Raw genomic sequence first — 57,671 nt, forward strand, 5'->3', positions numbered from 1 at the left:
AATGCGGATATTCAGGCCACTGAAGATAAGCCAAACGCCAAGCGCTTATTTAAAAATATCGATGGGATCAAATTTCTGAGCCATAGCCTGGGCTGCGGCGGTACACGTGAAGACTCTGACGCGCTTTGCGGATTAATAGCCGGTTACGTTACCCATCCCAACGTGGCTGGTGCAACTATATTAAGTTTAGGCTGTCAGCATGCACAGGTAAGCATTTTACAAAATGAAATTGCCAAACGTGATACTAATTTCAGCAAGCCACTGGTTGTATTGGAGCAACAAAAAGTAGGTACCGAAAGCGAACTGTTGAAACAGGCTTTGAAGCAAACTTTTGCTGGTTTGGTGAAGGCCAATGAAACTACCCGTCAGCCAGCACCTTTATCAAAACTGTGTGTTGGTTTGGAGTGCGGAGGTTCGGATGGTTTTTCGGGCATTTCGGCAAACCCGGCATTGGGGTATTTATCAGATCTGCTGGTTACCATGGGCGGCTCCGTGATCCTTTCAGAATTTCCGGAGCTTTGCGGTGTGGAGCAGGAACTGAGCGACCGCTGTATTGACGTAGAAACAGCTAACCGCTTCATGCACCTCATGACCACCTACAATGCCCGTGCAGAGGCCGATGGTTCTGGCTTTTATGCCAACCCATCGCCGGGAAATATCCGTGATGGCTTGATCACCGATGCCATTAAATCGGCAGGAGCAGCAAAAAAAGGCGGCACATCACCGGTAACTGCAGTTTTGGATTATCCTGAAAAAGTAACCAAACCTGGTTTAAACCTACTATGTACTCCTGGCAGCGATGTAGAAAGCACTACTGCCGAAGTAGGTGCAGGTGCCAATATCGTATTGTTCACCACAGGTTTGGGTACGCCAACAGGTAACCCTGTTACCCCGGTTATTAAGCTATCAACTAATACGGCCATGTATCAGCGTATGCCCGATATTATCGATATTAATTGCGGTACCATCATTGAAGGTACTGAAACTATCCAACAGGCCGGCGAGCGGATCCTGGACTATGTAATAAAAGTAGCCAGCGGCGAGGCGGAACCTAAATCGGTAAAACTTGGCCAGGATGATTTTATTCCGTGGAAGAGAGGGGTGTCGTTATAACCCCACCCAAACCCTCCCCTAAAGGGAGAGGGCTTTTGATTAGCGTGAAGTATAAAGTTGTTGGTGACAACACCAACAACGGCAAGAAATTGAAGATCTTAAATATGTCATTGCGAGGAGCAAGAAAGGCTGAGCGAGGGAGCGACGCGGCAATCGCATGCTATACAGAGCGGCTATGCTTTCGTACGATTGCTTCGTGCCTCGCAATGACGAACACAAAAACTAAAAGATACTTATGTTCAAACTAACCAATAAATCAGTAATTGTAACAGGCGGCGGCAGCGGCATAGGCAAGGCTATGGCGGTATTATTTGCACAGCAAGGCGCCGAAGTTCATATCATCGAATTAAACGACCAGGCAGCAGCCGATACCGTAACCGAAATAACTGCAGCCGGCGGAAAAGCAACCGGGTATGCGTGTGATGTGAGCAATCAACAGCAGGTGGTTGATACTTTTACCAAAATAGGTAAGATAGATATCCTAATCAATAACGCAGGCATTGCGCACATCGGCAGGGCAGATAATACCAGTACCGAGGATTTTGAGCGCGTATTTAACGTCAATGTTAAAGGCGCTTACAACTGCCTTTATGCGGCTCTCCCGGTATTGAAAAATAATGGTGGTGGTGTGATCCTGAACACTGCTTCTATTGCTGCAAGCGTAGGTATTACCGACAGGTTTGCCTATTCTATGAGCAAGGGCGCTATCCACGCCATGACCTTATCTGTAGCGCGCGATTTCTTACATGATAACATCCGTTGTAACTGTATCTCGCCGGCAAGGGTTCATACACCTTTTGTGGATGGGTTTATTGCTAAAAACTATGCGGGCCGTGAGGATGAGATCTTTGAAAAACTATCAAAAAGTCAGCCGATAGGCAGGATGGGTAAACCGGAAGAGGTTGCGGCCCTGGCGCTTTACCTGTGTTCGGACGAAGCTGGTTTTATTACCGGTACCGATTACCCTATTGATGGCGGCTTTATCACCCTGAACAATTAAAACCTGATTTATATGATCAAAAAGCTATTATTAATGGGTATGCTGCTTGGCGCTGTACGCGCGGGCGCTCAAACCTACACGCCAACGGCCGATAACCTTGCCGCAAGGCAAAACTTCCAGGACATGAAGTTTGGGCTGTTTATTCACTGGGGCATTTACAGTGAGCTTGGTGCCGGCGAGTGGGTGATGAACGAAAAGCATATCCCCTATGATAGCTATAAACGCTTGGCCGACTTCTTTAACCCGCAGGCTTTCAATGCCCATGAATGGGTAATGTTCGCCAAAAAAGCGGGCATGAAGTACATTACCATTACTTCGCGCCATCATGATGGGTTCAGTATGTTCGGTACCAAGGCATCGTCATATAATATTGTTGATGCTACGCCTTACCATAAAGACCCGTTGATGGAACTGGCACAGGAATGTGTTAAAGAAGGCATCGAACTACATTTTTATTATTCATTGCTTGATTGGGGACGTAAAGATTATGCTTTTGGCAGCCCGATAGTAGACGGTAAACCTGTAAACGGCGACTGGGACAGCTACATCAATTTCATGAAAGCCCAACTTACCGAATTGATCACCAAATATCCCGGTGTAAAAGGCATCTGGTTTGATGGCCATTGGGAGCGCGATGTTAACTGGCATTATGACGAGATCTATGGTTTGATCCATAAATTGAACCCTGCCATACTGGTAGGCAACAATCACCACCTCGAGCCTAAAGAGGGCGAAGATTTCCAGATGTTTGAAAAAGACCTGCCCGGAGCCAATACCACTGGTTTCAGCGGTAAATCAAAGATCGGCACATTGCCTTTAGAAACCTGCGAAACCATTAACAATAGCTGGGGCTTTAACATTACCGACAGGAGTTTTAAATCATCCAAACGCATTATCCATTACCTGGTGAACGCAGCTGGCTTAAATGCTAACTTTTTATTAAATATCGGCCCTATGCCAAACGGTAAAATTCAGCCTGAATTTACCGATACGCTGGCTATTGTTGGCGCATGGGTGCAAAAGAACGGCGAGGCTATTTATGGTACCCGTGGCAGCGGTATCCCGGCACAACCGTGGGGCGTTATCACCCAAAAAGATAAAAACCTTTATGTGCATGTAATGACACTGCCGCAACAGCCGTATGTCTTCATTCCGCAATTAAAAGGTAAAGTAACTAAAGCCGCTTTACTGGCCGATGGCAGCACAGTAAAATTTAAACAACAAACTGAGGGAGTGTTTGTATATCTTAACGGCATTGCAACAGACCCTAATGATACTATTATTAAACTGACAACTAATTAATACAACGATAATATGAAACTTATACGATTTGGCGAGCCAGGTAAAGAGAAGCCGGGAGTTATACTGAACGATAAAAGATACGATGTATCAGCCTTTGGCGAAGATTACACCGAACAGTTTTTCGAAACCGACGGACTTAGCCGTCTTGCTGATTTTATAAAAGATAACCTGCTGCCAGAAGTTGCCGAAGGTGTACGCTTAGGAAGCCCTATCGCACGCCCTTCAAAACTGGTTTGCATCGGTTTAAACTATGCCGACCATGCTAAAGAAACCAATGCCCCCCTCCCGCCCGAGCCGGTGATTTTCATGAAATCAACTACCGCTATTGTTGGTCCGTTTGATGATATCATGATCCCTAAAAACTCGGTTAAAACCGACTGGGAAGTGGAATTGGCTGTGGTTATCGGCAAAAAAGCATCTTATGTGGAAGAAGCTGAAGCAATGGATTACGTTGCCGGTTACGTATTGCACAATGACGTAAGCGAACGTGAGTTTCAACTGGAGCGTAATGGTACCTGGGATAAGGGTAAAGGTTGCGATACCTTTGCACCGCTTGGCCCGTTTTTGGCTACGCAGGATGAAATTGCCGATCCACATAACCTGCGCCTTTGGTTAAAAGTTAACGGCGAAACTATGCAGGATGGTACCACCTCAAATTTTATATTTAACCTGCCTCACCTTATCTCCTACACCAGCCAGTTCATGACTTTGCTGCCGGGTGATGTTATCTCAACAGGTACCCCCGCAGGCGTTGGCTTGGGCATGAAGCCGCCAATTTATTTAAAAGCAGGCGACGTAGTTGAATTGGGTATTGAAGGTTTAGGCGAATCGAAACAAAACCTGGTAGCTTATGCTAAAAATTGATGCACACCAGCATTTCTGGCAATACAACCCGGTAAGGGACAGCTGGATCACTGAAGATATGCAGGTAATAGGCCGGGATTTTTATCCCGAAGACCTGTTACCTGTATTACAAAAACACCACGTTGATGGTTGCGTTGCAGTTCAGGCCGATCAGTCGGAAAAAGAAACTGAGTTTTTGTTAGATCTGGCTTCTGTTAACCCATTCATTAAAGGCGTGGTAGGCTGGATTGACCTGAAAGCTGGTGACCTGGAAGACAGGTTGCATCATTTTGAAAAGTATGAAAAGCTTAAAGGTTTCAGGCATATCTTACAGTCGGAGCCGGATGAGCAGTATATGCTCGATCCGCAATTTAAAAAAGGGATAGCTACATTGGGTGCACATGGATATACCTATGATATCCTGATCTTCCCTAACCACCTGCCGTATGCCGCGCAACTGGTGGCCGAATTTCCGGATCAAAAGTTTGTGCTTGATCATATGGCTAAGCCATACATCAAAGTAGGGAAAATTGACGGCTGGAAGCAGGATATTGAAAAGCTGGCGAGCTATCCGAATGTATATTGCAAAGTATCGGCGCTGCTTACTGAAGCCAACTGGCATAACACTCCGGCTGCTGATTTCATTCCATATATCGATATTGTGTTCAACACTTTCGGTATCAACCGGGTAATGTTCGGTTCTGATTGGCCCGTATGTTTGCTGGCCGGTGGCTATGAAAAAACTATGGAGGTGATGAACCTTTACGCCGAAAGACTGTCTGCAACGGAGCAGGAATTATTTTTTGGCGGGAATACGACAGCGTTTTATGGTTTATAAATTGATGATGCGATCCGTGGGGACACGGATCGGGGGATAAAAATGAGCTACCCGCGGCCATGTCCTCACGGCCGCTTTTTTTTAAATTACTACTTAGCGTTTATACAATCCCATCAAATCCCGCACTTTTACGACATCTCGCAACTGTACTAAAATCACTAAACGGTACTGTATATTATTTATTTCAAAACGATAGGCTCTATTATCAATATGATAGCATAGCGTTTGGTTCATTTCATTATAAATCAATTAAATATCAACATAAATGTAATAATAAGGCAACATCCAACGTCTGATACAAGTGTGGCACACATTTAGCTATATGTACACATGGCTGGTATAAAATATAGTTAAAAAGGTGAACCATTTCACTTCGGATAACGTTATATAGGTACCAATCAGACTTAAATTTTTATGTTAGACGTTATGTACACAACCCTGTTACAAGTTGTAGTCCTGCTTGCGGTTTTCATTTTGCCGATGTTCATTTTTGGCAAAAGGATCAGGAACAAAAAAGTAAAGACCGTTAATTACAAAATAGATACCGATACCTCTGAGGCCCGATATGCTATTAACGAAAATGGCTTCCTTGAAGAAATTAATACAGGCAAGCTGTCAAAGCACCGCAGTTGAGTGCAAAAGAAATTACAAAAGCAAAGCGTGCCTTTGCCCGCTTTGCTTTTGTATTGTAAACTGATCTTATTACTCCCCAATTTTAGAAGCCCTGCTCATCTGCACTTGGGCCATAGCTACCCGGAATAGGAATATCCAACAAACGTAAATAAACTCCTAACTGTGCCCTGTGGTGCACAATCTGGCAATAAGTCATCCTGATTACTTCTGCTTTCGTACGTTGATTAAGGATCTGTTCACCGTTGCGTAATGTCCATATTTTATCAAACGTACTAACGTCGGCTTTTTGCAGGTTCGAATATCCATCGGCTAATGAATCTTCAAACAGTTTCATTAAATCGGCTGTGCCGCTTACTTTTTTGGGTTCATAGGGTACGGTGGCAAAGTCAAGTCCATCGGTATGTAGGGTCAGGCTTACCCAGGTAGGTAATTCAGCAATGTGGGTTGATAGCTGTTCAATGGTCATGCTTTTAGGATGCGGTTTCCATTGGTATTTATCGTCGGGGATGCGGCTCAGCATTTTTTCGGTGGTTTGAGCCTCCTGCTCCATCTCTTCCAATAATGATTTCAAAGTGTCCATAAGTGTTGTTGTTTGTTTTATGATGTAAAGTAACGGCGGGGTAATGACAGCCCTATGTCAACAGGGACCGTTGATTGGAAAAAAATGATTTCGCTGATTTTTTTGGGGATTACACCGATTGATTTTGATTACACCGATTTCACCGATTTTTTTCTGAACCGTGATTTTTGGGATTTTAGGATTAATCGGATTCCCTTTTTTAGACGAATGATGTTATAAAACAGGGGCTTTGCCGTCAGCAGAAAAGTTTCGGGTGAAAATGGGTAAAACGATGGTGGGTGGTGCGGCTGAGGGAGCATAGCAAATATTTGCAGAAGGGAGGGGTATGAGCGAACGGAGTAGGGCAACTGTTTGCAGCCCGTGGTTTTACCCATCTTGCAGGGTAAAGGCCAGCGGTGAGCATAGAGAGCAGATTGTGCGGCAAAGAAACCTCTCTGCTGACTTGATTTATTCGTTAAGTATTCTGTTTTAATAGGTACTCATGAGCTCGTTTCACTCGTTTTTTGGTTACTTTTGTATCAAGACAAAAGTAACAGCCACCGCGGCAATTGAGCGGCGAATGTCAGTAGATTAAAACCTAAGCTCAATTAATTGGGCGTTCCCGTTAGCTAACGGGCGGGCTTTCCGCTCATACGCCAGCAGGGCTTGTCCCGATATTTATCGGGTCATTACGATCGTGGCCGGTATCCGCTGCAATCCCTAACGCTGGCTTTTGTTTAATTAAAACTATGAATTATACACCACCACAGCTCCGCACCGTTAACGTGATCCGTTACGTAACGCCGTTGCGCGAGGGCGGGTCATTACCGGCAATTGCCGAAGCTGATGACGAATTTTTATATGTACTGAAATTCCGCGGAGCCGGACAAGGCGTAAAAGCCCTTATTGCCGAGCTTATCGGCGGCGAGATTGCCCGTTTGCTTGGGTTTAAAGTGCCCGAATTAGTTTTCGCTAATCTTGATGAAGCTTTTGGCCGCTCAGAAGCTGATGAAGAGATCCAGGACCTGCTTAAATTCAGTGTTGGGCTTAACCTGGCGCTGCATTATTTGTCGGGCGCCATTACTTTCGATCCGGCGGTTACTATTGTTGATTCCAAACTGGCTTCGCAAATAGTATGGTTCGATTGCTTGCTTACCAATGTCGACCGTACCGCCCGCAATACCAATATGCTGATATGGCATAAAGAACTATGGATGATTGATAACGGCGCTGCACTGTATTTCCATCACTCATGGAACAACTGGCAGGAAATGGCTGCCCGTCCGTTTTTACAAGTGAAAGATCATGTGCTGTTGCCACGGGCTAACCAACTGGATATTGTTGACGCCGAATTTAAGGCGATACTAACACCCGAAAAGATCCGTGATATTGTAGCGTTGATTCCCGATGAGTGGATCACCTACAGAGATTTTGAAGAAACGCCTGATGAGGTGCGAAATATATATGCCGAGTTTTTGATAACCCGATTAGCCGCCTCAGATGTATTTGTTACAGCCGCAAAACAAGCCCTATATGCAGGTATTTGAGTACGCCGTTATCCGCGTTGTACCAAGGGTGGAGCGCGAAGAGTTTATCAACATCGGGGTTATCCTGTTTTGCCCTAAACAAAAGTTTCTAAAAGTACTGTTCAAACCTGACGATGAACGGCTGGCCGCTTTCTGCGGTGATCTGGACCTGGACTGCCTGAAGGAAAATATCAATTCGCTTGAGCGCATTTGTAATGGCGAAAAGGATGCAGGGCCAATCGCGCAGCTTGATCAGCCATCACGTTTTCGCTGGCTTACGGCTACGCGCAGTACAGTGGTACAGGCATCTAAGGTACACCCGGGTATGACTGCCGATGCAGAGGCTACGCTGAACAGATTGTTTGAGCAGATGGTGTTGTGATATGCATATTGCCCGTGAGGACACGGGCAAGGGGGAAAAAGCAAAAAACTCGCGCTCGTTTTTAACGAGTGCGTAGCTGGGTTTGCGGTTGTAACGCAACGGGCGATACAATCGCCAAACCATATTAAGCGCTCGTTGCAAACGAGCGCAAGATAACAAAGTAGTGGTAAAAATATGTCATTGCGAGCGATAGCGTGGCAATCTCGTAGCCAATTCATGTTCGCCCTGTATAGCTACGAGATTACCACGTCGCTCCAGCGCTTTTGCCATTTCCGCTCCTCGCAATGACATAATTTATTTGGCTTGTGGTTGGTGTTTTTACCGCCGGCATCTAACAACCCCTACATTACCTCTCATTACATCGTTTTGTTAACACCATAAAACCAAATCGCTTAGTTTTATGATCACAATTATAAACACACGATTATTATGATCAACCGGACTATGATTAACAGGATGATGCTGTTTGCAGCTCTCATTGTTATGGCTGTTTTTACTGCGGTAAATGTAAACGCCCAAAGCAAAAAGAATTTCAAGGTAATAGCCTTTTACACCGGCCGGAATGATCTTGCGCATATTAGTTTTATGCACGAGGCCAACCGCTGGTTTCCGGCTATGGCTAAAAAGTACAACTTTACTTATGATAGCACCAATAACTGGGCAAACATGAACCCTGAGTTTTTGGCCAGATACCAGGTAGTGATATTTTTAGATACCCGAGCCGATAACCCTGAGCAACGTGCGGCATTTGAACAATACATGAAAAAAGGTGGTGCCTGGATGGGGTTCCACTTTTCGGCCTTTGCACTTACCCCATCCGATTTTCCTCAAAACTGGGACTGGTACCATAACGAGTTTTTGGGTTCTGGCCAATATGTAAGCAATACCTGGCATCCAACACCTGCTATTTTACATGTGGAAGATCCCAATCACCCTGTAACTAAAGGTCTACCGGTAACCTTTAAAACAAACCCTAATGAATGGTACCGCTGGGAGCATGACCTTCGCAAAAATCCCAATATTGATATCCTGCTGGCGGTTGATTCAACAAGTTTTCCGTTGGGCACCGGCCCAAAACAATACGAGATCTGGCATAGCGGCTACTACCCCGTAGCCTGGACAAACAAAAACTACCGTATGGTATACTTTAACATCGGCCATAATGCTATGGACTATGATGGCGGTACTAATAAGGAGCTTTCCCAAACCTTTGAAAATGCCGATGTGGATAAGCTAATCGTCAATTCGTTGCTGTGGCTGGGGAGAGGAAAGTAGTGTCGCGCCCCTAATACCGGGATTAAATTATAGGCATATCTTTGTTCCTCAATCAAACCCTAAATACTCCTTCTGGTGCACCTCAACAGAGCCGGAGATATTATCATGATTGAGGAATATAACGATATGAAAAAAGTCGTTATCGAAAAGATAGATATCATTTTTGGCATCGGAGCCATGAAGCTTCATAATGAGCCCCATGTGCTTTGCCTGGCCTATTAAATTAATGATATGCTGCGATGTCGACGTGGCGTAAGTAACGGTACGCAATATTGTCCCGCTGCTGAGCTTGCTGCCAACGCCTATTACAATGGTTTCTTCCTTATTGTCGGGCCCTACCTTGTTTAGGTGCTCAATGCTGTTGCCGTCAATATCCTGGAGATACTGACGCTTGAATTTTTTACCAAGGGTAAGATAGTTATGAGCTTCGGCGTTTGAAAGATTGGAGATATTTGCCAGATCATTAATAGTTATGCTTTGGGCAAACACGGCTGCACTGCAAAACAACAATAAGGCAATTAATAGGGCTCTCTTCATTTTTTAACTTACCAAATATACTTTTTTACTGTTTAAAATAATCGCCGGGATGATAAGTGTGCTGTGCATGCTTTAAAACATCTTTTTTATAAAACAGCACATCTTTAAATTTACCATCAATAATACCCTGTTCCTGGTCTGTAAAATTTTTTGATGCAGGGTCAAAAGAACTGCCACCATTCACAATGCTTTTAGCTTTTATCCGTGTACCAAATTCCACAACAGCGATAAAACTATTACCCGAATATCCATAGCGCTTAGTAGTGTTCATCGTGCGACTTTGGAACGATGGCAGTTGCCCAAAGCCAGAACCGGTTAATCCAACAGGGATACTCGGTTTATTATCATCAAAGGTAATGCCATCATCAGGGCGTTGATAGCGGTTCATATCCCCCCACTCTACTTTCCAGGTGCCAAAACGGGTTTGCAAATTTTTAAGCACATCGTTTAACCATGTCAATTGCTGCTCCGCGCTTACGGTTTTAACCAGTGTTTGAAAGCGACGGGTAATAAAGGTACTCTCCTGGTCGGTTTGGGGTGGCGGCAGGGCTTTCATCATCAATGTACCCCATTCAATAGCAAGCGAACTCGCTACTGAATGAATTGCTGTATTCCTGTCCCATTGCTGCAGCATCTTTATTGGTTCGTCCAGTGTTTGTTTAACCGAATCGGGCGCAGCGTCATAGGCTTTAAAAAGAGAAGGCAGCAGGTCGTCGAAAGCAGCGAGATAATGATCATAACCTTTGGCTACGAGGCCGTCAAGCGTAAGGTTCCTTGCATCTTTCAGGATCCTGATTGCTGTTATTGCCCGGTAATTTTCGCCATCGGGCGCCATGTAAACGGGATACTTGTTCCTATCCGGACTTGATACGCCCGAAGCGGTGTAGGGGGTTGAATTACAGTTCTGGATCCAACCCGTAGCTGGATTAATATTAGTGATGATCTCGCTGAGTTTATGTACACCCTGCCATTCGGTAGCTGATGTGCTGCCATCGACAGGCAGGCTCCAGTCATACTTCGGATCACGTTTAGGAATGTAGTTTCCGTACCAAAAAATGGTATTCCCCTTATCATCGGCATAAACCGTGCTGTTGGTAGCATTTGATACCAGGCTCATGGCCTTTTTATATTCGGCCAGGTTATTGGCCTTGGTTATTAGCCATGACTCAACTAGTGCATTGTACGAGCGATTATTGGCCTTAAGCGCAAGCCACTTACCGTTCCTTGCACCAAGTACCGGACCATGATGCGTATAATAACCTATTATGGTACGCAGTTCTGTTTCATCGCCCTTCTTTATTTTGAAGGATAGTTTGCGGGATGTAACCGGCCGTAGTTTACCATCGTATTCGTAATACCATTTACCATCCTTTTTACTTACCTTTTCGGCGTACAAATCGGCTACATCTGCATAGGCACTGGTATGCATCCAGCCACAATGCTGATTAAAGCCCTGGTAAATAAAAAACTGGCCCCAGGTAACGGCACCATATGCGTTAAGCCCTTCATCGCTTACCAGCTCAACCTCACTGCGAAAATAGAACGGCACATGCGGATTAATGTATAATAAAGCATGGCCCGAGGCCGACCTTGACGGCGATATAGCAAACCCATTTGAACCGGTTTCGCGCTCATTTACCATATCATAGATATTTTTTGCAGGTTGGCCGGTTACCGCGCCAAGCTTTTCGGGGCCGGCACTGTAAAAGTCTTTTGTTTCGCTTAATTTGAGGCTTCCGGTTTCAGTGGCGGCAACACTACCATCGGTAAACATCAACGCATACCAGGGTTCAAAATGTTTAAATACCTGTGGCTTTACTTCGGGATGTTTGTACAGGTAGTAGTTAACACCATCGGCAAAGGCATCCAACAGTTTCCTGAACCAGGGTGCACTTGTGTGATAATCTTTAATAGCATCGGTACTGTCGGCAATCAGCTGCAGCTGCACATCGGTATATAAATTGGTTTCGCCATCAACCTCGGCCTGTTTACCTAACTGGTAAAGATAATTGCGTTCGATCCCCTTAAAGTTATCCTCGCATTGGGCATACATCAGCCCAAAAACAACCGAAGCATCTGTTTTTCCATAAATGTGAGGAACTCCCCAATTGTCACGAATAATAGTTACCGCTTTTGCCAATGTTTGCGCCCGTTTTATTTCCTTTTGATTAATTTTTTGAGCAAAAACCAAAGCAGGAAGAAACATTAAAGCGATGCCTAAATTAACTTTCATGGTAACAGTAATTTTACTAAACAAATTATCCATATAAATGTGAAGAAAACGATGCTTTTTAAAGATTTTGAGGTAAATTTGGAGATTAATTCATAATAATTACATCGTACTGCCGTTTTTATTCAACTATTCACAATCGGTTTTTTGGAGGTAATTATTTCTATACTGCCAAAGCGGCATAGCGAATTGTTAATGACTTTTCTGTACCGGATTTCATTCCGGTATCCGAATATAAAGAGCTTGGGTATGCATTTAATATGATATCTGAGATTTAGTTGATTCAATATCATTTGAGACGTGATATTGTGTGCGTTCCGGGGTGAGATACGGAACGCATTTTTTGTTTATGAAGGAGATCATAGTTCATAGTTAATGGTTCATGGCAATTAGTGGTAATCACTAACGAGATTCAAATTCGGCCATGATCTATGAACCATCAACTATGAACTACTAATGAACCCACTGGTTTCGGTACCACGCCATAGCCAGTAACACCATGCGGTTATAAGTTTCCAGGCCCTGGGGTTGATTATTGGCTTTCAGGAAATTATCGTAAAAGATGCTGCTTACGGCGCCCAGCTTGTTTTCGTAAGCCAGCCAGTAATTTCGCTCGGTGATATAATCGCTGCGCACTTCTTTGCTGATCATTGCTTTAAGCTCTTTATGGGCAAGAGTATCTCGTGCCCCCAGCGAATACATGAATTCCTGCACGGCAAGGTGGTAGGCCGAATAACGCAATAACCTGTCGTGCGATTTTACGGCGATGACAAAACCGGCAAAGTCAGCTTCATCCTCTGCCCCATACCCCATTTGGTGCGACATTTCATGACAAACCACAAAAGGCCGGTTAAAAACGGGCATCTGGTAATTTACCTGGGCTTCAGAAGTAAAAGGATTATAATAACCCGATGTGCCGATGTAATTTAATAAGGGTGTAAGTATAGATGGTTTAATATCGGGGTTATATGCCCTGAAATTGGCAGAATCTTTACTGAGCGTGTAAATAGCGTGGCGGGCTGTATTATAAATATGGGTGTTACTCTGCGCCCAATCTCCCGGCGTAAGGCGTGCACGGGTAGCATTGGCGCTGTCAATCAGCATGCAGGTTACGGCTTTAAGATCAGCGGTGGTAAAAGCTGTATCCCTGAGTCCAAACCGCTCGGAGGCCGGCAGCCTGAAATAGTTCATCCCCCATAAAAGATAAAAAGCCAATATGCCTGCCTGTACCCCGATAATCAGTCCTAAAAAAAACCGGCCGGCCTTTTGAAATTGCTTTTTAAACAGCAGGGTTACTAACCTGATTACTGCGTAAATCAAATAAACAACTACGGCTACATACAAAACATCGCCAACACTAAATGGAAATACGTTTAAAACTGAATGAAAAACCCGGCAAACAATAATGTAAAAGCCATTGGCATAGTAACGTTCAACAGCGGCGGGATGATTAGCAAATAGCATCAGCAAAAAAATGGCCAATGCCATCAATATTATAGCTATGATCCTTTTTAATACAGGTTTTTTATTGGTTTGATAGCCCATTGTGCAGGGTAAATATAGCGCTTTGGGGGCATGTAAAAAAGATAACTGCGGTATGCGATAAAAACCGGGGTAACAGAAAAGGCCCCGGACAAGGGGCCTTCAAAATTGTGAAAAATAAGGCTGCTGAATATCATTTACTTTACAGAAACAGGCACTACGATCTTATCCCAGAACATGCAAAAGCTTTTTGCATCAACTGTATAAACTAATCTTTCGTGCATTGGCGCTGCTTTGGTTTTAACATCTACACGCAGGGCGTCTTTTGACTCGTCGTATTTAAACGCACCCCACTGCTTAGCTACTTTGTTAAAAATTACTGTCCAGGTGCCGTTTTCATTTGGGATCAGGAAAAATCCATAAGTACCCGCTGCCAATGCTTTGCCTTCAACTTTAATATCTTTTGTTGTTGTAAAAGTAGTGGCTTCATTAGCACCTGCACGCCATACTTTACCGTAAGCTTCAAGTCCGCCCCAAATTTTACGGCCTTTAACCGATGGGCTGCCATAATTAATAGTAATAGTTGAACCTGCAGCTTTGCCGCTAACGCTATCGCGCGGGCTTGCTGGTTTGTCTTGCGCAAAAGTTGCTACCGATACCAATAACGCAAAAGCAAACAGGAACGCTGCCTTAAGCTGAAATGATTTTTTCATAAGATTTCTCATAATTTATTTAATATAAAGATAGATTGAATTTCGATTTAAAAACAACTATTCGTTTAAATACCTCCAACAGGTGATTTTAACACATAAAACATTGAAAATAACCAACTGAGGATTAAACCATTTGAATTTTATATTGTTTAATTAATTGAAGGACCATATTGCAGTTAGGAATAGACCGGAGGGATTCATAGCCCAAAGGTTAAACAATTGTTGTGGTTTTTTTACCCTGCCTACCATGGCAGGGTTTTTTATGTGCCGGCATCACTGCACTTTGTAAGTAAACACCGCGCGGCCAATATTACCTGCTTCATCAATCCATCATCATACAGCAAGTTTTTGAAAGTAAATTGCCATCATGGTCAAAGAAATTAACCTCTCCGTTATTCAACATCCATCTGGTGTATGCCCTTATATGATAAGTCCCCCCGGGTAATATGTTTGAAAGACTAAAATCGCCGGTTGCCAAACCGTTAACCAATTGCAGCGAGATGGATTTCAAGAGAGAATCGGCTGGGCTGACGAGGTCAACGTGTAGCATGCCGCTTAGTTTTGATAGTTCATGTTGTTCGCCCAGGGTAATGTATGCATTAAAATAAAGGGTATCACCTGCGTTATAATAGGACCTGTCAAAATGCAGGAAAGCTTTTCAATCGCTTTGCCGACCGATAGCGTTTGCAGGCGCGACACAACAGTATCTAATGGAATAACTGGCTGATTATTTTGTGAAAAAACAGGCGCAGAACAGCACAATACCGCCAACAGCGGTAATACTATTTTTTTCATAACAGGAAATGATAACAGGTTAAAACTGGTTATATAAAGGCAATTAATTATAAGTATTTATTTACAAATAAAACACTCATTTAAAATCAGTTATATAAAACACCAGTAACCAGGGCAGCTATTGCGTCAGCTCCGCATCCTGCTTCATTTCTTCCCAATAAAGTGTTTCAAGGTATATGCCGTTTTGAATAGCTACACGTGTACGTATTTTTTCTAATTCGGCCTTCACTTCTTCACTGCTGAGCCCACGGCCCAGCGAATGGTAATAAATGGCGTAACCAGTTTTACTGTTTATGCATTTATAATGCTTTTCCCCGGCTTTCATAATCGGATTAACTAATATAAATACAATACTGCAGATGGCAGGATTGTTTTAATTAAACTTAAATGTTACACAATTTTCTTAATTCAACCAGTGGGTTTCTTTTCACTTTAAATCAACCACTTACACCCTTATCAATTTAGTTTTATTACATTGGCTTAACCATTCTTAACATTAACTTAACAATTAGCATCATATTAATGGTTACTTTTATCCGCTGAATAATTTATAGTGACATATTTTAAAATCCGCTTAATATAACTACTGTAAATTCACGACTGATAAAACAGATCAATGAAGAGCACTAACTCAAAATCGATATTTCCAAACTCAAACCAGGTTTTTTACGATTTGTTCAACTCGGCTGTAGCCAATGTTACCGAAATGGCCAGGTTGCTGAACGAAGCCGTTAACGCCCCAACCTCATATGAGCAAAAGTTTAATTTCGCCCATATTGATAAACTGAAATTTAAAAGCTACGAGATCACACACAGGGTATTTTCAGAATCGGGCAGGATGCTGATATCACCGTTTAACCGTAAGGATATGTGCGACCTGGCTTCGGCAATTGATGACGTAGCCGACAGAATCACCATGGCCGCCCGCAGGATAAACCTTTACAACGTGCCCGCCATTACGCAGCCTATGATTGATTTATCGGCACTGATCCTTAAAACCAGTACCGAGCTTGAGAAGGCAGTTAATGCGATGAACAATCTTAGCAAATCATCCGAAATTTTTGAGCTTTGCAGCAACATCAAAAAACTGGAAGCCCAGGCCGATTCGGTTCACAATAAAGCCTTTGCCGATTTGCTTAATAACGAAAAAGATCCTATTGAATTAATTAAATACACCGATGTTTTTGCGGCCCTGGAAACCGCTACCGACAGCTGTGAAGATACAACCCTGATTATTGAAAGTATTTTGATCAAGAACGGGTAACCTCACCTAAATCCTCTCCAAAGGAGAGGACTTTTATTAACAAAAAAAGCGATGATAACTCATCGCTTTTTTGTTAATGCCGTTTATTATAAAGCCCTCTCCTTTGGAGAGGGTGGGCTGAGGTTACTTTCCTTTTTCAGATTGCGGGCCGTTATCGCCGCCATTATCCTGCTCGTTATTTTTATCCTTTTCCCTGTCTTTCTTAAACTCAAGCTTTCCAAACTTATAGCTCAGGCTTATACCGAACGATTGTACCGGCACCAGCCTCACGTTAGTTTGGTAAAAATTGCTGCCAAATGTTGATGAACTTTGGCTAACATACTTTGCGAAAGGGTTGGTAGCCGTAAGACCAATGCTTGCCTTTTTATTCATGAACATTTTGCGCATGGCAAAGTTGTAAAACACAAACTTGGGGTTGGTACCCTGAATACCTTTTTGTGATGAATTATAGTTACCAAAAAACTCGGCACTTAAATCATGGCCAAAATTGTATTGCGCGTTGAGGTTAAGGCGGTAAGCAAAAGCGCTTACATTGGCAAAGCCCGGATTTGTACTCCTTCTATCACTAAATATCATGTTGGTACGCAGGCTCAGCTTGTCGGTTACCGGCACCGATGCATAAATGTTGATGCCTATCCGCTCTTCCGAACCTATATTATAACGCTGGTTCAATGATACATCGGTATAGGTAGTGCCGTTTACATCGTATGTAGAATAAAAAGTGGTGAACTGCTGAATATCATCGGTATTACGGCGATAGAATGCCGCAACATTGATATTGGCGCCCTTGTCAAATGATTTGTTATAACCTAACTCAAAATTATCCCCTTTTTCGGGCTTCAGGTTGGGGTTACCAGTGCTGATGTTATGCGGGTCGCTGATGTTAAGGAACGGGTTCAGGTCACCGTAATCAGGGCGCTGGATGCGGCGGGTGTAGCTTAATTTAAGTGATTCGCCGCCGTTCCCAAACTTATGAGAGAAAACCAATGATGGCGCAAGGATATTATAAGACGGGATATTTACCCCCTGAAAGTCGGCTGTAGTGGTGGTATATTCATCTCTTAAACCGGCTTTCACATCCAAAAATTTATTAAATACCGATGTTGATGCAGACAGGTAATAGGCATACACTTTACGGTCGTAAGTAAAACCATAGGTCTGGCCCGGGTTGGGCACAAAGGTATTACCTCCAAAAAGGGTATCTGTTACTACATTATTGTTGATATGGTTGAATACAAGCTTGCCACCGGTTTCAAGTGTAAAGTTTTTGCTTACAGGCTGGGTATAATCAACAGAGATATCAGTTTCTCTATCCTTACCGGGATTATTGTTAGAGATGCCTGATGAAGTTATGCCCGAGTCATAATCCTGACGTTGGAATGAGCTGAACGAGTTGCGGCCAAAACTTGATGAGTATAATACATCAAGCTCCTGCCCTTCCTTAGCGAAATTCTTTTTATAATTCAGGCTCACATCGGTTGAAGTACCATTGAATTTGCTGCTTGAGTTGCGGATACTTCTGATATCAGATACCGGGTTACCTGCTGCGTCAACCTCGTTTTGATCCTGATTGGTAATACCGTTGCCATGGTTGCCGAAGTGGTTAAAACCCACACCGGCGGTCAGCTGATCTTTAGGAGTAATATCCCACGAAAAATTGATCCCCGATTCGTAACCATTACGTTTAAAATTATTACTTCCCTGCTGGAACAAGGTAGTTTTATTATTGGCCGAATCAGTAGACACACGGTTACGGGTATTGGGGGCGTTAGTGTTGATCTGGGCGTTACCGCTGAAAAAAGCGTTCACACCAAAATTGCCTTTACGGGCATTCAAGTTAAATGAACCGTTTTCGCGGCGGGTACCTGCCGATAGGTTAACACTGCCATTAACACCCTGCACCTTGCTATCTTTTAAAATAATGTTCACAATACCACCCGTACCTGCAGCATCATACTTTGCGCCGGGACTGGTGATCACTTCAATACTTTTGATCTGGCTGGCCGGGATACTGGCCAAAGCATCGGCAAGGCTGGCGCCGAAAATGCTTGAGGGTTTGCCATTGATCAGGAAACGAATATTAGCATTGCCCTGCAGCTCCACATTGCCGTCAATATCAACGGTGATCTGTGGTACTTTCTTTAACACATCAATAGCCACTCCACCCTGCGCACTTAAATCATTTTGAGGGTTGTAAACCATTTTATCAATCCGGTTTTCAACGGTAGGCACTTTGGCGGTTATGGTTACCCCTTTTAGTTCATTGGCAACCGGAGCCAGTTTGATTTCGCCCAATGATATTGTGCCGTCCTTAACTATCACATGTTCGATAGTGGCCTTTTGGTAGCCTAAAAATTCGGCGGTTATTTTATATTCCCCTGCAGGGATATTGTTAATAGAAAAATTTCCTTTAGGGTCGGTGCTGATACCATTAAACGGCGATGTAGCACCTTGTTTAAATACAGATACTGTGGCGTAATCAACCGGTTGCTTTGTGGTGGCATCGGTAACTTTACCTGTAATTTTCCCCTTTGCTCCCGGGGTTGTTTGGGCGTGTAAGGCGGTTATAAAAACAAAAGAAAATAATATCAAAAAAACAGACTTCATTATATATTGCGGGTATTTGAACCACAAATTTTATAAGAAAGATTGGATTAAATCTGAATTAAATGGTATTGAAGTGTATTTGTTACAATATGATTTTGCAATGTATACATGCTTGTTACATTGTATATGAGCGCGTTACAAAACAAACTAAAAAATCAGCACAATTGTGCCTCCGATAATAAGCAAAGCGCCTATGGCGTTTTTAAGGGTTAGAGGTTCGCCCAGGAAAATAACAGAGAGCGCAATGGCTAAAGCAACACTCAGTTTATCAACCGGTGCCACCTGGCTTACTTTACCCAATTGCAGGGCGCGAAAATAACAGATCCATGAAAGTCCGGTAGCGCAGCCAGACAAGATGAGGAAAGTCCAGTTGGTTTTAGTGAGACTGTTGATACCGCCATGTGTTCCTTTAAATAATGCTATGCCCCAGGCCAGTATCAGGATGACCACGGTGCGAATAGCCGTAGCCAGATCGGTATCAACTCCTTTTATACCTATTTTGGCAAAAATAGCGGTAAGCGCCGCAAACAGTGCCGAAAGTAATGCGTATATCCACCACATAATGATCAGATTTTGTATTTAACTTGCAACAAGTGAAGTACGAATTTGCTTACGTATTCTGTATAAAATCTGTGAGTAGTTTTTCGTGGCCCTACCTGCTAACCAAAAAATCCAGAATCCGTACAAATTCACAATCTAACTTTACCTAAAAAAGATTTGAAATTACTGATCATTGAAGACGAAGAAGGCCTGCGCGAAAGCATTGAAGAATACTTTGCCGAAGCCGGCAATATCTGTGAAACCGCGGCCAGTTATACTACTGCCCTTGCCAAGGTTGAACTGTACAGGTATGACTGCATCCTGCTGGATATTACCCTGCCCGGCGGCAATGGTATAGATATATTAAAAGTACTTAAAAACAATAATTATACGGATGGTGTGCTCATCATTTCGGCCAAAAACTCATTGGATGACCGCCTGCAGGGCCTTGATCTGGGGGCAGATGATTATTTGGTAAAACCCTTCCACCTATCTGAGCTTAAGGCAAGGGTTTCAGCCATCATCAGGCGTAAAATGTTTAACGGCAGCAATGTACTTAACTTCAATGAGCTCAGTATCGATCTGATGGCTAAAACGGTAGCAGTAAACGGCACGCCAGTGAAGTTTACCCGTAAGGAGTTTGCCCTGCTCATCTATTTCATCTCCAACAAAGGCAAAGTGATTTCAAAAAATGCTATTGCCGAACATTTATGGGGCGATGGTATTGACATGGCCAATAATTTCGATTTTATTTATTCACACATCAAAAACATCCGCAAAAAAATAATGGAAGCCGGCGGTAAGGACTATATTTATGCGGCCTATGGAATGGGCTACAAATTTGCCGATCAGTAATGAAGCTTTCGGAAAGGTATAACCGGGTTAATTTAATTGCTACTATTGTTATCATGCTGATAACAGGCGCTATTTATTACCAGGCTATCAGCCTGATCCTTACCAATCAAAAAGACAATTCACTGGAGGTTGAGGAGCATGAGATTTTTGATTACGTAAAGCTCAACCACCATCTCCCGCAGGTTTTTGAATCAAAAGACCAGCAGATCACCTTCTTTTCGGCCGAACCAAACTCTGTTAAACGTGAGTTTTTCAATACTACCTATTACCGCGAAAAAGATGAGGCCGAATCTGGCAGGGGGTTAATCACTTCGGTAACAGTTGGTGGCAGGTATTATAAAATCCTGATAGTTGAATCAAAAGTAGAAACAGAAGACCTTATCCAGATCATCTTCGGTATCACTATCGGCGTTATACTATTGTTACTACTGGTACTGGTAATTACAAACCGCCTGATATTGGGCAGGCTTTGGCAGCCTTTTTATAGCATTTTAAGCGAGTTAAAACTATTCAATGTTACCGATAACCGGGAAATGCCAATGTCCAATACCCCCATCGATGAATTTAACGAGCTCCAGGCCGAAGTAACGGCTATGGCCGAAAGGGTAAAAAAGGACTATAAAGACCTTAAAACCTTTACCGAAAACGCATCGCATGAGTTGCTTACCCCCATTGCAGTCATCAATTCCAAATTGGATACCCTGATCCAGACAGAAAACTTCAGCGAGCATCAAAGCAAATTGCTGAATGACCTTTACAGCGCAGTATCACGTCTGAGCAGGCTTAATCAGTCGCTATTATTGCTGGTCAAAATCGAAAATAAATTATTGAACGACCGTCAGCACCTGGATTTGCAGGAACTAATAGACGAGCTGTTATACCAATTGGAAGATATTTTTGGCGATAAGGAGATAACTGTTATTTCATCGCTTAGCGAAAAGGAAATTGAGGCCAGTAATTATCTCATTGAAATATTATTAAACAACCTCATTATCAATTCGGTTCGCCATAACCGTGCCGGTGGAGAGATCATCATCAACCTCACTGCCGAAAGTTTAACGATCAAAAACACCGGTGAGCAGGTAGCCCTTAATCCCGAAAATATCTTTACCCGCTTTCATAAAGCATCCACATCTGAAGGCAGCGGCCTGGGGCTCACCATCTCTAAACAGATCTGCGAAAGTTTAGGCTATCAGTTGGTTTACAGCTACGAAGCGCCATACCATTGCTTTACCGTTAACTTTTAAATTTGTTACACTCCCCGTACCAAATTTTTCCAGAATTATCCTGTAGCTTAGCTATTATTTAACACAACATATATTATTTTGACCATCCGGATAAAATGGGTTTTCGGCTTTTTATTTTGCCTGCTTAGTGCTGTTACACAGGCACAAACCTACAATCTTGAACATTATTTGGAGCTTGCCAAAAACAACAGTCCGCTGTTAAAGGACCTGCAAAACCAGGTAGCCTCAGGCCAGTTGGATAGTCTCCGGATCAGGGCGGGTTACCGGCCACAGGTAAATGCTACCAGCGGCGGCCTTTACGCCCCTGTTTCAGGCGGTTATGGTTATGCTCCTGCTATAACCAACGAGCATACACTCAACGCACTATTGGGCATCAATCAATCGCTGGATAGTAAAAAAAATATCGCTGCACAAATAGATGCGGTGAAGCTGCAATCACAATCGGTACTCAATACCGCTAAAATATCCGAGCAGGATTTGAAAAAGGCAGTCACCGCTCAATATATCGCCGCTTTTGGCAGCCTGCAGCAGGTAAAATTTAACCAGGAAGTTATCACCCTGCTTAACCGCGAAGAAGAGCTGCTTAAAAAACTAACCCGTACCAATGTTTATCGCCAAAGTGATTACCTTACTTTTTTGGTTACCCTTAAGCAACAGCAATTAACTTTGTCGCAGGCAAGGCTGCAATATAAAAATGACTATACTACACTTAACTATTTAACCGGCATTGCCGATACCAGTTACATCGAACTACAGGATCCCGGCATCCAAAAAACTATCCGGGCAGATATCAGCAACAGCATTTTTTTTAGCCAGTATAAAACGGATAGCCTTAAACTGGTAAACAGTAGGGCATTGGTTGATTTCAGTTATAAACCCAAGATCAATCTGTTGGCAGATGGTGGTTACAATTCTGATTTCCTGAGCGGGCCTGCCTATAAAAATTTCGGTGCCAGTATCGGCTTTAGTTTTACGTTACCGTTGTATGATGGCGGTCAGCGTAAGATCCAGTACCGTAAGCTCTCTTTAGAAGAAGATACCCGCCGCAGCTATAAAGCGTTTTTTGACACACAATACCGCCAGCAGATTGCACAGCTAAACCAGCAGATAGATGGCTCGGAAAAGCTGTTAGCGCAGATAGATGAACAAATGAAATACACCGAAAGCCTCGTAAAAGTTGACACCCAACTGTTGCAAACCGGCGATGTACGTGTAGCCGACCTGGTGCTGGCCATTAACAACTATCTTACCATAAAAAACCTTAAAACGCAAACCAATATTAATAAGCTGCAACTTATTAATCAGCTCAATTACTGGAATAAATAATATGAAATTTAAACACATATACCTTGCTGCCGGCCTGTTAACGCTGCTATATAGCTGTAAAGGCAATACTCAGCCTGCGGATGATGCGGGCGATGCAGGTTCGGCCGCTCAAACGCCTGTAACCGTAACCGCCATTGCCGACAGCGCCATGGTTGATTATATTGACCTGAGTGCAACATCCGTTTTTCAGCAAAAAAATATTGTTAAGGCCAATGCTAACGGGTATATACAAAAGGTAAACATCCTGCCCGGGCATTATGTAAATAAAGGCGAGTTTTTATTCAGCATAAAAACAAAAGAGGCGCAAAGCATTGGCAACAGCATCAATGTGTTGGACACCACATTTAAGTTTTCGGGAATTAATAAAATAAAAGCCGCCGGCAATGGCTATGTTACGCAACTAAACCACCAGCAGGGAGATTATGTGCAGGATGGCGAGCAGCTTGCCGTGATCAGCGACCGCTCGAGCTTTGTATTTGTGATGCAGTTGCCCTATGAGCTGCGCAGCTATGTAAAAAACAACCAGGATGTACAGCTCACACTTCCCGGCGGCGAAAAATTGACTGCGCAGGTAAGCTCATCAATGCCCGCTGTTGATTCACTTTCCCAAACCCAGGGCATTGTACTTAAAGTAAACAGCGCTAATCCAATTCCCGAAAATTTAGTAGCTAAGGCCCGCATCATTAAATCCATAAGGCCGCATACGATATCGCTGCCCAAATCAGCCGTATTGAGCAACGAAACCCAAACCGAGTTTTGGGTAATGAAGCTGATCAACCCAACAACTGCAGTAAGAACATCAGTGACAAAAGGTATTGAAACGGGTGACCGGATAGAAATTTTAACGCCAAAATTTTCGGCGAATGATAAAATAGTGGTCACCGGCAATTATGGGCTGGCAGATACGGCTAAAGTGAAAATTGTAGAGTAAGCCCCTCTAAATCTCCCCTAAAGAGGAGACTTTATTGTCGTTTCACGTATAGTACAAACGAGATCGGGATTTAAATAAAATCTCACTGAATATCCCACAATCAGAGAGACATTTCAAAAGCCCTCCCCTTTGGGGAGGGTTGGGTGGGGTTTTATACTATGAATCAGCGCAAAAATTATTTTATAACCCATCGCAAGCCGTTAGGCCTGGTGCTGGCCCTGTTTATTATGGGCGGGCTGTTTGCCTATTCAAAACTGCAAACTTCACTATTCCCTGAAATTACATTTCCTAAAATAAAGATCATTGCCGATGAGGGCCTGCAGCCGGTAAACAAAATGATGGTAACGGTTACTAAACCGTTAGAGAATGCCATTAAACAAGTGCCCGACCTGCAACTGGTACGCAGCACCACAAGCCGCGGCAGCTGCGAAATTTCGGCCCTGTTTAATTGGAACGCTGATATTGACCTGAGCCAGCAGCGCATCCAATCAAGTATTGACCAGATCAAAAACGATTTGCCTGCTGATGTAAATATCAGCGTAGCCAAAATGAACCCGTCCATTTTGCCGGTAAGCGGTTATACTTTAGAGAGCCATAACCTGTCGCCTATCGAATTAAGGCAATTGGCTACTTATACAGTAAAACCATTTTTATCGCAGGTTGACGGGGTATCAGAGATCAGGGTGATTGGCGGTAAACTAAAAGAATACTGGCTCACGCTCGATCAGCAAAAAATGACCTCGTTGGGGCTAACACCTGATATTATCAGCACCACACTTGCTACTACCAATTTCGTAAAATCAGAGGGCTATCTGTCTGATTATAAGCGCATGTATCTTACCGTTACCGATGCCACCATCAACGCCAAAGATCAACTGGAACAATTGGTCATCAGCAATAACCGTAAACGGATAGTGCGCCTCAAAGATTTTGCAAGCATCCGGGTAAACGAAGGAATCGAATACACCCGCATCAATGCTAATGGGCACGATGGAGTATTAATAGCGGTAATAAAGCAACCCAACGCCAATCTTATATCTGTTAGTAATGACATGGCCGATAAGGTTGACGCATTAAAAAAATTGCTTCCCAAAGGGGTAAGTATCAGGCCGTACTATATACAAGCCGATTTTGTGAATGATTCGGTAAAAAGCGTAAGCGACAGCCTTTGGATAGGTTTGCTGCTGGCCATTATTGTTGCAGTAATTTTTTTAAGGTCATTTAAGGCAAGCATCACCATATTGATTACTATCCCTGTTACACTCGGGCTTACCTTGCTCATATTGTACTGGCTTGGTTATACCTTCAATATCATGACCCTGGGTGCCATAGCAGCCTCCATTGGTTTAATTATTGACGATGCCATTGTAGTAGTTGAGCAGATCCACCGTGTACACGAAGAACACCCGGATGAACTGAGCAGCCACCTGGTTAGGAAAGCTATTGACTACCTTTTCCCGGCCATGGTGGGTTCATCTATCAGCACTATTGTAATCTTTATTCCTTTTGTGCTGATGACTGGAGTTGCGGGAGCATACTTCAAGGTTTTAACCGATACCATGATCATTACCCTGTTGTCTTCGTTCTTTGTAACGTGGATCGGTTTGCCGGTAATTTATTTGCTCGTTACCCCTAAGCCTAAATTAAACGCGGCGGCAAAGACGGAAAAAGAAGAGGTACACACAGTAAAGCGCCAAAAATGGGTAAGCTTTTTTATCCTGCGCCCATATGTAAGCCTCATTATCATTGCCGCATTGGCAGCAGTAATTGTGATTGTACCACCTTTGCTTGAAACAGGGTTCCTGCCCGATATGGACGAAGGTGCCATTGTGCTCGATTATAAATCGCCTCCCGGAACTTCACTGGAAGAAACCGACCGCATGTTAAAGCAAATAGAAAAGCTGATCGTAAAACATCCCGATGTAACTGCTTACTCACGCCGAACCGGCACCCAAATGGGCTTTTTCATTACGGAACCCAATAGCGGCGATTACCTCATCCAACTAAAAAAAGACAGGACTAAAAGCACTGAAGAAGTAATAAGCGACCTGCGCAAAATTGTTGAGGAAACTCAGCCCGCGCTGGAGGTAGAATTCGGCCAGGTGATATCAGACATGCTTGGTGACTTAACCACATCGGCCGAGCCTATTGAGATTAAAGTTTTTGGCGATAATCAGCAAACCCTCCAAAGCCTGTCGAGACAAATAGCCGGACTGGTTGAAAAGGTAAAAGGTGCTGCCGATGTACTGCCGGGCATCATTATAGCCGGCCCTACAGTAAGTATCCAACCTCACTACAGCAAGATTGCACAGTATGGAATTACCGCCGCCGATTTGCAAATGCAAATCCAGACAGCTTTGGAAGGCAATGTAATTGGCAGCTTATTGGAAAAGGAGCAGCTTTCCCCTATCCGTATGGTTTACCCCGGTAACCGCTCGCTCAATGTTAATGACATTCATAACCTGCACATATTTTTACCAAATGGCAAGCTTATTCCTATAACAGAACTTGCTTCGGTTGAATTAAGGCCCGGCGATGCCGAGATAAACCGCGAAAACCTGCAAAGCATGAATGTGGTAAGCGCAAGACTTGAAGGCAGCGATCTGGGTACCGTAATAACCGCAATTCAGAAAACCATACATAATAATGTAAACCTGCCAACCGGCTACCATGTTGAATATGGCGGTGCTTATGCCCAACAGCAGCAATCATTTAAAGAATTGCTAATCATTCTGATAACTGCTTGTTTGCTTGTTTTCGGGGTGATATTATTCCTGTTCAGGCAATTCAGGATAGCCTTGCTTATTTTGGTGATCGGTATTCTGGGTATCAGCGGCAGCTTCCTGGCTTTATTTATTACCGGCACGCCGCTTAACGTAGGCAGCTACACCGGGTTGATCATGATTGTGGGCATCATTGGCGAAAATGCTATTTTCACCTTCCTGCAGTTTAAGGAAAGTGCCATCGAAAATGAAAATAAAAACATTGATGAGGCTATAACTTTTGCCATCAGTACCCGTTTAAGACCCAAACTAATGACCGCTTTAGGCGCAATTATAGCACTGATGCCGCTTGCTTTAGGTATAGGCGCAGGCGCTCAGTTGCACCAGCCATTGGCCATAGCAGTTATTGGTGGTTTTTTAGCGGCATTGCCATTATTACTTATTGTTTTACCGGCAATGCTCCGTATATTGTACCGCAAAGGGTTCAGCACCCACTTGAATGAAATTAATGAAAGCCACAACGGTTAACACAGCATTTTTACAGATTCGGGACTTAATTTCATGGCAATAAACAATCCCGAAAAATGAAAAAGCAAATTTTGGCCGTAGCCTTGCTTATTGCAGGTATAGCTCCTTTTAAACTCAGCGCACAAACCTATGTGGCCGATAAAACTATCGTGCTTCCGGGTGATGGCGGTTACGATTATCTATCTATTGATAAAGTAAACCGCAATCTGTACGTATCGCACGGCACATCGGTAAATGTTATTAACCTGGATACCGAAAAGCCCGTTGGCGTTATTGATAACATGAAAGGGGTACATGGTATAGCCATAGTAAATAAACTTAACAGGGGCTTCATTAGTGATGGCAAGGCAAATGCTGTAGTGGTTTTTGATTTAAAAACTTTTAAAACCATCACCACTATTGCCCTTACGGGGGCAAATGGCCCGGATGCCATTATGTATGACCCTTACTCAGATCGCGTGTTTACCTTCAACGGCGAAAGCGATAACTCGTCGGTAATCAATCCGGCGACGCTTAAACAGGTTGGTACTGTTGCACTTGGTGGCGGACCTGAATTTGCGGTATCTGATGGGAAAGGCAAAATTTATAATAACCTTGAAGATAAAAGCAGCCTCAATGTTATTGATAGCAAAAGCCTTAAAGTAATTAAAAACTATCCTCTTGCACCCTGCGGCGGCCCGACCGGCTTAGCACTTGATGCTGTTAATCAAAAACTGTTTACTGTTTGCCGCGAAAATAAAGGCGTAAGTGTTGTTGATATCCAAACAGGTAAAGTAACTACTACCCTGCCAATTGGTGCCGGCGTTGATGCTGTTGTTTATGACCCGGAAATCAAATTGATATTTTGCTCATGCGGCGATGGTGTTACTACCATCATTAAGCAAAAATCGGCCAATGAATACGAGGTAATCCAGAACCTCAAAACTGCTGAAAGAGCCAGAACAATGGCACTCGACGCCAAAACCCACAAAATTTATTTAAGTGTAGCACAATTTGAACCTGGTACACGTAAAACAATCCCAAATACTTTTAAGGTACTTGTTTTCAAACAAAACTAAAGTAAATTTTATATGAAATTTATATGAAATGATCATGAAGATTTTCCTTATTCCTGATATTACTAATAAATTTTTACAAAAAAATGAACTTTTGTGCACGTTATCGTTATATTTAACGTTTTAACACTATATGATTAAAAAGACTGATTTTGTTTATTCCCAGGAGTCTGAACCTCATCGCATCCGCACAAAAAAAATCTTAAAGCAGTTTCCGCAATTGCGTAAGCTTATAGGCAAAAACCCGGCAACCATTTGGGCTATTGTTGGTTTAGTAGCTTTCCAGGTTGTTTTGGCCTGGTTTGTACGCGATCAATCATGGTGGATAGTTTTTGGAGCGGCCTATTTGCTTGGAGCTTTTGCCGATCATGCGTTGTTTGTAATGATCCACGAATGCACACACCAGTTGTTATTCAAAAATCGCAACGCTAACCGCTGGGCATCTATGTTTGCCAATTTACCGCAGATACTGCCAAGCGCTATTTCGTTCGAAAAATATCACATCAAACATCACTCTTTTCAGGGTGTACATGAGCTTGATGCCGATTTACCAAACCGCTGGGAAGCCAAACTGATCAGCAATTCGTTTTTTGGTAAAGCAATCTGGCTTTTGTTTTTCCCGGTATTTCAGCTTTTCCGTTTATCACGTTTAAGGGAAATCCATCCGTTTGACGGCTGGATCCTGACCAATTGGTTATTACAGGCTGCATTTACAACCGCTATCGCTTACTTTATGGGATGGCATGCAGTAGCGTTTCTGCTGTTAAGCTTCTCTTTTTCGGTTGGCCTTCACCCATTGGGTGCACGCTGGATCCAGGAGCATTACCTTACCGTTACTGAAGAACAGGAAACTTATAGTTATTATGGCAATTTCAATGCCGTAGCCTTTAACGTAGGCTTTCACAACGAACACCATGATTTTCCTTCTATCCCATGGAATAAACTTCCTGAGATCAGGAAAACTGCCCCTGAGTACTACGATACTTTACACTATCATACTTCATGGACAAAGCTATTCTTCCAGTTTTTGTTCGACAGGGAGATCTCGCTATTTAACCGCATTCTGCGTAAAGACCGCGGTCGTGTAGCATTAACAGACGTTTCAAAGCCAGATATCGATCTTACTAAAGCTGAAGCATCCAAGCAGGAGCTTGCAGATGTTGAAAAATAAGAATAACAAAAAAGGGCCTGAAATAAGGCCCTTTTTTATTGCGGCAACCTGCTAATTGTCATTACTTGCGATAGCGTGGCAATCGCACGGAAGTATATCCGCCCTGTATAATGTGCGATTGCTTCGTCGTTCCTCCTCGCAACGACATATAAAAAATCACTTTCCTTTCCCCTTGCATCACAGCAAATAATTTTCGTATTTTACTAATAAAATTAGTAAAATGAAATATCTAAGTGTAGCCGATCAGCTCATGATTTTTAGCCGTTATATCGGTCAGCAAGTTATGATCATCAGTCTTTTAAACAATAGCGAAGTCAATATTGGCATCCTTACGGGGGTAAAACACAATGCAATTGCCGTTACCACTGATAATATCATACGCTGGATTCCGCTTTATGATAACTTCAGGCTTTGTGAAATCAAACTGCTTTTGAAACCTTTAAAAAAGCTTACTGCCGAAATTGTTTCTATAGCTAATGATCTTCCGGTAAAAGCATTCATCACCCCATATTACCAGCAGCAAGGTTACGATATGCCCGTTTTTATTGAACCCGGACATCCCTGCAATTGCAAATATGCTCAGGAGCTTGAACTGGCCGATTACCGCAGCCCTGCCGAAATATGCCAGCAAAACGCTTTATTACATGCCTTTGAATCGGCATAATAGTTTCATGGTACGAATATTGTGTGCTATCTGCGCTGTTTGTTATACATTTTTCATATAGTCGTAACAAAATCAAATAATTAATGTCAACTTCATACTAATGCGCGTAATTTGCGTTATTGTTTGCAAGAAACAGAATGAGCCGGTCAAAAAAATTAAATATACTTCTACCCATTGTATCCCTTCTTTTCATGGGGGCCTTTGCCAAGCACAGGCTTTTTGACAGACAGGATATCACAGGTACCTTAAGTGATAAGGAGATGGATGAAACGTCGGGTATTGCGGCATCATCCATTAGTCCGGATATTTACTATGTACATAACGACAGCGGCGATACCAGCCGTTTCTTTGCTATAACTGCTGGTGGCAAGCTTAAATCAACCATCTACTTTAAAGGCGATAGCACTCATAAACTGGGCGTACAGGATTGCGAAGATATTGACGTAGGCCCCGGTCCACAAAAAGGTAAAAGCTATGTCTATCTTGGCGATATAGGCGATAACGCTCAAAACCGCCCCTATATTACAGTTTACCGCATGGCCGAAAAAAAATCCTGGGCCATCGGCGATGCCGCGAATGTAAACACCGAAGCAGTAAGAGCAGATTTTAAATATCCTGATGGCCCTAAAGATGCTGAAACAATGATGATCGATCCAATTGCCCAGCAATTGATCATTGTTAGCAAAAGAGGTGATACCGTTGCTGTTTATACCACTCCATTAAAATACAAAGCCAATACAACAACGGTATTAACCAAACGCTGCAAATTATACTTTGAAGGCTTTAAACCTTTTAAATGGATCACTGCCGGTGACATTTCAAAAGATGGGCAACAGATCCTGTTGAAAAGTTATGATAAGGTTTACTATTGGCGCCGTCAGCATAATGAACCGATATGGGAAACCATGATACGCAAACCACAGGAGCTTAATTATAAAGTTGAGAAGCAGGGAGAAGCCATAGGCTTTCAACCCGATGGCAAAGGCTACTACACTACCAGCGAAGGTGTTTTTTCGCCGATATATCATTATGATGTGCCGAACTGATTTTTGTTAAATTCAGCATATGAAAAAAGGCCTTTGTCGAGTAAACAAAGGCCTTTTGATATTAAACAAAATCTACTTACATAGCCCGGATTAGCTTTACGCCATGCGGTGGTATTTTGAAAGTATATTTATGATTAACCGCTATCAGATATTTCTGCTCCCAAACATCACGGGCTTTGGCAAAGCCTTTTAACAGTTTGTCATTAGCATCAAGATTAACGGTTTGATATTTATCAGATGTATTGAAGAAACCTATCGCTTTTTCGCCTTTGTTAAGTTCCTTTACCCAAACCTGCTGCTCATCTGTTTTAGAAGCCTGCCTTGCGCCTTTACCTAAAGCATCCTGGTCAATAGCCAGTACTTCATCGTTGGTTAGCAAGCTAAGCGTAAACCTGTCTAAATGCCCCATATCACAACCAATTAGTAACGGTGCAGACAATAGGCTCCATAAGCTGATGTGGGTATATTGCTCATCATAGGTCAAACGGCTGTTATGCAAGCTTGGCCCCCAGCCTACTTTACCAACAACCAGCATATCCGGATCATTAAAATGCCCCGGACCGGCATATGGCGAAGCAGGATCCTGGCTAAAACCGATATCGCTCATACTTCTCCAGGTATCCTGAATATCGCCAGTGGTGCGCCAGCTGTTACCGCCGGTTTCTGCTCCCCATTTCCAAACATCCCCCCAGCCATACTGGCAAAAGCTAAACATGATATCACGGTTCACTTTGTTTAAAGATGAACGCATTAGCTCATATGGTTTCTTAAGCGCCGGCAGGTCGGGATGTGGCTGGGTAACTTCTGAATATGAGCACCAGTCGTATTTTAGATAGTCAAAACCCCAGTCGGCATAAGTTTTGGCGTCCTGGTCCTCGTGTTGCCAGCTGCCCAAAAAGCCACCGCAGGTACGCGGGCCGGGCGATGAATATATACCGGTATGTAAACCAAGGCTATGCACATAATCGGTTAAGCCTTTCATATCCGGAAATTTGCTATTTGCTACAATTGCGCCATCAGCTGCACGGTTTTCTGCTTCCCAGCCGTCATCGATGTTAATATAGTTCCACCCATAGGCGCTCAATTTATCTGACATTTCTTTGGCCGAAATTTTTACTTTTTCATCGTTTACGCTCAATCCCCAGGCATTCCAGCTATTCCAACCAAGGGCTGGCGTAAGGCCAATTTTATCACCAATGCTTATGGTAAGCGTTTTGGTTTTGCTGCCTAAACTATTGGTAACAGTAAGCGTTACCGGATACTCCCCTTTCTGGCCTATAGAGCCGGTGATAATACCTGTTTTAGCATCAAGCGCTAAACCGGCAGGCAACCCATCTGCTTTATAAATAAGCGGTTTTTTGCCGGTAGCCGGGATCAGATACAGAAACGGATTCCCTGGTCTGGCACCGTAAACATCGGCGCCATTTATTTTTGGTCTGGCCGATGGATAAGGCGTAAGGATATACGGTGTAGTTTCGGTTTTAACAATGTCTTTACCCGATTTTTGGTCGGTAAAAGTATAGGCAATGGTATATGATTTTTTTGCTAACCGGGCTATCACGAACGAATAGGTGAATGGTTTGCCGGCAGTAAAGTTTGCCGGGTTTGTTTTTTCATAGATCACCGCCCCGTTTTCAGGATCTGTAACTTTAAAAGCTAAAGTACCCTGGTACTGGTATTTATTGGTAGTGATCAGCTTAACTGATTTTGCCAGGCTGTTATTTTCTCCGAAGATGAAATCACCATCGGTATTTACCGCAACATGATCCATTACATCGGCCATGCCAAGGCTAAAATTATCACCATAAATGCCACCATCGCCACCGGTATCGTAAATACGGATAGCAAGAACATTTTCTTTATCCCACAAAATGGCCGGATCGGAAGCTGAAATATTATAAGTTCGCGGCCCATAATTTCCATCTTTAATAGTTCCGCTGTGCCCACCATATTTGGCGATCAGCTTGCCGTTTAAATATACCTCATCATTATCATCAACACTGGCCAGGTGTAAACGAAGGCTATCCTTTAAATAGGATTTTTCTTTAAGTGATGAAGGAATCACTATATGGATCCGGTACCAGCCGAAACCATCATAATTAGGGTGTCCCTGCGGCTCCCAGGAGTGGGCAACATCAATGTTTTGCCAGTTTTGATCATTAAAAGTTGGGGACGACCATTGCGCAGAATCGCCAACGGCAAATTTCCAGCCTTTGTTAAGCTGAACATCCTGTGCAGAAGCGCCCAGGTAACTGCCGCTCAGCAAAAGCAATGCAGTAAAGATCTTTTTTATCATATAGGTTGTTTAAAATGTATGGCGAAACAGGATTTCGCCCGGTTAGTATGCAGATTTAAAGGTACAATCATTTTGAATAATTAGAAATGTGTTGTTAACATTTATATAGAGATAGTCATAAAAAGCCCCTAAATACAAGTAAAAGTAAAAAAATCAATCCGGCGTTGATCATCAGTCTGTTGCAGTACAATTTTTGTTTACAAACAGATAGCAATCCTAACGCTAAATTTAATGTACAGTTTACGTTTTGGTTTAATATCGATTATACATTTACCGATGAAAACAACAGCTATGAAAAAAACTTTTTTAACCTTAGCCCTTGTAGCCGCTTGCTTTGCGGCCTGTTTTGCCGCCATTGCCGGAATTGCCGGTAAATGGGAAGGCAAACTTGAAATGGAAACCGGCGAAGTTTACCCATTGCTTTATAACTTTCAGATAGACGGCGATAAACTAACCGGAACAGCCAAAACACCTAAAGGCGATATGCCAATTGAAGACGGCAAAATAACCGGCAATGATTTCAAATTTACCGTAAATATCGAAGACATCCACATTGCTCACACGGGCAAATTCTACGGTGATTCGGTTGGGGTGGATATTGAAGCAAATGGATCAAAAATACATAGTACTTTAAAAAGAGCTCAATAACCTTGATTCTCCTGATTTAAGGATTACATAATATTTAAATCGTTTAAAATATCATGTAATCATTTCATCCTATAAATCAAGGTTCTTATATTTATAAACCAAAACTCACATTTTATGAAAAAGATTTTTACTACTACACTATTAGTAAGTTGCTTTATGATATGCCTTGCCGCTATAGCTGATTTAAACGGCAAATGGGCAGGTAAACTGGTTACAAGTGACGGGCAGGAATACCCTTTACTTTACAATTTTAAAGTTGACGGTGATAAATTAACCGGTACAGCTTTAACCCCCGAAGGTGATGTAGATATTAAAGAAGGCAAAACCAATGGTACCGACTTTTCGTTTACAGTAGCTACCAGCGGTATCGTGATCCCTCATACAGGTAAATTCATGGGCGATTCGATTAGTGTTGAACTGGATATCAACGGCTCAAAAAGCAACTCGGTGTTGAAAAGGCCGGTTGATAAGAAGTAAAAGATTATAAACTTTGAAGAAGGGACTGACCGTCTGAACCTGTCGAGGAGACCCTGCTTTCTAAAATATAAAAAAGGAAAAACCTTACCCTTCGGTAGGGTTTTTTCTTTTTTATTAAACTTAAAGGCAACAAAATTGTATATAGTTTAAAATTACTGCATGTAGGCATCTGCTTAAACTATATCAACAATGAAAAAAGAGTTCCTGGCGATTAGTGCGTTTGTTATCATTACCGCTTTTAGTTTTATTTCGATGGCCGATATCAACGGCAAATGGATAGGTTCATTAAAACTTCCGGGCGATGATCATTTTCCCTTAAGTTATACATTTAAGATAGACAGCGGTAAACTTACAGGTACAGCCCATGCCCCACAGGGCGATGTAGTCATTACCGACGGCATGATCAACGGCGATAACTTTTCATTCAGTATCCCGGTACCAGGGGGCAGCTCGCCCCATACAGGTAAAGTTTATGCAGATTCTATCGGCATGAACCTGGTTTACAAAGGCCAGCATATGCATGCTACGTTGAAAAGAGATAAATGAAGTCGGGAGTCTTAAGTTCTAAGTCTTAAGTCACTACTTACTACCGGGGCTTAAGGCTACCGACTTAGAACTTCGGGCTTAAAACTTAAGACTTACGACTTTAAACAAAATATTGCTTATTAAACGCGCAGGGCGTACCTTTGCGCCATGCTGCAACGTATTACAGCCTATTTACTCATCTTTTCGCTGATCACGGTCAACTTCTCGCGCTTTTTCATTTTCGCGGGTTTTGAGCTGAACAGGAATTACATCGCCACCAAGCTTTGCGAAAACAGGAACAAACCCTGGCTGCATTGCGACGGTAAATGTTACTTCGCGAAAAAGATCAAACAGGCAGAGGACAAGCAGGCCAGCGACGAAAGGCAGTCGCAAAAGAGCCTCTTTCAGGAGGTTTATGTCATCAGTTCAACTGATGTAAAATTCCACTCCAGCCTGTTGCAGGTTATTTCAACCCCCTACACCCCAACCGTACCGGCCGATAGACCGGCTACGATATTTCAGCCTCCGCAGTTAGGATAATCATTTCATTTTTATTGGTTTTTGATTGATGATATTGGATAGTTATGCTTACGATATAACTACAACCATGTCATTACGAGCGCAGCCTGGCAATCGCACGTATGCAGAACCTATTTGCATGAGGCCGCTTTCGTTCCCAATCATTAAATCAACAACTCATTTCCTTGCAAAGGAGACGTCATAGTTGCAAACCTGCAGGCCTGCTTGCAAAATTCGCGATTGCTTCGTCGTTCCTCCTCGCAATGACATGTAGTATGCTTCTACCCATTTTTTACACCGGGAGGTAACTCCTGTAATACTATATAATGAAACGATATTTAATCCTACTTATAACTTTTATACTTATTAAAACACTGGCTTACGGCCAAACTACTATACAAGGCACTGTTACTGATGCCATTACGCATGAGGCCATCGCCGGTGCGTCAATCTGCAATGCAGATGTTCAAAACAGCGCAAAACTGGGCATGACTAATGCCAAAGGCCATTTCAGCATCAATACACAAGGCATTGGCCGGCTTAAATTTGCCATGGTTGGTTACAGCGCCCGTATTATTGAAGCATCTGCCATAAAAGGCCAAAAGCTTGATATCGCGTTAGAACCCTCAATGGTGGATTTGCAACCCGTTGTAGTAACCGCCAGTCGCGAAGGCCAGGCCAGGCAGGACGCCCCTATCGCTATCAGCAAAATTAACTCTACCCAAATCAAAGATACCAAGGCTACTGCCCTTTACCAGTTACTGAACAAGGTAGCAGGTGTTTACATGGTGAACCTGGGTAACGAGCAACATACCATGGCTATCCGTCAGCCTATCACTTATAATGCGCTTTACCTGTATATGGAAGATGGCGTACCTATTCGCCCTACCGGCATCTTTAACCATAACTCACTATATGAGATCAACATGTCGGGTGTTAAGGACATTGAAGTAATTAAAGGGCCGGCATCATCGCTTTACGGCAGTAACTCAATAGGCGGCGCGGTTAACTTTATTACCCAGGGGCCACCTACAGGCTATGCAGGCAATGTTTCTGTTCAGGGCGATAATTACCATTACCGCCGGGTAGATGCTGATGGAGGTTTTACACAAGGCAAATTTGGTTTGTATGTTGGCGGTTATGTAGCCCACCAGGCCGATAGCTGGCAGGACTATTCTGATTTTGATAAGTACTCGGCCAATTTCAAAACTACTTATGATTTCAGTGCTAAAACTAAATTAACGACCTCCGCGGCCTACAATTATCTAAACACCCAAACTCCCGGCAGTTTGGACAGCACCCGTTTTTATAACAGAAGCTATGGAGCCAATCAGCGTTTCACTTATCGCAAGGTAAAATCATTCCGCGCCAGCACCCGCCTGGATCATCAGTGGGATGATAAAAACAGCACCTTTGTAACCCTGTTCTTCCGCGGCAATTCAACCGCGCAATTGCCAAGCTATTTTATATCCGACGTTCGCGATGCAAACGGTGTTTACAAAAGCAGCAACGGACAGGTGAATGATCAGAAATTTAACAGCTATGGTTTACTGGCACAGCATCGGGTTGATTTTGATTTCCTGCATTCGAGGTTAATAGGCGGTGTTTATATGGATGATAGTCCGAGTTCATACTACGCCCAATATCTTGACATCACCAAGGATGTAGCTAATAACTACTATACCGGCTTTACCAATACAGGCAGGTACATCGATAATTATAAGATCAAGTTATTTAACACAGCGGCTTATGTTCAGTATGAGATCAAACCGGTTGAAGCGTTAAGAATAGTAGGCGGCTTACGGTACGACAGGGTTCATTACAATTTTGATAATGAAATACCGGCTGGCCAAACTAAATACAAACAGCAGGGAACCAACAATTTTAATATTGTCGCCCCTAAATTGGGCATCACGTATAATTTCGGTAACAACAAAGGCTTATACGCCAATTACAGCGTAGGTTTCCAACCGCCAGAGACTGGTGATTTGTATAGCTCGCGCCAGCTAACCCAGCTTAAACAGGCCACTTTTGATAATTACGAAGCAGGCGGCTGGTTCTCTGCTTTCAACAAAAAACTATACTTTGAGCTAAGCGTATTTGATCTGGAAGGCCACAATGAGATCATTAACCAGTTATTGCCTGATAATACCACGCAAAATCAAAACGCCGGCGCAACACGCCATCGCGGTATTGAATATTCACTTACCGTAGCCCCTGTTAAGGAACTAACCTTCAGGTTCAGCGGTACCAACGCGAAACATACTTATGTTGAGTATAGCGAGGTGTCCGCCAATTACGCCACCGGCACCAACACAGTAACTAACTATGATGGCAAACGCATGAACAACGCCCCGGCCTGGATTGCCAACTCCGAACTTACTTACAAACCGCAATACCTTCCCGGTTTCAGGATAGCAACGGAGTGGCAACATATCAACCAATACTATACTAATCCTGCTAATACCAAAACCTACTCGGGTTATGATATTTACAACCTACGCTTAGGTTATGATGTAAAAAGCAGCGTATTGAAAGGTGCAGGCATTTGGTTCAATGTACTTAATTTAACCAACAAGCTTTACGCTACAACGGTTACCAGCAGCCAGTATGGCGACACTTATAACGCCGCGCCGCCGCGTACCTATACCTTAGGTATCAGTTATTCATTTTCAAAATATTGATCATGGCATCAGCAGCAGTAAAAAGCAAATTTTACAAATGGCACCGGGTACTGGGCTTAACAGCCCTTATCCCGGTCATATTCTGGACATTGAGCGGGCTTTCGCACCCGTTCATGTCCAACTGGTTCAGGCCATCAATTGCCGAGGAAGTGTTTAAGCCATTACCGCAAAGCCAAATGAAACCGCTGCTCAGTATTCAGCAGGTGCTGGACAAAAACAGCATTACTGCCATCCGGAATTTTGGCCTGGTTAATTTTAATCACAGCACTTTTTACCAGGTACTGGGTAAGGATAGCGTATATAACTATTATTCGGCCAATGATGGAGTATTATTAAAAGATGGTGACAGGCTATATGCCACTTACCTGGCCCGCTATTTTACACAGGATTCAACATCCAAAATCAAAAAAATAGATTACCAAACAACTTTTGATGGGCAATACCAGCCTATCAATCATCTTCTACCTGTTTGGAAGATCAGCTTTGACCGCCCTGATGGGATGGATATTTATGTAGAAACCAGCCAGAGCCGCATGGGTACGTTTAATAACAATACCCGCAAAGCGTTCCTATGGTTGTTTGAGCAGTTCCATACCTGGCAGTTTTTGGCTGATATTGGTGGCGATACTTTCCGTAACATTGTATTACTCATTATTATGACCGTAATGCTGTTTGCGCTCATCAGCGGTTTAACAGTTTATGGCTTGATGTGGAAAAAGTTTAAATCCATCACCCAAAAACACAAAGAAAATGGCAGTGAAGACAAGCGGATCGTGCATCGCTACCACCGTCAGATAGGTCTTATTGTTTCTTTTGTGATGTTTACTTTCGTGATCAGCGGGGCATTTCACCTTGCGGTAAAGCTGCATAATACAGAAACATCCAAGCCCGATTACGGACAGGTGATAGACAGGAAACAATTAGCCATATCAAACCTACAGCTTCCGATTGCCGATAGTCTCATCAAAAGAGTAGCGATAGTTAGCTTTGACGGTAATAGCTATTACCAGGTTACAGATAACAAAAAGCAGGTCTCCTATTTCAATACTGCAACCGGCAAGGAGCAGCTTAACGCCGATGAAGAATACGCCCGTTTTTTAAGTACCTATTATCATACTAACCAGGATCCCTGCAAATTTTATGGCAGGGTAAAAGTTAGCCGGATAAAGCAGTTTGACAACGAGTATGGTTTCATTAACAAACGCCTCCCGGTTCAACGGGTAAGCTATCCGGATGGCAGCAATTGGTATATTGAAACAACTTCATCAAAACTGGCTACAAAAGTTGCAGGGATTGACCGGGTTGAAGGGCTGTCTTTTATATTTTTACACAAGTATTTTGGCATGACCTGGGCGGGTAAGGATATCCGCGATATAGTGAGCATGCTGGCTGCCCTTGGTGTGCTGGTAGTGTCATTGTTCGGGCTTGCCTCATTCATTAAAAACAAATAACCAATGAAAAAAAGCTTTATCATTTTAGCCTTAGCCTGCTTTGCACTTGGCGCCTGCAACAGTTCTGTTAAAAACACCGGCAAAGCCGACAGCACTGCAACCGCGAAGAAAAAAGGCAAATATACCTGCACCATGCACCCCGATCTTACTTTTGATAAGCCCGGTACCTGCCCCAAATGCGGTATGGCTTTGGTTGAAAGGGATACAACGGAGGATAAGAATTAACTATAGAAAAAGTGTCATTGCGAGGAGCCGCACGAGCCTGCGTAACGGGGCGACGCGGCAATGGTATATTTCTTAAAGTTTATCAGAAGAGGCTGTATCATTGATCAGTCTCATTTTTGTTTTCAGATACTTAAGCGATACATAGTTTTCATTTAATTAACTTTATTAACAAAATGGGGGTTAACAGGGTTAACACAATTTAGCGCTAATTTTTACTTAAAATATTTACAATAAGATAGTTAAGTGTTTTTTAGGCCAAAAAAGTGTTAACCCCCTTTTGCGCAATATTATCACCAAAGTTTAATTTATAATTAACACAACACCGGGTTGTAAATTTGCTTTATGATACAACCTCTTTTGTTCGTAACAATTGCGCCTTGTACCCGTCTCATACTTGCAAACAATACAACAAATATCCCGTTATACCCCTTGTTACAAATAAATCACTAATTTTGGCGCTGATGAAAAAGGTGGAAGTATTAAAAATGATTGACCTGGTTGAAGAGATCAAGAAACTTGACGATCTCATACAGCAAAGCCGTAAGAAAAAAACTTCCGACTTTGTGATCAACCAGTACGAGGCCAAAAAACTTAAACTCATTGGCTCAACTATCACCGAACTGGCATCAGCTCCTATCCAGTCTATTGAAAGCTACCAACTTATCCAAAAAATCCTGAATAAGTATTATCCGTCTATCTCTGAAGATAATCTGCTGAACGATGATGACATCAGCAAAATAGCAACCGCTATTTAATTAAAGCTGTTGCCTTAAAACGGAGGGTAAATAGATGCCGTTTGCTCCAATGATTCATCACCTTTCCAGAATGAGGTGCCGGGATGAAAATGTTTCCATGAATGCCAGTATTCCTGGTAGGCCTGTATTTTAGCAAGGCGTTGCCCTTTTTGCGTACCGGTTAGGCATAGACCGTCCCAATCCCAAACCGAAGCTGTTTCCTCATCAGTAAGCATGCCCTTATCATCCAGTTTAAAATGAAGGGTTTTGCCGCTTACTGATGTATTCCAGGCGTGATAGCTGAGGCTGTCCTTCTCAATAGCTATCAGCAGCGAACTTCTATTCAATTCGTCATTAAGCAGGCGTTTGGCATACATATGGCGCCAGTCATAAGCTTTGGCTTTTCCGTTGATGATCACACCTATCACCCAGCTTTTGCGAAACAGGGAATCTTTATTCTTTATAGTACTGTCGCGATCTATAGCCTGAACGCGATCATAGTTTTTCAGGTCGGCATAATCGGCGGTATATAATCTGTCGGGTTGTAATATCAATGTTTCGGGGTGCTTCTGTAACCAGGCTGCAAGTGTCAATTGCTCATAAGGCAGTTCGGTTAGTTGCTGTCCTTTAAGTTTGCCAACGGCGGCATTACCCGTAGCCTGGTACCACCAGGTTTTAGTACTTTCATCCTCAATAATGGCGTTATAATGCCTTGCCCCTACCAGCCTGAAGTTTTGCCTTACACCATTTATAACCGGACTATAAACCCTGCCGGTACGGCACATGGTGCAATAAGTAACCAAAACAGGTTTGTTGCCCACATCATCCTGCAGTTTATGATGATAGCCTAAATATATCAATGGATAAGCCTTGGCCACACCGTTATTCACAACACCAACCACCAGGTAGTTTAACGGCACCCTGTTTTTTAACCCGTTGACAAAAACAGCGTTTGCAGTTTCTTTAAACATAGTTTCGGCTTTGTACATATAATCAGTTATATAAAAGCTGCCTATACAAAGCACAAAAACTGCGGCCTTAACAATCTTTTGTTTAAAAGTATTTTTAGCGTAGAATTTAAACAGGTACCAAACTATGAACAGCATCCCTATTAACCGCAGGGGCATGATCACCTTTTCGAGATAATAGCAAACGGTTATGGCATTCAGATCCTGGCTGCCGGGAAAGGGCATTAACAGGTAAGCATGAATAAGACCCGGCACTACCAGCAGGATAATGCCTATCCAGAATATTTTAGCACTGTTCCATCTCATGCTTGTTCAATAGATCTTGAGCAATGGGCTTAATCTCAATAATTTTATAATCGGTTTATAATTTCCTAATTTATAAAAATTTACAATTACAAAAAATTATCTGCCAACAAATAAATCACTTAATCAGGTTTATCGCGTATAACGATCCATCAGCGCTGCCAAAATAAATCACCCCATTGTCAATTACCGGCGATGACACAACAGACCCGAGTGTATATAATTTATTCATGACATCGATGCCTGTTTGATAAAGACTGTTATCGGCTCCTCCTGCTGCATGAGCAAAATTAAGTGTATCATCCTTTAAAACATTAGCAGCATTTAACTTTCGGCCCGGAACTATAAATACGTCCGTTGCTTTGCCCGATAAAAGGTTCACCGCAAAAAGTTTACCGGTAAAATCACCAAAGAAGGCCGTATTTGCTGATAGTGCCGGCGACGAATACAGGTAACCGTTACCTTTATAAACAAATTTGGGTTTACCGGTGTGCGCATCGGCTGCTACAAACTGGTAAGTATCTGATGTACCAAAGTAAACCGTATTATTTTGCACGGCCGCCGTGGTCAGGATCCATGAATTATTGGCACTGTATTTCCATACCTGGGTGCCTTTTTCGGCATTAAGTGCATAAAAGTAGCCATCTCTCGCTCCAAAATAAACCTTGCCATTGCCGCAGGTTGGCGAAGCCTGGATACCCTCAAGCAAATGATAAACCGGCTGATCTGCGGTTTTAAACTTCCAAACTAATTTTCCATCTGCAGCATTTAAGGCATACAGGTATGTATCCCAACTGCCAAAATAAACCTTGCCATGATATACCGCCGGACTGCTATGAATAATACCATTTGTTTTAAAAGACCATCTTAGTTTTCCTGTACCTGCATCCAGGGCATAAAACTTACCATCGCTGCTACCAAAATAAACTGTCGGATTATTTATGTCATCATTAAAAACAGGCGACGACAGGAAAAAATCATACAGGTCATCCATGTATTTATTAAGTGGCTTCATAGTCCACAGGCCTTTAGCACCCACTTTTCTCTCTCCGCCGGTTTTAAATTTCCAGTTTAACTTCCCGGTGTTTGCATTCAGCATATAGTAATAACCATCATAGCTGCCAAAGCAAATGCTATTACCGTATATAGCCGGCGACGAGCTTACAGCTCCATTGGTGGCAAATTTCCAAACCTGCTTACCACTTTGTAAATCAATGGCATAAAGATTATGATCTTCGCTGCCTATATAAGCTTTACTACCGGCAATTAAAGGCGATGAAAATATTTTTCCTTTTGTGGTAAATTTCCATTTTACGCCCCCGAATGCGCTATAGTTCATTGTAGTATAAACACCGTTATGCTGTGCGTTTGCAGCAAAGGATTTGTTTGTTAGCGGGGCGTTTTTTTGAGCGAGGACAGTGAAGCTACCTAATAAAGCAATAACAGTAAAGTATTTTTTCATGAAAGGATTATAATTCAGGTATACAAGTATAGGCATACTTTAAGCGTATAAGCATTATCAACAACTGATAATCATAATTAGTATTATCTCCGTGCACTTGATTTTCCCTTACTTTTTTTTAAAGCTGAAGCTATGTAAAGCAATTAATGCGCGTCAAAATAATTTTATCGCACCGAACCCTTTTAATTTTACTTTGCCCTTACGGGGATAGCAATCCATATGCGTTAAATTTGTTTAAACATTTAAAACGAAATAATGAAAGTAGAAATATGGTCGGATGTGATGTGTCCGTTTTGTTATATAGGCAAGCGCAGGTTTGAGGAAGCACTGGCAAACTTTGAAGAAAAAGAGCAAATTGAGATTGAATGGAAAAGCTTCCAGTTAAACCCCGATCTAAAAACAAACCCTGATATCAGCATTAATCAATACCTGGCAGATATTAAAGGCTGGACGTTGGAGCATGCCGAACAAATGAATAATCATGTTACCCAAATGGCTGCACAGGCAGGATTGGCTTATAATTTTGACAAATCGGTTGTGGCTAACAGCTTTAACGCGCACAGGTTAGCCCACCTCGCTAAAAAACACGGTTTAGGTGATGCTGCCGAAGAGGCTTTATTCAAGGCATATTTTACCGAAGGGGGTAATATTGATGATACTAAAACGCTGATTGAACTGGGTACGGCGATAGGCCTGAATACCGAAGAAATTAAACAAACACTTGAAAGCGACGCTTATGCCGACGATGTAAAACACGATATTGCCGAAGCTCAATATTTAGGCGTACGCGGCGTTCCGTTTTTTGTAATGAACCGCAAATATGCTGTATCAGGAGCACAGGAAGTGGCTGTATTTAATGATACTCTTGCAAAAGCATTTGCAGGATGGCAGCAGGAAAATCCCAAACCTGCATTTGATATTATTGAAGGCGAATCATGCAGTCCGGACGGAGATTGTAAATAATGTAAACTTTTCTTAACATTATTTGTATCAAATAATTCTGCATTCACGTACAAATGGCTAAAATGCTTATATTTAAATCATTAAAGCCATAAACTATCACGCCCTTTGTACATGAAAAAAATCTACTATAAAGTATTTATGCTGTTCATGGTAACAGCTTCGGTAAGCAGTTGCAAGCTTGATCCCCCTCTTGGCCCTGATAAAGAAAAAAAAGCAGTTGATGTAACCCCTACCACAAATACGGGAACTGGGACTGGGACCGGTACGGGAACTGGGACCGGAACAGGAACGGGAACAGGGACCGGCACAGGAACGGGAACAGGGACAGGAACTGGAACTGGCACGGGTACCGGAACTGGAACCAGTACAGCCGATGATGGCTCTGATTACCCGGCTGCCGCACAGGGGACTATTTCGTATCAGGTTAACGGAGGCGCTAAAGTTGTAGTGAACGGGCCATCGCTTGTGTCTAACGATCCGAATATCTTTTCCGATAAAGGTCAAAGTATCATATCCAACCTAAACGGAAATACCTCGCTTACGTTTCAGCTACTTGCAAGTACCCTGACCACCGGCACTTACGACATTGTTGATTGTGGTGTAGATTTAGGTACAAACGTTAACGCAACTTTTTTTGGCGGCAAAGTTACTTTCACTACGTTAAATCATTCAAGTGCCATGAAAGGAAATGCAGTGGGCACATTTAAAGCTGAGTTTAAAGATTTAAGCACAGGCACAACATATACAGTTGTTGGCTCATTTAATGTAAAAGGCTAAAAAGAACAGTATATTTCAGAAAGCGGTCATTTACCTGTAAACTGGTGAAAATGATCGCTTTTGCATTTTAAACAGCGTTAATTCACCAAAAAGTAAAAAACGATTTAGCTTGTTAAAAGTACAATTAATTACCTTATATTTGTGTCGTTAATTCATAGTGTCAATTAGACACTATGACATCACTAAAACATGAATAACACCCCTCCAAAAACAGACACTATAAACAAATTAACGCTTCGCATTGCTGTGGGCGCCATGTTTTTTATGGCGGGATTAAGTTTCTCAAGCTGGGCATCGCGAATTGCTACGGTTCAGCAAAATTTAGGTTTGTCTGATGCCGGGTTGGGTGCAGTATTATTTGCCCTACCGGTTGGCCTTATGTGCTCCTTGCCTTTTTCGGGCTGGATCATTACCAAAATAGGTAGTAAAAAGCTGGCAATAGGAGCCCTATTAGTTTATGCAGCCGCTTTGGTAAGTTTGGGACTGGCTCAAAATACTTTTCAGCTTATCGTATGCCTTTTGTGCTTTGGCTTTTCGAGCAATTCGGTAAACATTGCTGTAAATACACAAGCCGTCGCTACAGAGCAGCTTTACCAAAGACCAATTATGGCCTTTTTTCACGGACTGTGGAGCCTGGCCGGTTTTGTAGGTGCAGGTATAGCTACCTTCATCATGATAGCTAACCGAATTTCTCCTTTCCATCATTTCACAATAATGCTCGTCGTGATTGCCATAGGCGTTGCTGTAGCTGCCCGTTACCTTAAAGATGATAAGGTAACCGACGCCGGGCCGGTATTTGTCATGCCCGATAAGTCACTGATAACACTGGGGATCATTGCATTTTGTTCTATGATCTGCGAAGGCGCCATGTTCGATTGGAGCGTAATCTACTTTAAAAAAGTTGTACTTGCCCCTGTAGAACTTGAAGGCATAGGATTTACCACCTTCATGCTCACCATGGCCGGAGGCCGCTTTGTTGCCGACTGGTTTGCACACAAATTTGGTTTAAAACGCACTTTGCAAGTAAGCGGCTCATTAACCGCAACAGGCTTATTGATAGCAGTAGCTTTTCCCTATGTTTATACAGCAATGGCTGGCTTTTTACTGGTTGGCGCTGGCGTATCATCTGTAGTGCCTATGGTATATAGTGCTGCCGGTAAATCAAAAACCATGTCGCCGGGAGTTGCATTGGCTGCAGTATCAACCATTGGTTTTATGGGTTTTTTGGTTGGCCCGCCGGTTATTGGTTTTATTGCCGGAATTGCCACCCTCAGGGCATCTTTTATCCTGATAGCCTGCATGGGGATTTCGGTGGTAGTTGGATCAACCATGGCTAAACTTGATTCGGACAATGCCAAAGAAGAATTACCCGGCGAAACAGCAACGGTTGATTTTAGCCCCCCTGTTCCAAATCCTCAACAGCAGGATTAAGCAGGTATTCAAACTGTTCATACCCGTTGTGAAAAATAAATTTCAGCCTTTCTTTCGGTAAATTAATATCCAAAGCCATCAACGCAAGCGTTTCAGGCAGGTTATCCCTAATCAGCTTAAGGTCTGTCACATGTGGCATTTCTACAAAGATATCATCTCCCTGCGGCTTAATCTCCCAACCATTTACGTGGGCATTTTTCAATGTGTTTATCCATTTTTGCTGATAGTTGTTCATAATATCCTGTTTCATTGATAAATGTTTTATAGCGGCTTTTTGTTTTAATGAGACAGTAATCGGCTGGTCAACCTTCCGAAAACAAAATAATTCCTTATTTTACATCATCTATGAAACAAAGCTACCCTATTGATAAAATCACGCAGCCGGTAAGCAAATTCATAAAGCAGGAGCATACCGGTGGCATAGTGCTTCTCATTAGCGTAATTGTGGCTATTGTATGGGTAAACTCGCCATTTCAGCATAGTTACCACCAACTTTGGGACCTTAAACTATCGCTTGGCTTTGATAAATATGTGTTAGACCATCCCCTGCATCTTTGGATCAATGATGGCCTCATGGCTTTATTTTTCTTTGTGATTGGCCTGGAACTAAAGCGTGAGTTTATGGCCGGCGAATTATCATCCGTAAAAAAGGCTTCGCTGCCTATGTTTGCTGCTTTAGGCGGGATGCTGGTACCGGCTTTGATCTTTTTCCTTTTCAACGCAGGTAAACCCTCTGCCCATGGCTGGGGAATCCCAATGGCTACTGATATAGCCTTCGCGCTGGCTTTATTGTCTATGGCAGGTAAGCATATTCCGTCATCGGTAAAAGTTTTCCTCTCGGCATTGGCTGTAGCGGATGACCTTGGGGCAGTGCTGGTCATCGCCTTATTCTATAGCAGCCACATAGCACTAATACCGCTTACCGTTGGTGTTTGGTTATTGGTATTACTACTTATCGGCAATAAAATGGGGATCAGGAGCACAGCATTTTACCTGATAATAGGCTTTGCTGTTTGGATAGCCTTTTTACTTTCGGGCGTGCACGCAACTATTGCCGGGGTACTGGTGGCTTTTACCATCCCTGCCCGTACCCGCATCAGCGAGACCGCGTATGCTCAATCAATAAAGCAATACCTCACCGATTTTGAAAACGAACAACCCAACAACAGTACCCTCGTAACACCAGAACAGCACCACATTATTGATGAAATAAAAAAATTAAGCCTTGATGCCGAAACACCGCTCCAAAAAATAGAACATGCCCTGCACCCCTGGGTGGCTTTTATCATCATGCCGCTTTTTGCTTTGGCTAATGCGGGGATTGTAATAAGTCATGACTTTTTTTCATCACTCATTAACCCCGTTAGCATGGGGGTGGCCATAGGCTTACTTGCCGGAAAGTTCACGGGGGTATTACTCTTTACCTGGCTTATGGTAAAATTTGGTGCACAATTACCCGCAGGTTCAAACTGGAAACAAATGGCCGGCGTAGCATTATTAGCAGGCGTAGGTTTCACCATGTCATTATTTATATCGGCACTAGCCTTTGATCATGCCGGGATGATCGATCAGGCCAAGTATGGAATTTTATTAGCTTCGCTACTGGCAGGGATATCGGGAGTGGTTGTTTTAAGAGCCCCCCAGCCCCCTAAAGGGGGAGCTTTTGATTAGCGGATTTTCCAATTCGGTTTACCATAAATACCTAAAGGCGTTATACGGTTTTGGAAAATGGTTTGCGGACTGTTATAAAACTTCATAAAATCATCGGCACTTGACTGACCGGGATATGGTACGTAATAATGATGCTCGTTTCCGTTACGCCAGGCCATTACGTAGGATATTTTATGTTTGGCAAGGGTTTTCAGCAGCACATCTGTCCACCAATTGGCCATGGGAATACCTTCATAACCGGTTTCGGGCAGACATGATATTTTATGATGCTTTGCTGCGATGGCATCAACAATAGCAAGACGTTTATCCAGCTTAATTTGATAGTGCTCCACGCTATTAGTACAATAGTTATCAAAGCCGATAAAATCTGCATAAGCATCACCGGGATATCTTTCCAGAAACTCATCTTCCGATTCAAAATCAGCCGCCGAATATACGATGAGCAGGTTGTGCAACTTCTTTTTATCGCGCAGAAAATCGATAGTAAAACACCACAGCGCCTTAAATTCATCGGGCGTGCTGGTGTTTTTGCACCACCAAAACCAGTTACCGGTAAGCTCATGAAAAGGCCGGAACAATATGGGGATAGCTTCACCTTCCGGCCCCTTCATATCGACTAAGTAATTAGCTGCCCGGTCAAGGTAAGCAACATATACATCGTGAAATGCGCCGCCCGGGATAAGATCTTTTACAGTGTGTTGAGTGGTATCCCAGGCTGTTTTCCCATTAGTCGGATTATCCATATGCCAGCAAAATGTATTGATACCACCACGTGCATAAACCTCCCTAACAAACTGCTTTTGCTGCTTAAAAGCTATGCCGTTAATATCATGAATGCTATCATGCTCAATTTTGGCCAGATCCCAACCGTACAACGCCGGATATGATCCGGTAACACTTTTCACGTCCGAGCGCCCGTGTTCATTACGCCAGCCAACGCCATAAGCCAGGTCATCATGATGGCCAAATATCACCCCCGCATTCAGCAGGCGCTGCATACCGTAAAAAAGCTGCCGGGTTTCGGCGGTAGCTTTTTTATCGGCAGGTTCAAACAGTTGCGCCATTGCGGTTGAGCTCTTGATCAGCAGGCATAAAATGATAATTGCTTTAAAAACATTGCTCATGATAGGTGTTCTTTTAAATGATGTATCCTTGCTATGAGAAGACTTACGAAGTTTTAAAAACTTCGTAAGTCTGGGTTCTATTAATGCATTCAAAACTAAACATAAGCTATATTCAGACGTATTATTTTTTATCGGTTACTAAAAAAACAACGCCTCTTGCCGGCACACTTACTTTAATACCCCCGCTGGTACTGGTTAAACTTGCAGCTATGGATTTATAATTTGACGGGCCTCCATAGGCTATTGTCGGGCCAATACCGTTCACCAATACTTTACTCGAAAACTCGCCGTTATCGGTACCACCTTTAAGCGTGTAGTAATAATAATTGCTGCCGGTATAGTAGTTTTTAAAATTGATGCTTACCACCTGGTCGGTAGTACTTTTGTTCACCAGTACTACACCAGCCTCGCCCGAATTGAACGATGAAGCATAGCTCACAATATCCGAACTTCCGCTAACCGAAGAACTGATCATCCTGTCGCCAAAATATTTCTGAAAGTAATACATGTAATAAAATGCCGGCCGTGGTGTAAAATCAGGGGCATCCGGCTGACCAATGCTAAACAAACCATGATCGTCGCCCGGGTGGTTAGTATCCCAGCTATTTGCCAGATCCCATCTGCTGGCCTGGCCATATTGATCTTTGATAATTTCGCCCAAAACCATTACGGCATGTACACCGGCAATATTTGAGATCTGTTGTTTTGAACCTGATGAAAAAATATTCCATTCGGTAAGTGCGATGGGCTTTTGTGCCACACCCGCCGTTTGGATGGCCCCTTTAACATAATCCATCATTGTTTTTGACGATTCCGGAGCGGTATTGAGGATGGTTAGCGCAGTAGAGTTTTCGTTGTAGTTGGTGTAATAGTTATGTACGATAAAAAAGTCGGCCTTGTCACCTATCTGACCTAATACACCGGGATTCCAATTAGGTACGATGGTGGGATTTGAATTGTCGGTGGTTTCATGCAATACAGCCCCAATTTTTATAGTTGTGCCAATATCGGCAGCGGCTTTGCGCATCGAATCTGCAAAAACTTTGAAATGCCTACCATACAAATCGCCAGTAATTATAGCCGGCTGACCATCTTTATTTTTGCTTACATCAATGCGATAACAGGCTTCCCAATTGCCATAACACTCGTTACCAACTTCCCAATATTTGGTTTTGCCCTTATCATACCTTACCCATTGCGCGGCCAGGTGTGCGGCAGTAGCCACAGGGTCATTGCTGGTACCGTAGCGGGCATAGGCGTAATTTACGGTGATGATACCGGTAGTATTTGTTTTTTGCAGCAGGCTGTAATAATTACTTAAACTTAACGACCAGCTATCATTTACATTACCGCTCCAGTAACCGGTATTCGTATCAACCGTACCATCCGGCTTCAATGGATGATCGGGTGCATCGGCAGGCTTGCCATACGCAGGTAAATCCCAGAAATAAATATCAGATAAGCTGCCTCCCGGCGCACGGATAATATTTGGCGACAGGTTGGTAATATTAGTTACCGTACCGGCATCGGTATATTGGCCGGTAAAAGGGTTAATGTTATTACCAAACATGTATTTGGATACTTTTGATACTACCTGGCTAAAATCGGCCGTTATGGTGATGGATGTGCTCCCAGCAGGTTTGGCGGCATCAACAGTAGCAGGTTTGGTGAAAGTTTTCCCCTGCCAGTCGTCCAGGAAAAAACCCTGGCTTGCCGCTACTGCAGGATCAGTTGGTGCCGTGATAGGGCCTGTTGCGCCACCATTACCCGGGTCAACTACAACGGGGGTTGGGTCGGGCGCTGGCTTACTGCCCTTTTTGCATGCCCCCACAATCAGGAGGGCGAGCGGGATAACCGCTATGAACATTTTTATTAATTTCATTTTAATGTCTTTATCCGATTAATAATTTCAATACACGCACGGCTGTTGTGGTAGGGGCATTTCCAAAGGCCAGCTTTGTCCTCGCCGGGCATAATACTGCCATCAGCCCTGATGCCCCAAAACCATTCGCCGTTTTGTTTATCCAGTATTTTATCTTTTACAAAAGCCCAGTTATCAAGGGCAAGTTGAAGGTATTTATCATTCCCGCTTAACTGCCAGGCATTATAAAAACCAACCATGGCTTCGGCCTGCACCCACCAATGTTTTTCTTTGATGAGATGATCTTCTGCCGGTTCATATTCATACCATAAACCGCCATCCGCATCTAAGCCATGCATAGTTGCCTCAGCTATCGTGATACAAATCCTGTTAACCCTTTTTATCATTTCCTGGTTATTAATAGCCCCGGCCGCTTCAAGTAAAAGCCAGGTGGCTTCTATATCATGCCCATATGATACCGTGTTTGACCGGCGATTCCAGTCCTCGTCAAAAAACAGCACAAGGTGTCCGGCTTCGGCATCAATAAAATGATCAAAGAAGTTATTGATCAGGGTTTCTATCTGCTGTTTAAGTCCATCATCAGGCCAGATGCGGTAGAGGTTGGTATAAGCTTCCAGTACATGCAGATGGGTGTTCATGGTCTTTTTTTCGTTGGCATCTTTGGCACTCAGCCGCAAATCACCAAGGGGCTGCCAATCGCGCGTAAAAGCTTCGAGATAACCGGTTTTATCCCAATCATAGCTTTTGTCGATCAAAAGCCGATACAGGCCGATAGCTTCCTCTTTTACTGTTTCCAGTTTTGAGGCGGTATAATATTCGCTAAGCGCATAAATGGTAAAAGCATTGGCATACACCTGCTTTTTGGTGTCAAGCTTGTTACCCTCGTAATCGACCGACCAATACATGCCGCCAAACTCTTCATCAACAAAATGTGCTTTGATATAATCATATGCCCGGGTTGCCGCCTGCAAATAAGCTTCATCAGGGTTTTGATTGTATGCAGCTGAGAAGCTCCACAGGATCCGTGCATTTAACACCGAACCTTTCGCGGCATCAGCAGTAACCTGATTTTCGTTATCAATCTTCCCCCAAAAACCACCGTTCACTTCATCAACCGTGCGGCTGAGCCAATAGTTGAGTATGTTTTTCAACTCTTCTGTTAGCTCGTTGCTGAAGGCAGTAAGTTGATCTTTTAAAACAGCGTTTGATGGTTGAAGCATGTTATTTGTCATAGTTTACAGGCACACCTTTTCCATAACAGTTTTTAACATGCTGTTAAGTGGTGTTTGGTTTTAGATGTTTAGTAATTAGTTCGGGTTTAGTGCGGAGTGCTTCATCGATTGAAGAGAACACAGCCTTAAACCCTTTTTAAGTTCCTAAGTGTACACATCTTGTCAATGAATATCAATCAATAAAAACCCAATGTCATTTCGACGAACCAGTTTGGGAATGTGCGGGCGCGGTGAGGAGAAATCTTATACATCCAGATTTAAACCATGCATACAGATTTACAAGGCGTATAAGATTTCTCTTTCGCTCCCCCTCAGTCCTCCTCTGCTCTATCGTATGACACTTTCTTTTACTTAAAGAAATGTGTACAAAGTATCGCCTTTCAAGAGAGGGGAATCGCACCTACCCCAAACTTGAAAGATAAAGAATATGTATAATCAGAGTCTAAGTGTTCAGGCGCTGGCTTCCTGTAACTGACCTAAACCTTTGTTTTTATCGATAATATTATAAACCGCCTGCACTGATGATGCCGAACGCAAACCATCTTCCGGCGTGTTCATGGTGTAGTCAATCAGTTTATCAATGGTGGTGGTGGCTACATGCATGCGGGTATCTGAAGAAGCATAATAAACATAAACAGTACCGTCATCATCGGCTATCCAACCATTGCAGAATACTACATTTGATACATCACCTACACGTTCCTCTCCTACCGGGGCTAAAAAATAACCGGCTGGCTGGTAAATTACCTTTGTTAAATCGTGCAGATCGGTCATGAACATGTACAGTACATAGCGTAAACCTGCGGCTGTATTGCGAACGCCATGTGCAAGGTGCAGCCAGCCTTTTTCTGTCTTGATCGGTGCAGGTCCCTGGCCATTCTTGGCTTCGTATACGGTATGATAGTTTTTGTTATGGATGATGGTTTCCTGGTCAACCACAGCATTCTCCATGGTATCGCATAAACCAAAACCTATGCCGCCGCCGGTACCTGCGCTGATAAAACCATCCTGCGGACGGGTATATAGTGCATACTTACCACCAACAAACTCAGGATGCAACACCACGTTACGCTGCTGAGGCGAATTGGTTTTCAAATCGGGCAGGCGCTCCCATTTCACCAGGTTTTTTGTGCGGGCAATACCACATGCCGCTATCGCCATCGACTGATCATGCGACGGCGCTTCCGGATCTCGGCGTTCAGTGCAGAATAAACCGTAGATCCAGCCATCTTCATGCAGGGTAAGGCGCATGTCGTATACGTTAGTATCAGGTTCAGCGGTTTGAGGCAGCTCAACCGGGTAATCCCAGAATCTAAAACCATTGATGCCGTCAGCGCTCTCGGCCACCGCAAAAAATGATTTACGATCGGCCCCTTCAACGCGCGCTACCATGAGGTATTTACCGTTAAACTTTATGGCTCCGGCGTTAAAAACAGCGTTGATACCAAAGCGTTCCATTAAATGAGGATTGGTTTTGGCGTCGAGATCGTACCGCCATTCAAGCGGTGTATGAGCCGCTGTAAGCACAGGGTATTTAAACCGGCTAAAAATACCGTTGCCTGTTTCCTCAACCTCGTTTTCCCGGTTAATTAATTGCGCTTGTTCGGCTTGTAACTGAATGAGCCTTTGGTTAAATTCCTGCGTCATATATATCTTTTATCAATAGTCTTTTAATTTATCCCACCAGGTTTTTTTCAGAATAGTAATGGTAACCACCAGTATAGCTATGGTAACTATGAGGGATGTTTTTTGTGCCAGTATCAGGTACATGGGCAGTATGGTAAGGCTGCATTGCGTAATGGTGCCGATAACCACATTGAACATGTTAAGCTTAAAGTTTTTGTTGGGCACAAATGAAGGATCATTCTCCATCACAAGCGCCTTAACAGGTCCCCAAACGCCCCACGGCCTCACCGTTGTATAAAACGACTTCAACACGGCCAGATCTGTCGGCGCTGTAGCATACGAACCGATAACAGAGCCCGCCAGCGAGATAGCAAACAACACCGGAAACCAGTACAACAACTCAACCGAAGGGATAATAAGCGAGAAGATCATCGCTGATAAAATTCCCGAAAGCATTCCATAAAAAAAGCCGTTGGCGTTAAAGCGCCACCAATGCCATTTGAGTACGTTGCTGGCTATATACCCCCCATAAAGCGCCGATACAATCCATTGCAGCACACTGTTCACATCTTTTACAAAAAAGCCCAATATCACGCCTACCGCTACCACAAAAACGCCTACCAGGTAATTTGCAGTAATGATTTTTTTGGTTGATGCCTTTGGGTTGATGTATTTAAGGTAGATATCATTCACGATGTAAGCCTGCGCTGCGTTCATGGTGCCGCTGAATGTGCTCATGAAAGCCCCAAGCAAACCCGCCAGCAGCAAGCCCACTAAACCTACCGGTAAAAAGTTATTGATAACAGCCGGCAGGATGCGTTCAAAATCGATAGCACCTTTGGCATCTTTCAAATTCATTTGGTGATAAAAAAGAACGCCGAGTATGGTTAAACTTATAATAAGCGCATAGCGGATAGGCAGCAGGATGATATTTACAAAGCCGCTCATTTTGCTGGCCTCCTCGGGCGAACGGGTGGAGAGGATCTTTTGCATATCATAATTAGGCGCCGGCCCGGCTACTGCCGAAAAGAAGCCTTTAAAAGTCATCATCATAAAAAACAGGCCGAACAGCGAATAACCATCTGACTTGATCTTATCGTTTACCTCGCTGATGATCCCCGTCCAGCTCAAGCCAAGGTTTTTACCGAAGAAGGGGCTATACCAGCCATCGGGTACATTGAGATGATTTCCATGCAATTTCCCTGCGGCAATAAAGCTGATCCATACGCATGCCACCGTCATTATACCATATTTGATCATATCGCCCAGCACAATACTGTGCATGCCGCCTATGATAGAGTAAAACATGGCGAACAGCGTAAATATGATCCCATATACATGCGGTACATACTGAGGCGCTACGCTGAAAGGCACATAAGCTTTAACCAGGTCCCAGGGGATAAATATTTCAATGAACTTGCCCAAACCAATAAACCCGTAAGCCAAAAAGCCGAAACAACTTAACAGCGCAAAAGCGATAACCACCACATTTGAGCCTGTTACCCCATGGCCGGTTTTGCCGAAGCGCGTTGCCAGCCACTCGGCACCGGTAGCCGCGTTTGACCGGCGCAGCCAGCGCGACAGGTACATCATTAAAAACACCTGGTTAAATACCGGCCAAAGCCAGGGGATCCAGATGCTTTTCATACCATAAACAAAGCACAGGCTTACCATCCACATGGTACCGCTGATGTCGAACATATCGGAGGCATCGCTTAAGCCCAGCTTATACCAGGGTAAAGATTTGCCGCCCAGCATATAGCTTTCCTTGTTTTCACGGGCCTTTTTACGGTACCATAAACCAATAAAAATGGTGCTTAACAGGTATAAAACTATAATGGCAACATCAAGTAAGTGTAACTTCATCTTGTCTGATTTTGTCTGAACCGGAATTTTTTGAATTAAATAATTGTCAGAATACTACAATCCTGGTTTAAAAATGGCCAAATACAATAAATTCGATGAATTCATAAATTCCAAAAATTCGAGTTCAGACACCTTAATTGGCATTATTCAAAAATGAATTTATTATCAACAATTTTATAATACTTTTTTAACATTCTATTTAACTTTACAGACAGGCTGATACATTTTTCCCCAGCTATAAAGCCAAATAAATACCAATTAAATAAATACGCGGTTTCCGGTATAGGTTTCCCTGAATTCTTTGGGGATACACATCTTTTTGCGCTTAAAGATCCTGTTGAAGTTGGAGATATTATTAAACCCGCATTTGTAAGCAATTTCGGCCACGGTGGTTGTTGAGTCGATAAGCATCCTGGAGGCATGACCAAGCCTGATCTCGTTCAAGCTATCAATAAAGGTTTTACCGGTGCGCTTTTTGATAAACCTGCTAAATGAAGCTTCGGGCATATTGGCAATTTTAGCTACTTCGGCAAGGGTAATTTGCTTATTATAGTTAACATTCATATGCTCAAACACCTTCTCAATGCGGCGACTGTTGTAATAAAACTTCTCATTGGTAAAGCTCGGATCCGACAGCATTTTCATATTGCGGGAGATCGACAGATCATGCAGGATAGATAAAAGCTCCAGCACAGAGTCAAAACCACTCTTTTTGTCCAGCATCATTATCCTGTCCTTAAGCGCATAAATCGTTTCCGGCGAAAAGGAAATCCCTCTTTGCGAGCGCTCCAGCATACTTTTCACAAAACTTAACTGATTGCGTTTCAGAAACTTTTCATCAAACAAATCCTTATGAAACTGAATAGTAACCTCGGTTATATCCTCGCTCTGGCATTGGTGCGTAAACCAGGCATGATACAAATTAGGACCAATCAGCGCCAGCTCAACCTCTTCAATAACTTCAATATGCCCGCCCACTACCCTTTTGGCGCCTTTGGCGTTAATTATTAAATTAAGCTCATACTCGTCATGATAATGAAGCGGAAAATCAAATTTCTTTTTTACCCTCGAAAAAATGGTAAAACAATCACTTGGAGTTAGCGGAGTTATCTCCCGCATTACATTACTTGTCATCATAAAATCCCACTAAAAAAGTTTGCTAATTGATGATACTAATTTAACACTTTTATATCAGCAAAATAACGTTTACACAATTAATTATTAATTTTTTGTTACCTCATTACTCATTATCGCCTTCACAGCAACATCGTCAATTAAAAACGTACCTGTAGCGTTACCCATTGCCAAAAGCAATCTAAAACGTATAGCACCTGCGGGTATTAAAAGCTCTTTTGAAGCCAGCTCCCAGGGATGGTCGCCTGTTAGGGTAACAATGTTTACTCCTTCGCAAACCTTTTTATCAGCCTTATCTAAAAATTCAACACTAAAAACTGCGCCATTCCACTCGTCTTTACCCTTTACTACATTGATGGTCTTAAGCCAGGCACTAAATTCCAACTTACCTGCCTTTTTGGGAATTACCACCTGTTGATCGATACCAAGCCAGTTGGTAGCATTAGTTGAGATAATTGCACAGCTGCTTTTCCCGGCTTTCACATCCC

52 protein-coding genes (2 of these 52 running past the window's edge) are annotated in these 57,671 nt (G+C 43.0%); 31 read left to right on the forward strand and 21 right to left on the reverse strand.

Going from position 1 to position 57,671, the window contains the following annotated elements; translation table 11 throughout:
* From ACEN9X_RS03895 to ACEN9X_RS03920, 6 genes are all read left to right on the forward strand, one after another.
* Window positions 1–1,113, forward strand: partial view of a UxaA family hydrolase gene (locus ACEN9X_RS03895; protein ID WP_413669170.1) — the 3' portion only. The gene continues 549 nt to the left of window position 1, outside the view; 1,113 of the gene's 1,662 nt are visible here — the last part of the coding sequence; the start codon falls outside the window, past its left edge; the stop codon is at window positions 1,111–1,113.
* Window positions 1,114–1,348: 235 nt separating this feature from the next.
* Window positions 1,349–2,113: an SDR family NAD(P)-dependent oxidoreductase gene (locus tag ACEN9X_RS03900; RefSeq protein WP_413669171.1), complete on the forward strand. Its 765-nt coding sequence runs from the start codon at window positions 1,349–1,351 to the stop codon at window positions 2,111–2,113.
* Between the two features lie 12 nt (window positions 2,114–2,125).
* Complete coding sequence (locus ACEN9X_RS03905) at window positions 2,126–3,415, forward strand: alpha-L-fucosidase (RefSeq protein ID WP_413669172.1); 1,290 nt, start codon at window positions 2,126–2,128, stop codon at window positions 3,413–3,415.
* Between the two features lie 12 nt (window positions 3,416–3,427).
* Complete coding sequence (locus ACEN9X_RS03910) at window positions 3,428–4,279, forward strand: fumarylacetoacetate hydrolase family protein (protein ID WP_413669173.1); 852 nt, start codon at window positions 3,428–3,430, stop codon at window positions 4,277–4,279.
* The gene (locus ACEN9X_RS03915; protein ID WP_413669174.1) at window positions 4,266–5,096 is read left to right on the forward strand and encodes an amidohydrolase family protein; all 831 of its coding nucleotides are present in this window, start codon (window positions 4,266–4,268) and stop codon (window positions 5,094–5,096) included. The genes ACEN9X_RS03910 and ACEN9X_RS03915 overlap by 14 nt, the downstream gene beginning before the upstream one ends.
* A gap of 426 nt (window positions 5,097–5,522) precedes the next feature.
* The gene (locus ACEN9X_RS03920) at window positions 5,523–5,729 is read left to right on the forward strand and encodes a hypothetical protein (protein WP_090528232.1); all 207 of its coding nucleotides are present in this window, start codon (window positions 5,523–5,525) and stop codon (window positions 5,727–5,729) included.
* A gap of 82 nt (window positions 5,730–5,811) precedes the next feature.
* On the opposite strand, the gene ACEN9X_RS03925 is transcribed toward ACEN9X_RS03920, so the two are convergent.
* On the reverse strand, window positions 5,812–6,309 hold the full coding sequence (locus tag ACEN9X_RS03925; protein ID WP_413669175.1) for a DinB family protein: 498 nt from the start codon (window positions 6,307–6,309) through the stop codon (window positions 5,812–5,814).
* A gap of 728 nt (window positions 6,310–7,037) precedes the next feature.
* On the opposite strand from ACEN9X_RS03925, the gene ACEN9X_RS03930 reads away from it, so the two are divergent.
* The 3 genes from ACEN9X_RS03930 (at window position 7,038) to ACEN9X_RS03940 (ending at window position 9,471) form a co-directional block, all read left to right on the forward strand.
* Complete coding sequence (locus tag ACEN9X_RS03930) at window positions 7,038–7,835, forward strand: HipA family kinase (RefSeq protein ID WP_413669176.1); 798 nt, start codon at window positions 7,038–7,040, stop codon at window positions 7,833–7,835.
* Window positions 7,822–8,196 carry a DUF3037 domain-containing protein gene (locus ACEN9X_RS03935; protein ID WP_114936820.1) on the forward strand — a complete coding sequence of 125 codons (375 nt, stop codon included), beginning with the start codon at window positions 7,822–7,824 and terminating at the stop codon, window positions 8,194–8,196. Before ACEN9X_RS03930 ends, ACEN9X_RS03935 begins: the two co-directional genes overlap by 14 nt.
* 429 nt (window positions 8,197–8,625) lie before the next feature.
* Complete coding sequence (locus ACEN9X_RS03940; protein WP_413669177.1) at window positions 8,626–9,471, forward strand: ThuA domain-containing protein; 846 nt, start codon at window positions 8,626–8,628, stop codon at window positions 9,469–9,471.
* Window positions 9,472–9,519: 48 nt separating this feature from the next.
* On the opposite strand, the gene ACEN9X_RS03945 is transcribed toward ACEN9X_RS03940, so the two are convergent.
* From ACEN9X_RS03945 to ACEN9X_RS03975, 7 genes are all read right to left on the reverse strand, one after another.
* On the reverse strand, window positions 9,520–10,008 hold the full coding sequence (locus tag ACEN9X_RS03945) for a hypothetical protein (protein WP_413669178.1): 489 nt from the start codon (window positions 10,006–10,008) through the stop codon (window positions 9,520–9,522).
* 25 nt (window positions 10,009–10,033) lie between these two features.
* Entirely contained in the window at window positions 10,034–12,241 is a 2,208-nt protein-coding gene (locus ACEN9X_RS03950; RefSeq protein WP_413669179.1) for a penicillin acylase family protein, read from the reverse strand.
* A gap of 450 nt (window positions 12,242–12,691) precedes the next feature.
* Complete coding sequence (locus tag ACEN9X_RS03955; RefSeq protein ID WP_413669180.1) at window positions 12,692–13,783, reverse strand: DUF3810 domain-containing protein; 1,092 nt, start codon at window positions 13,781–13,783, stop codon at window positions 12,692–12,694.
* Between the two features lie 134 nt (window positions 13,784–13,917).
* Complete coding sequence (locus ACEN9X_RS03960) at window positions 13,918–14,433, reverse strand: DUF2911 domain-containing protein (protein ID WP_091217799.1); 516 nt, start codon at window positions 14,431–14,433, stop codon at window positions 13,918–13,920.
* Between the two features lie 322 nt (window positions 14,434–14,755).
* On the reverse strand, window positions 14,756–14,983 hold the full coding sequence (locus ACEN9X_RS03965; protein ID WP_413669181.1) for a hypothetical protein: 228 nt from the start codon (window positions 14,981–14,983) through the stop codon (window positions 14,756–14,758).
* A 5-nt stretch (window positions 14,984–14,988) separates the two neighbouring features.
* On the reverse strand, window positions 14,989–15,228 hold the full coding sequence (locus tag ACEN9X_RS03970; RefSeq protein WP_413669182.1) for a hypothetical protein: 240 nt from the start codon (window positions 15,226–15,228) through the stop codon (window positions 14,989–14,991).
* A gap of 118 nt (window positions 15,229–15,346) precedes the next feature.
* Complete coding sequence (locus tag ACEN9X_RS03975) at window positions 15,347–15,553, reverse strand: hypothetical protein (protein ID WP_413669183.1); 207 nt, start codon at window positions 15,551–15,553, stop codon at window positions 15,347–15,349.
* Between the two features lie 291 nt (window positions 15,554–15,844).
* Between ACEN9X_RS03975 and ACEN9X_RS03980 the strand changes: the two genes are divergently transcribed.
* The gene (locus ACEN9X_RS03980) at window positions 15,845–16,492 is read left to right on the forward strand and encodes a DUF47 domain-containing protein (protein WP_413669184.1); all 648 of its coding nucleotides are present in this window, start codon (window positions 15,845–15,847) and stop codon (window positions 16,490–16,492) included.
* 123 nt (window positions 16,493–16,615) lie between these two features.
* Here the strand turns inward: ACEN9X_RS03980 and ACEN9X_RS03985 are convergent, their stop codons facing one another.
* Together ACEN9X_RS03985 and ACEN9X_RS03990 are read right to left on the reverse strand one after the other, a co-directional pair.
* Entirely contained in the window at window positions 16,616–19,099 is a 2,484-nt protein-coding gene (locus tag ACEN9X_RS03985) for a TonB-dependent receptor domain-containing protein (RefSeq protein ID WP_413669185.1), read from the reverse strand.
* A gap of 147 nt (window positions 19,100–19,246) precedes the next feature.
* Window positions 19,247–19,660 (reverse strand): EamA family transporter, encoded by a 414-nt coding sequence (locus ACEN9X_RS03990; protein ID WP_091217818.1) that lies wholly within the window; start codon window positions 19,658–19,660, stop codon window positions 19,247–19,249.
* A 156-nt stretch (window positions 19,661–19,816) separates the two neighbouring features.
* Between ACEN9X_RS03990 and ACEN9X_RS03995 the strand changes: the two genes are divergently transcribed.
* From ACEN9X_RS03995 to ACEN9X_RS04035, 9 genes are all read left to right on the forward strand, one after another.
* On the forward strand, window positions 19,817–20,494 hold the full coding sequence (locus ACEN9X_RS03995) for a response regulator transcription factor (protein ID WP_413669186.1): 678 nt from the start codon (window positions 19,817–19,819) through the stop codon (window positions 20,492–20,494).
* Window positions 20,494–21,741 (forward strand): sensor histidine kinase, encoded by a 1,248-nt coding sequence (locus tag ACEN9X_RS04000; RefSeq protein WP_413669187.1) that lies wholly within the window; start codon window positions 20,494–20,496, stop codon window positions 21,739–21,741. The genes ACEN9X_RS03995 and ACEN9X_RS04000 overlap by 1 nt, the downstream gene beginning before the upstream one ends.
* Before the next feature lie 78 nt (window positions 21,742–21,819).
* Entirely contained in the window at window positions 21,820–23,067 is a 1,248-nt protein-coding gene (locus ACEN9X_RS04005) for a TolC family protein (RefSeq protein ID WP_413669188.1), read from the forward strand.
* Between the two features lies 1 nt (window position 23,068).
* Entirely contained in the window at window positions 23,069–23,998 is a 930-nt protein-coding gene (locus ACEN9X_RS04010; protein WP_413669189.1) for an efflux RND transporter periplasmic adaptor subunit, read from the forward strand.
* Window positions 23,999–24,156: 158 nt separating this feature from the next.
* Window positions 24,157–27,249 (forward strand): efflux RND transporter permease subunit, encoded by a 3,093-nt coding sequence (locus ACEN9X_RS04015; RefSeq protein WP_413669190.1) that lies wholly within the window; start codon window positions 24,157–24,159, stop codon window positions 27,247–27,249.
* A gap of 56 nt (window positions 27,250–27,305) precedes the next feature.
* Window positions 27,306–28,307 carry a YncE family protein gene (locus tag ACEN9X_RS04020; RefSeq protein ID WP_413669191.1) on the forward strand — a complete coding sequence of 334 codons (1,002 nt, stop codon included), beginning with the start codon at window positions 27,306–27,308 and terminating at the stop codon, window positions 28,305–28,307.
* 130 nt (window positions 28,308–28,437) lie between these two features.
* A complete protein-coding gene (locus ACEN9X_RS04025) occupies window positions 28,438–29,475 on the forward strand; it encodes a fatty acid desaturase (protein WP_413669192.1) in 1,038 nt (345 codons plus the stop codon).
* 220 nt (window positions 29,476–29,695) lie between these two features.
* Window positions 29,696–30,139: a hypothetical protein gene (locus ACEN9X_RS04030; protein WP_413669193.1), complete on the forward strand. Its 444-nt coding sequence runs from the start codon at window positions 29,696–29,698 to the stop codon at window positions 30,137–30,139.
* A 137-nt stretch (window positions 30,140–30,276) separates the two neighbouring features.
* On the forward strand, window positions 30,277–31,185 hold the full coding sequence (locus ACEN9X_RS04035; protein ID WP_413669194.1) for a hypothetical protein: 909 nt from the start codon (window positions 30,277–30,279) through the stop codon (window positions 31,183–31,185).
* Between the two features lie 76 nt (window positions 31,186–31,261).
* On the opposite strand, the gene ACEN9X_RS04040 is transcribed toward ACEN9X_RS04035, so the two are convergent.
* Complete coding sequence (locus ACEN9X_RS04040) at window positions 31,262–33,481, reverse strand: putative Ig domain-containing protein (protein WP_413669195.1); 2,220 nt, start codon at window positions 33,479–33,481, stop codon at window positions 31,262–31,264.
* A gap of 291 nt (window positions 33,482–33,772) precedes the next feature.
* On the opposite strand from ACEN9X_RS04040, the gene ACEN9X_RS04045 reads away from it, so the two are divergent.
* From ACEN9X_RS04045 to ACEN9X_RS04080, 8 genes are all read left to right on the forward strand, one after another.
* The gene (locus ACEN9X_RS04045; protein ID WP_413669196.1) at window positions 33,773–34,129 is read left to right on the forward strand and encodes a hypothetical protein; all 357 of its coding nucleotides are present in this window, start codon (window positions 33,773–33,775) and stop codon (window positions 34,127–34,129) included.
* Between the two features lie 114 nt (window positions 34,130–34,243).
* Complete coding sequence (locus ACEN9X_RS04050) at window positions 34,244–34,606, forward strand: hypothetical protein (RefSeq protein ID WP_413669197.1); 363 nt, start codon at window positions 34,244–34,246, stop codon at window positions 34,604–34,606.
* A 189-nt stretch (window positions 34,607–34,795) separates the two neighbouring features.
* Entirely contained in the window at window positions 34,796–35,152 is a 357-nt protein-coding gene (locus tag ACEN9X_RS04055; RefSeq protein WP_413669198.1) for a hypothetical protein, read from the forward strand.
* Between the two features lie 147 nt (window positions 35,153–35,299).
* Window positions 35,300–35,671 (forward strand): hypothetical protein, encoded by a 372-nt coding sequence (locus ACEN9X_RS04060; RefSeq protein ID WP_091217873.1) that lies wholly within the window; start codon window positions 35,300–35,302, stop codon window positions 35,669–35,671.
* A gap of 305 nt (window positions 35,672–35,976) precedes the next feature.
* Window positions 35,977–38,334, forward strand: coding sequence for a TonB-dependent receptor (locus ACEN9X_RS04065; RefSeq protein WP_413669199.1), 2,358 nt, complete (start codon window positions 35,977–35,979; stop codon window positions 38,332–38,334).
* 2 nt (window positions 38,335–38,336) lie between these two features.
* Entirely contained in the window at window positions 38,337–39,785 is a 1,449-nt protein-coding gene (locus ACEN9X_RS04070) for a PepSY domain-containing protein (RefSeq protein ID WP_413669200.1), read from the forward strand.
* Between the two features lie 3 nt (window positions 39,786–39,788).
* Window positions 39,789–40,010 (forward strand): heavy metal-binding domain-containing protein, encoded by a 222-nt coding sequence (locus ACEN9X_RS04075; protein ID WP_413669201.1) that lies wholly within the window; start codon window positions 39,789–39,791, stop codon window positions 40,008–40,010.
* A 461-nt stretch (window positions 40,011–40,471) separates the two neighbouring features.
* Complete coding sequence (locus ACEN9X_RS04080; RefSeq protein WP_091217888.1) at window positions 40,472–40,765, forward strand: hypothetical protein; 294 nt, start codon at window positions 40,472–40,474, stop codon at window positions 40,763–40,765.
* Window positions 40,766–40,779: 14 nt separating this feature from the next.
* Here the strand turns inward: ACEN9X_RS04080 and ACEN9X_RS04085 are convergent, their stop codons facing one another.
* Complete coding sequence (locus ACEN9X_RS04085) at window positions 40,780–42,018, reverse strand: DUF3179 domain-containing (seleno)protein (protein WP_413669202.1); 1,239 nt, start codon at window positions 42,016–42,018, stop codon at window positions 40,780–40,782.
* Window positions 42,019–42,133: 115 nt separating this feature from the next.
* Complete coding sequence (locus ACEN9X_RS04090; RefSeq protein WP_413669203.1) at window positions 42,134–43,513, reverse strand: PQQ-binding-like beta-propeller repeat protein; 1,380 nt, start codon at window positions 43,511–43,513, stop codon at window positions 42,134–42,136.
* A 219-nt stretch (window positions 43,514–43,732) separates the two neighbouring features.
* Between ACEN9X_RS04090 and ACEN9X_RS04095 the strand changes: the two genes are divergently transcribed.
* From ACEN9X_RS04095 to ACEN9X_RS04105, 3 genes are all read left to right on the forward strand, one after another.
* On the forward strand, window positions 43,733–44,440 hold the full coding sequence (locus ACEN9X_RS04095) for a DsbA family protein (protein WP_413669204.1): 708 nt from the start codon (window positions 43,733–43,735) through the stop codon (window positions 44,438–44,440).
* A 111-nt stretch (window positions 44,441–44,551) separates the two neighbouring features.
* Window positions 44,552–45,217: a hypothetical protein gene (locus ACEN9X_RS04100; protein ID WP_413669205.1), complete on the forward strand. Its 666-nt coding sequence runs from the start codon at window positions 44,552–44,554 to the stop codon at window positions 45,215–45,217.
* A 189-nt stretch (window positions 45,218–45,406) separates the two neighbouring features.
* Window positions 45,407–46,648: an MFS transporter gene (locus ACEN9X_RS04105; RefSeq protein ID WP_413669206.1), complete on the forward strand. Its 1,242-nt coding sequence runs from the start codon at window positions 45,407–45,409 to the stop codon at window positions 46,646–46,648.
* Here the strand turns inward: ACEN9X_RS04105 and ACEN9X_RS04110 are convergent.
* On the reverse strand, window positions 46,611–46,898 hold the full coding sequence (locus ACEN9X_RS04110; protein ID WP_413669207.1) for a hypothetical protein: 288 nt from the start codon (window positions 46,896–46,898) through the stop codon (window positions 46,611–46,613). The genes ACEN9X_RS04105 and ACEN9X_RS04110 overlap by 38 nt on opposite strands.
* A 95-nt stretch (window positions 46,899–46,993) precedes the next feature.
* Here ACEN9X_RS04110 and nhaA point away from each other — a divergent pair, with 95 nt between their 5' ends.
* Window positions 46,994–48,319 carry a Na+/H+ antiporter NhaA gene (gene nhaA, locus ACEN9X_RS04115; RefSeq protein ID WP_413669208.1) on the forward strand — a complete coding sequence of 442 codons (1,326 nt, stop codon included), beginning with the start codon at window positions 46,994–46,996 and terminating at the stop codon, window positions 48,317–48,319.
* On the opposite strand, the gene ACEN9X_RS04120 is transcribed toward nhaA, so the two are convergent.
* From ACEN9X_RS04120 to ACEN9X_RS04150, 7 genes are all read right to left on the reverse strand, one after another.
* Window positions 48,316–49,443 carry a glycoside hydrolase family 26 protein gene (locus ACEN9X_RS04120; protein ID WP_413669209.1) on the reverse strand — a complete coding sequence of 376 codons (1,128 nt, stop codon included), beginning with the start codon at window positions 49,441–49,443 and terminating at the stop codon, window positions 48,316–48,318. The genes nhaA and ACEN9X_RS04120 overlap by 4 nt on opposite strands.
* Before the next feature lie 121 nt (window positions 49,444–49,564).
* Entirely contained in the window at window positions 49,565–51,325 is a 1,761-nt protein-coding gene (locus tag ACEN9X_RS04125) for an alpha-L-arabinofuranosidase (protein WP_413669210.1), read from the reverse strand.
* Window positions 51,322–52,545, reverse strand: a complete 1,224-nt coding sequence (locus ACEN9X_RS04130; protein ID WP_413669211.1) for an AGE family epimerase/isomerase — start codon at window positions 52,543–52,545, stop codon at window positions 51,322–51,324. The genes ACEN9X_RS04125 and ACEN9X_RS04130 overlap by 4 nt, the downstream gene beginning before the upstream one ends.
* 462 nt (window positions 52,546–53,007) lie before the next feature.
* Window positions 53,008–54,204: a glycosidase gene (locus ACEN9X_RS04135; protein ID WP_413669212.1), complete on the reverse strand. Its 1,197-nt coding sequence runs from the start codon at window positions 54,202–54,204 to the stop codon at window positions 53,008–53,010.
* A 12-nt stretch (window positions 54,205–54,216) separates the two neighbouring features.
* Complete coding sequence (locus tag ACEN9X_RS04140; RefSeq protein ID WP_413669213.1) at window positions 54,217–56,049, reverse strand: sodium:solute symporter family protein; 1,833 nt, start codon at window positions 56,047–56,049, stop codon at window positions 54,217–54,219.
* Window positions 56,050–56,307: 258 nt separating this feature from the next.
* On the reverse strand, window positions 56,308–57,186 hold the full coding sequence (locus ACEN9X_RS04145) for an AraC family transcriptional regulator (protein ID WP_413669214.1): 879 nt from the start codon (window positions 57,184–57,186) through the stop codon (window positions 56,308–56,310).
* Window positions 57,187–57,270: 84 nt separating this feature from the next.
* Window positions 57,271–57,671: the 3' portion of a hypothetical protein gene (locus ACEN9X_RS04150; protein ID WP_413669215.1), read on the reverse strand. It continues 142 nt past the right edge of the window; 401 of the gene's 543 nt are visible here — the last part of the coding sequence; the start codon falls outside the window, past its right edge; the stop codon is at window positions 57,271–57,273.

The sequence above is a fragment of the Mucilaginibacter sp. Mucisp86 genome, from assembly GCF_047324315.1.
In the GTDB taxonomy this organism is placed as follows: Bacteria; Bacteroidota; Bacteroidia; order Sphingobacteriales; family Sphingobacteriaceae; genus Mucilaginibacter.

Excerpts from the sequence above, each read along its gene's own strand:
- ACEN9X_RS03900 (WP_413669171.1), top strand. The coding sequence starts at position 1,349 with ATGTTCAAACTAACCAATAAATCAGTAATTGTAACAGGCGGCGGCAGC.
- ACEN9X_RS03905 (WP_413669172.1), top strand. The coding sequence starts at position 2,126 with ATGATCAAAAAGCTATTATTAATGGGTATGCTGCTTGGCGCTGTACGC.
- ACEN9X_RS03910 (WP_413669173.1), top strand. The coding sequence starts at position 3,428 with ATGAAACTTATACGATTTGGCGAGCCAGGTAAAGAGAAGCCGGGAGTT.
- ACEN9X_RS03915 (WP_413669174.1), top strand. The coding sequence starts at position 4,266 with ATGCTAAAAATTGATGCACACCAGCATTTCTGGCAATACAACCCGGTA.
- ACEN9X_RS03920 (WP_090528232.1), top strand. The coding sequence starts at position 5,523 with ATGTACACAACCCTGTTACAAGTTGTAGTCCTGCTTGCGGTTTTCATT.
- ACEN9X_RS03925 (WP_413669175.1), bottom strand. The coding sequence starts at position 6,309 with ATGGACACTTTGAAATCATTATTGGAAGAGATGGAGCAGGAGGCTCAA.
- ACEN9X_RS03930 (WP_413669176.1), top strand. The coding sequence starts at position 7,038 with ATGAATTATACACCACCACAGCTCCGCACCGTTAACGTGATCCGTTAC.
- ACEN9X_RS03935 (WP_114936820.1), top strand. The coding sequence starts at position 7,822 with ATGCAGGTATTTGAGTACGCCGTTATCCGCGTTGTACCAAGGGTGGAG.
- ACEN9X_RS03940 (WP_413669177.1), top strand. The coding sequence starts at position 8,626 with ATGATCAACCGGACTATGATTAACAGGATGATGCTGTTTGCAGCTCTC.
- ACEN9X_RS03945 (WP_413669178.1), bottom strand. The coding sequence starts at position 10,008 with ATGAAGAGAGCCCTATTAATTGCCTTATTGTTGTTTTGCAGTGCAGCC.
- ACEN9X_RS03950 (WP_413669179.1), bottom strand. The coding sequence starts at position 12,241 with ATGAAAGTTAATTTAGGCATCGCTTTAATGTTTCTTCCTGCTTTGGTT.
- ACEN9X_RS03955 (WP_413669180.1), bottom strand. The coding sequence starts at position 13,783 with ATGGGCTATCAAACCAATAAAAAACCTGTATTAAAAAGGATCATAGCT.
- ACEN9X_RS03960 (WP_091217799.1), bottom strand. The coding sequence starts at position 14,433 with ATGAAAAAATCATTTCAGCTTAAGGCAGCGTTCCTGTTTGCTTTTGCG.
- ACEN9X_RS03965 (WP_413669181.1), bottom strand. The coding sequence starts at position 14,983 with ATGCTACACGTTGACCTCGTCAGCCCAGCCGATTCTCTCTTGAAATCC.
- ACEN9X_RS03970 (WP_413669182.1), bottom strand. The coding sequence starts at position 15,228 with ATGAAAAAAATAGTATTACCGCTGTTGGCGGTATTGTGCTGTTCTGCG.
- ACEN9X_RS03975 (WP_413669183.1), bottom strand. The coding sequence starts at position 15,553 with ATGAAAGCCGGGGAAAAGCATTATAAATGCATAAACAGTAAAACTGGT.
- ACEN9X_RS03980 (WP_413669184.1), top strand. The coding sequence starts at position 15,845 with ATGAAGAGCACTAACTCAAAATCGATATTTCCAAACTCAAACCAGGTT.
- ACEN9X_RS03985 (WP_413669185.1), bottom strand. The coding sequence starts at position 19,099 with ATGAAGTCTGTTTTTTTGATATTATTTTCTTTTGTTTTTATAACCGCC.
- ACEN9X_RS03990 (WP_091217818.1), bottom strand. The coding sequence starts at position 19,660 with ATGTGGTGGATATACGCATTACTTTCGGCACTGTTTGCGGCGCTTACC.
- ACEN9X_RS04000 (WP_413669187.1), top strand. The coding sequence starts at position 20,494 with ATGAAGCTTTCGGAAAGGTATAACCGGGTTAATTTAATTGCTACTATT.
- ACEN9X_RS04010 (WP_413669189.1), top strand. The coding sequence starts at position 23,069 with ATGAAATTTAAACACATATACCTTGCTGCCGGCCTGTTAACGCTGCTA.
- ACEN9X_RS04015 (WP_413669190.1), top strand. The coding sequence starts at position 24,157 with ATGAATCAGCGCAAAAATTATTTTATAACCCATCGCAAGCCGTTAGGC.
- ACEN9X_RS04020 (WP_413669191.1), top strand. The coding sequence starts at position 27,306 with ATGAAAAAGCAAATTTTGGCCGTAGCCTTGCTTATTGCAGGTATAGCT.
- ACEN9X_RS04025 (WP_413669192.1), top strand. The coding sequence starts at position 28,438 with ATGATTAAAAAGACTGATTTTGTTTATTCCCAGGAGTCTGAACCTCAT.
- ACEN9X_RS04030 (WP_413669193.1), top strand. The coding sequence starts at position 29,696 with ATGAAATATCTAAGTGTAGCCGATCAGCTCATGATTTTTAGCCGTTAT.
- ACEN9X_RS04035 (WP_413669194.1), top strand. The coding sequence starts at position 30,277 with ATGAGCCGGTCAAAAAAATTAAATATACTTCTACCCATTGTATCCCTT.
- ACEN9X_RS04040 (WP_413669195.1), bottom strand. The coding sequence starts at position 33,481 with ATGATAAAAAAGATCTTTACTGCATTGCTTTTGCTGAGCGGCAGTTAC.
- ACEN9X_RS04045 (WP_413669196.1), top strand. The coding sequence starts at position 33,773 with ATGAAAAAAACTTTTTTAACCTTAGCCCTTGTAGCCGCTTGCTTTGCG.
- ACEN9X_RS04050 (WP_413669197.1), top strand. The coding sequence starts at position 34,244 with ATGAAAAAGATTTTTACTACTACACTATTAGTAAGTTGCTTTATGATA.
- ACEN9X_RS04055 (WP_413669198.1), top strand. The coding sequence starts at position 34,796 with ATGAAAAAAGAGTTCCTGGCGATTAGTGCGTTTGTTATCATTACCGCT.
- ACEN9X_RS04060 (WP_091217873.1), top strand. The coding sequence starts at position 35,300 with ATGCTGCAACGTATTACAGCCTATTTACTCATCTTTTCGCTGATCACG.
- ACEN9X_RS04065 (WP_413669199.1), top strand. The coding sequence starts at position 35,977 with ATGAAACGATATTTAATCCTACTTATAACTTTTATACTTATTAAAACA.
- ACEN9X_RS04070 (WP_413669200.1), top strand. The coding sequence starts at position 38,337 with ATGGCATCAGCAGCAGTAAAAAGCAAATTTTACAAATGGCACCGGGTA.
- ACEN9X_RS04075 (WP_413669201.1), top strand. The coding sequence starts at position 39,789 with ATGAAAAAAAGCTTTATCATTTTAGCCTTAGCCTGCTTTGCACTTGGC.
- ACEN9X_RS04080 (WP_091217888.1), top strand. The coding sequence starts at position 40,472 with ATGAAAAAGGTGGAAGTATTAAAAATGATTGACCTGGTTGAAGAGATC.
- ACEN9X_RS04085 (WP_413669202.1), bottom strand. The coding sequence starts at position 42,018 with ATGAGATGGAACAGTGCTAAAATATTCTGGATAGGCATTATCCTGCTG.
- ACEN9X_RS04090 (WP_413669203.1), bottom strand. The coding sequence starts at position 43,513 with ATGCCTATACTTGTATACCTGAATTATAATCCTTTCATGAAAAAATAC.
- ACEN9X_RS04095 (WP_413669204.1), top strand. The coding sequence starts at position 43,733 with ATGAAAGTAGAAATATGGTCGGATGTGATGTGTCCGTTTTGTTATATA.
- ACEN9X_RS04100 (WP_413669205.1), top strand. The coding sequence starts at position 44,552 with ATGAAAAAAATCTACTATAAAGTATTTATGCTGTTCATGGTAACAGCT.
- ACEN9X_RS04105 (WP_413669206.1), top strand. The coding sequence starts at position 45,407 with ATGAATAACACCCCTCCAAAAACAGACACTATAAACAAATTAACGCTT.
- ACEN9X_RS04110 (WP_413669207.1), bottom strand. The coding sequence starts at position 46,898 with ATGAAACAGGATATTATGAACAACTATCAGCAAAAATGGATAAACACA.
- nhaA (WP_413669208.1), top strand. The coding sequence starts at position 46,994 with ATGAAACAAAGCTACCCTATTGATAAAATCACGCAGCCGGTAAGCAAA.
- ACEN9X_RS04120 (WP_413669209.1), bottom strand. The coding sequence starts at position 49,443 with ATGAGCAATGTTTTTAAAGCAATTATCATTTTATGCCTGCTGATCAAG.
- ACEN9X_RS04125 (WP_413669210.1), bottom strand. The coding sequence starts at position 51,325 with ATGAAATTAATAAAAATGTTCATAGCGGTTATCCCGCTCGCCCTCCTG.
- ACEN9X_RS04130 (WP_413669211.1), bottom strand. The coding sequence starts at position 52,545 with ATGCTTCAACCATCAAACGCTGTTTTAAAAGATCAACTTACTGCCTTC.
- ACEN9X_RS04135 (WP_413669212.1), bottom strand. The coding sequence starts at position 54,204 with ATGACGCAGGAATTTAACCAAAGGCTCATTCAGTTACAAGCCGAACAA.
- ACEN9X_RS04140 (WP_413669213.1), bottom strand. The coding sequence starts at position 56,049 with ATGAAGTTACACTTACTTGATGTTGCCATTATAGTTTTATACCTGTTA.
- ACEN9X_RS04145 (WP_413669214.1), bottom strand. The coding sequence starts at position 57,186 with ATGATGACAAGTAATGTAATGCGGGAGATAACTCCGCTAACTCCAAGT.